General features: G+C 53.6%; 51 protein-coding genes, 1 tRNA gene, 1 pseudogene and 1 riboswitch (1 of these 54 running past the window's edge). Of the genes and pseudogenes, 25 read left to right on the forward strand and 28 right to left on the reverse strand.

From position 1 onward, the window contains the following. On the reverse strand, positions 1-1,182 hold a 1,182-nt coding region (locus ACN0RL_RS15220; RefSeq protein WP_417518285.1), incomplete at its 3' end, for a pyridoxal phosphate-dependent aminotransferase. A 213-nt stretch (positions 1,183-1,395) separates the two neighbouring features. On the opposite strand from ACN0RL_RS15220, the gene uvrB reads away from it, so the two are divergent. Further along, a complete protein-coding gene (uvrB, locus tag ACN0RL_RS15225; RefSeq protein ID WP_417518287.1) occupies positions 1,396-3,456 on the forward strand; it encodes an excinuclease ABC subunit UvrB in 2,061 nt (686 codons plus the stop codon). Between the two features lie 7 nt (positions 3,457-3,463). On the opposite strand, the gene ACN0RL_RS15230 is transcribed toward uvrB, so the two are convergent. Continuing rightward, the gene (locus tag ACN0RL_RS15230; RefSeq protein WP_417518289.1) at positions 3,464-4,588 is read right to left on the reverse strand and encodes a GNAT family N-acetyltransferase/peptidase C39 family protein; all 1,125 of its coding nucleotides are present in this window, start codon (positions 4,586-4,588) and stop codon (positions 3,464-3,466) included. Positions 4,589-4,790: 202 nt separating this feature from the next. On the opposite strand from ACN0RL_RS15230, the gene ACN0RL_RS15235 reads away from it, so the two are divergent. Continuing rightward, positions 4,791-6,290, forward strand: a complete 1,500-nt coding sequence (locus tag ACN0RL_RS15235) for a RimK family protein (protein WP_417518291.1) — start codon at positions 4,791-4,793, stop codon at positions 6,288-6,290. Between the two features lie 34 nt (positions 6,291-6,324). Here the strand turns inward: ACN0RL_RS15235 and ACN0RL_RS15240 are convergent, their stop codons facing one another. Next, positions 6,325-7,494 (reverse strand): cation diffusion facilitator family transporter, encoded by a 1,170-nt coding sequence (locus ACN0RL_RS15240; protein ID WP_417518293.1) that lies wholly within the window; start codon positions 7,492-7,494, stop codon positions 6,325-6,327. A 426-nt stretch (positions 7,495-7,920) separates the two neighbouring features. Between ACN0RL_RS15240 and ACN0RL_RS15245 the strand changes: the two genes are divergently transcribed. After that, entirely contained in the window at positions 7,921-8,940 is a 1,020-nt protein-coding gene (locus ACN0RL_RS15245; protein ID WP_417518295.1) for a quinone-dependent dihydroorotate dehydrogenase, read from the forward strand. Positions 8,941-9,067: 127 nt separating this feature from the next. Here the strand turns inward: ACN0RL_RS15245 and rmf are convergent, their stop codons facing one another. Next, on the reverse strand, positions 9,068-9,280 hold the full coding sequence (gene rmf, locus ACN0RL_RS15250) for a ribosome modulation factor (RefSeq protein WP_417518297.1): 213 nt from the start codon (positions 9,278-9,280) through the stop codon (positions 9,068-9,070). Positions 9,281-9,598: 318 nt separating this feature from the next. On the opposite strand from rmf, the gene rlmKL reads away from it, so the two are divergent. Further along, entirely contained in the window at positions 9,599-11,773 is a 2,175-nt protein-coding gene (gene rlmKL / locus ACN0RL_RS15255; protein WP_417518299.1) for a bifunctional 23S rRNA (guanine(2069)-N(7))-methyltransferase RlmK/23S rRNA (guanine(2445)-N(2))-methyltransferase RlmL, read from the forward strand. Positions 11,774-11,803: 30 nt separating this feature from the next. Here rlmKL and ACN0RL_RS15260 read toward each other — a convergent pair whose 3' ends face one another. Next, complete coding sequence (locus ACN0RL_RS15260; protein ID WP_417518301.1) at positions 11,804-12,412, reverse strand: outer membrane beta-barrel protein; 609 nt, start codon at positions 12,410-12,412, stop codon at positions 11,804-11,806. A 107-nt stretch (positions 12,413-12,519) separates the two neighbouring features. Beyond that, entirely contained in the window at positions 12,520-13,005 is a 486-nt protein-coding gene (locus tag ACN0RL_RS15265; protein WP_417518303.1) for a hypothetical protein, read from the reverse strand. A 137-nt stretch (positions 13,006-13,142) separates the two neighbouring features. On the opposite strand from ACN0RL_RS15265, the gene ACN0RL_RS15270 reads away from it, so the two are divergent. Next, positions 13,143-14,432: a M18 family aminopeptidase gene (locus ACN0RL_RS15270; RefSeq protein ID WP_417518305.1), complete on the forward strand. Its 1,290-nt coding sequence runs from the start codon at positions 13,143-13,145 to the stop codon at positions 14,430-14,432. A 5-nt stretch (positions 14,433-14,437) separates the two neighbouring features. Here the strand turns inward: ACN0RL_RS15270 and ACN0RL_RS15275 are convergent. Beyond that, positions 14,438-14,513, reverse strand: a tRNA-Asn gene (locus tag ACN0RL_RS15275). 190 nt (positions 14,514-14,703) lie between these two features. Here ACN0RL_RS15275 and ACN0RL_RS15280 point away from each other — a divergent pair. Beyond that, positions 14,704-15,552, forward strand: a complete 849-nt coding sequence (locus ACN0RL_RS15280; RefSeq protein WP_417518307.1) for a YheT family hydrolase — start codon at positions 14,704-14,706, stop codon at positions 15,550-15,552. A 7-nt stretch (positions 15,553-15,559) separates the two neighbouring features. On the opposite strand, the gene ACN0RL_RS15285 is transcribed toward ACN0RL_RS15280, so the two are convergent. Beyond that, positions 15,560-16,189, reverse strand: a complete 630-nt coding sequence (locus ACN0RL_RS15285; protein WP_417518308.1) for an arylesterase — start codon at positions 16,187-16,189, stop codon at positions 15,560-15,562. A 57-nt stretch (positions 16,190-16,246) separates the two neighbouring features. Here ACN0RL_RS15285 and ACN0RL_RS15290 point away from each other — a divergent pair, with 57 nt between their 5' ends. Continuing rightward, complete coding sequence (locus tag ACN0RL_RS15290) at positions 16,247-16,966, forward strand: ABC transporter ATP-binding protein (RefSeq protein ID WP_417518396.1); 720 nt, start codon at positions 16,247-16,249, stop codon at positions 16,964-16,966. Continuing rightward, a complete protein-coding gene (locus tag ACN0RL_RS15295) occupies positions 16,966-19,452 on the forward strand; it encodes an ABC transporter permease (protein ID WP_417518310.1) in 2,487 nt (828 codons plus the stop codon). Before ACN0RL_RS15290 ends, ACN0RL_RS15295 begins: the two co-directional genes overlap by 1 nt. A 31-nt stretch (positions 19,453-19,483) precedes the next feature. On the opposite strand, the gene ACN0RL_RS15300 is transcribed toward ACN0RL_RS15295, so the two are convergent. The 4 genes from ACN0RL_RS15300 to ACN0RL_RS15315 form a co-directional block, all read right to left on the reverse strand. Beyond that, on the reverse strand, positions 19,484-20,266 hold the full coding sequence (locus tag ACN0RL_RS15300; protein ID WP_417518312.1) for a substrate-binding periplasmic protein: 783 nt from the start codon (positions 20,264-20,266) through the stop codon (positions 19,484-19,486). Between the two features lie 182 nt (positions 20,267-20,448). Continuing rightward, positions 20,449-21,636 carry an iron-containing alcohol dehydrogenase gene (locus ACN0RL_RS15305; RefSeq protein WP_417518314.1) on the reverse strand — a complete coding sequence of 396 codons (1,188 nt, stop codon included), beginning with the start codon at positions 21,634-21,636 and terminating at the stop codon, positions 20,449-20,451. Beyond that, positions 21,636-22,181 (reverse strand): hypothetical protein, encoded by a 546-nt coding sequence (locus ACN0RL_RS15310; protein ID WP_417518316.1) that lies wholly within the window; start codon positions 22,179-22,181, stop codon positions 21,636-21,638. Before ACN0RL_RS15310 ends, ACN0RL_RS15305 begins: the two co-directional genes overlap by 1 nt. Before the next feature lie 171 nt (positions 22,182-22,352). Continuing rightward, positions 22,353-23,585: a M48 family metalloprotease gene (locus ACN0RL_RS15315; protein ID WP_417518398.1), complete on the reverse strand. Its 1,233-nt coding sequence runs from the start codon at positions 23,583-23,585 to the stop codon at positions 22,353-22,355. A gap of 381 nt (positions 23,586-23,966) precedes the next feature. On the opposite strand from ACN0RL_RS15315, the gene htpG reads away from it, so the two are divergent. The 5 genes from htpG (at position 23,967) to ACN0RL_RS15340 (ending at position 30,615) form a co-directional block, all read left to right on the forward strand. After that, positions 23,967-25,859 carry a molecular chaperone HtpG gene (gene htpG / locus ACN0RL_RS15320; protein WP_417518318.1) on the forward strand — a complete coding sequence of 631 codons (1,893 nt, stop codon included), beginning with the start codon at positions 23,967-23,969 and terminating at the stop codon, positions 25,857-25,859. A 4-nt stretch (positions 25,860-25,863) separates the two neighbouring features. Then, entirely contained in the window at positions 25,864-26,082 is a 219-nt protein-coding gene (locus ACN0RL_RS15325) for a DUF2835 domain-containing protein (protein WP_417518320.1), read from the forward strand. Between the two features lie 131 nt (positions 26,083-26,213). Continuing rightward, complete coding sequence (gene katG, locus ACN0RL_RS15330; protein ID WP_417518322.1) at positions 26,214-28,385, forward strand: catalase/peroxidase HPI; 2,172 nt, start codon at positions 26,214-26,216, stop codon at positions 28,383-28,385. 135 nt (positions 28,386-28,520) lie between these two features. Continuing rightward, positions 28,521-29,498 carry a tRNA dihydrouridine synthase gene (locus ACN0RL_RS15335; RefSeq protein ID WP_417518324.1) on the forward strand — a complete coding sequence of 326 codons (978 nt, stop codon included), beginning with the start codon at positions 28,521-28,523 and terminating at the stop codon, positions 29,496-29,498. Between the two features lie 124 nt (positions 29,499-29,622). Beyond that, positions 29,623-30,615 carry an MBL fold metallo-hydrolase gene (locus ACN0RL_RS15340; RefSeq protein WP_417518326.1) on the forward strand — a complete coding sequence of 331 codons (993 nt, stop codon included), beginning with the start codon at positions 29,623-29,625 and terminating at the stop codon, positions 30,613-30,615. 2 nt (positions 30,616-30,617) lie between these two features. Here the strand turns inward: ACN0RL_RS15340 and ACN0RL_RS15345 are convergent, their stop codons facing one another. Then, entirely contained in the window at positions 30,618-31,631 is a 1,014-nt protein-coding gene (locus ACN0RL_RS15345; RefSeq protein WP_417518328.1) for a class I fructose-bisphosphate aldolase, read from the reverse strand. A gap of 182 nt (positions 31,632-31,813) precedes the next feature. Here ACN0RL_RS15345 and ACN0RL_RS15350 point away from each other — a divergent pair, with 182 nt between their 5' ends. Further along, the gene (locus ACN0RL_RS15350) at positions 31,814-33,880 is read left to right on the forward strand and encodes a dehydrogenase (RefSeq protein WP_417518330.1); all 2,067 of its coding nucleotides are present in this window, start codon (positions 31,814-31,816) and stop codon (positions 33,878-33,880) included. Between the two features lie 23 nt (positions 33,881-33,903). Here ACN0RL_RS15350 and ACN0RL_RS15355 read toward each other — a convergent pair whose 3' ends face one another. Then, on the reverse strand, positions 33,904-34,170 hold the full coding sequence (locus ACN0RL_RS15355; RefSeq protein ID WP_417518332.1) for a DksA/TraR family C4-type zinc finger protein: 267 nt from the start codon (positions 34,168-34,170) through the stop codon (positions 33,904-33,906). 145 nt (positions 34,171-34,315) lie between these two features. Between ACN0RL_RS15355 and ACN0RL_RS15360 the strand changes: the two genes are divergently transcribed. Continuing rightward, on the forward strand, positions 34,316-35,074 hold the full coding sequence (locus ACN0RL_RS15360) for a DUF1499 domain-containing protein (protein ID WP_417518334.1): 759 nt from the start codon (positions 34,316-34,318) through the stop codon (positions 35,072-35,074). After that, entirely contained in the window at positions 35,071-35,733 is a 663-nt protein-coding gene (locus ACN0RL_RS15365) for a class I SAM-dependent methyltransferase (protein ID WP_417518336.1), read from the forward strand. The genes ACN0RL_RS15360 and ACN0RL_RS15365 overlap by 4 nt, the downstream gene beginning before the upstream one ends. 31 nt (positions 35,734-35,764) lie before the next feature. Here ACN0RL_RS15365 and ACN0RL_RS15370 read toward each other — a convergent pair whose 3' ends face one another. Continuing rightward, positions 35,765-36,124, reverse strand: coding sequence for a carboxymuconolactone decarboxylase family protein (locus ACN0RL_RS15370; protein ID WP_417518338.1), 360 nt, complete (start codon positions 36,122-36,124; stop codon positions 35,765-35,767). A gap of 249 nt (positions 36,125-36,373) precedes the next feature. Between ACN0RL_RS15370 and ACN0RL_RS15375 the strand changes: the two genes are divergently transcribed. Beyond that, complete coding sequence (locus tag ACN0RL_RS15375; protein WP_417518340.1) at positions 36,374-37,024, forward strand: DUF2202 domain-containing protein; 651 nt, start codon at positions 36,374-36,376, stop codon at positions 37,022-37,024. Between the two features lie 192 nt (positions 37,025-37,216). After that, positions 37,217-38,647, forward strand: a complete 1,431-nt coding sequence (locus ACN0RL_RS15380; RefSeq protein ID WP_417518342.1) for a diguanylate cyclase domain-containing protein — start codon at positions 37,217-37,219, stop codon at positions 38,645-38,647. On the opposite strand, the gene ACN0RL_RS15385 is transcribed toward ACN0RL_RS15380, so the two are convergent. Then, complete coding sequence (locus ACN0RL_RS15385; RefSeq protein ID WP_417518344.1) at positions 38,644-39,027, reverse strand: YajD family HNH nuclease; 384 nt, start codon at positions 39,025-39,027, stop codon at positions 38,644-38,646. The two genes, ACN0RL_RS15380 and ACN0RL_RS15385, sit on opposite strands and share 4 nt — an antisense overlap. Positions 39,028-39,248: 221 nt before the next feature. Between ACN0RL_RS15385 and ACN0RL_RS15390 the strand changes: the two genes are divergently transcribed. Genes ACN0RL_RS15390 through ACN0RL_RS15400 form a run of 3 tightly spaced genes read left to right on the forward strand, consistent with a single transcriptional unit; the run spans position 39,249 to position 42,436 of the window. Further along, the gene (locus ACN0RL_RS15390; RefSeq protein WP_417518346.1) at positions 39,249-40,457 is read left to right on the forward strand and encodes an efflux RND transporter periplasmic adaptor subunit; all 1,209 of its coding nucleotides are present in this window, start codon (positions 39,249-39,251) and stop codon (positions 40,455-40,457) included. Continuing rightward, entirely contained in the window at positions 40,405-41,685 is a 1,281-nt protein-coding gene (locus ACN0RL_RS15395) for an ABC transporter permease (protein ID WP_417518348.1), read from the forward strand. The genes ACN0RL_RS15390 and ACN0RL_RS15395 overlap by 53 nt, the downstream gene beginning before the upstream one ends. Continuing rightward, positions 41,678-42,436 carry an ABC transporter ATP-binding protein gene (locus tag ACN0RL_RS15400; RefSeq protein WP_417518400.1) on the forward strand — a complete coding sequence of 253 codons (759 nt, stop codon included), beginning with the start codon at positions 41,678-41,680 and terminating at the stop codon, positions 42,434-42,436. The genes ACN0RL_RS15395 and ACN0RL_RS15400 overlap by 8 nt, the downstream gene beginning before the upstream one ends. 6 nt (positions 42,437-42,442) lie before the next feature. Here the strand turns inward: ACN0RL_RS15400 and ACN0RL_RS15405 are convergent, their stop codons facing one another. After that, positions 42,443-43,657, reverse strand: coding sequence for a serine hydrolase domain-containing protein (locus tag ACN0RL_RS15405; RefSeq protein WP_417518350.1), 1,215 nt, complete (start codon positions 43,655-43,657; stop codon positions 42,443-42,445). A 167-nt stretch (positions 43,658-43,824) separates the two neighbouring features. After that, a riboswitch (glycine riboswitch) is annotated at positions 43,825-43,923 on the forward strand. Between the two features lie 163 nt (positions 43,924-44,086). Here ACN0RL_RS15405 and ACN0RL_RS15410 point away from each other — a divergent pair. Further along, the gene (locus tag ACN0RL_RS15410; protein WP_417518352.1) at positions 44,087-45,331 is read left to right on the forward strand and encodes a D-amino acid dehydrogenase; all 1,245 of its coding nucleotides are present in this window, start codon (positions 44,087-44,089) and stop codon (positions 45,329-45,331) included. A gap of 50 nt (positions 45,332-45,381) precedes the next feature. On the opposite strand, the gene ACN0RL_RS15415 is transcribed toward ACN0RL_RS15410, so the two are convergent. Continuing rightward, entirely contained in the window at positions 45,382-45,900 is a 519-nt protein-coding gene (locus ACN0RL_RS15415; RefSeq protein ID WP_417518354.1) for a DUF2238 domain-containing protein, read from the reverse strand. A gap of 203 nt (positions 45,901-46,103) precedes the next feature. Between ACN0RL_RS15415 and ACN0RL_RS15420 the strand changes: the two genes are divergently transcribed. After that, a complete protein-coding gene (locus ACN0RL_RS15420) occupies positions 46,104-46,997 on the forward strand; it encodes a formate/nitrite transporter family protein (protein ID WP_417518356.1) in 894 nt (297 codons plus the stop codon). A gap of 281 nt (positions 46,998-47,278) precedes the next feature. After that, on the forward strand, positions 47,279-48,232 hold the full coding sequence (locus tag ACN0RL_RS15425; RefSeq protein ID WP_417518358.1) for a DUF2860 domain-containing protein: 954 nt from the start codon (positions 47,279-47,281) through the stop codon (positions 48,230-48,232). Between the two features lie 45 nt (positions 48,233-48,277). Here ACN0RL_RS15425 and ACN0RL_RS15430 read toward each other — a convergent pair whose 3' ends face one another. The 10 genes and pseudogenes from ACN0RL_RS15430 to ACN0RL_RS15475 form a co-directional block, all read right to left on the reverse strand. After that, complete coding sequence (locus ACN0RL_RS15430) at positions 48,278-49,759, reverse strand: diguanylate cyclase (RefSeq protein ID WP_417518360.1); 1,482 nt, start codon at positions 49,757-49,759, stop codon at positions 48,278-48,280. A 111-nt stretch (positions 49,760-49,870) separates the two neighbouring features. After that, the gene (locus ACN0RL_RS15435; RefSeq protein ID WP_417518362.1) at positions 49,871-50,119 is read right to left on the reverse strand and encodes a DUF3297 family protein; all 249 of its coding nucleotides are present in this window, start codon (positions 50,117-50,119) and stop codon (positions 49,871-49,873) included. Between the two features lie 85 nt (positions 50,120-50,204). After that, positions 50,205-50,711, reverse strand: a complete 507-nt coding sequence (locus ACN0RL_RS15440; RefSeq protein ID WP_417518364.1) for an O-acetyl-ADP-ribose deacetylase — start codon at positions 50,709-50,711, stop codon at positions 50,205-50,207. A 100-nt stretch (positions 50,712-50,811) separates the two neighbouring features. After that, positions 50,812-51,171, reverse strand: a complete 360-nt coding sequence (locus tag ACN0RL_RS15445; RefSeq protein WP_417518366.1) for a rhodanese-like domain-containing protein — start codon at positions 51,169-51,171, stop codon at positions 50,812-50,814. 101 nt (positions 51,172-51,272) lie between these two features. Then, positions 51,273-51,689 carry a hypothetical protein gene (locus ACN0RL_RS15450; RefSeq protein ID WP_417518368.1) on the reverse strand — a complete coding sequence of 139 codons (417 nt, stop codon included), beginning with the start codon at positions 51,687-51,689 and terminating at the stop codon, positions 51,273-51,275. A 90-nt stretch (positions 51,690-51,779) separates the two neighbouring features. Beyond that, a complete protein-coding gene (locus tag ACN0RL_RS15455) occupies positions 51,780-52,112 on the reverse strand; it encodes a hypothetical protein (protein ID WP_417518370.1) in 333 nt (110 codons plus the stop codon). 166 nt (positions 52,113-52,278) lie between these two features. Further along, positions 52,279-53,793, reverse strand: coding sequence for a DUF1254 domain-containing protein (locus tag ACN0RL_RS15460; protein ID WP_417518372.1), 1,515 nt, complete (start codon positions 53,791-53,793; stop codon positions 52,279-52,281). A gap of 233 nt (positions 53,794-54,026) precedes the next feature. Then, a pseudogene (locus ACN0RL_RS15465) lies at positions 54,027-54,929 on the reverse strand (transposase); the annotation flags it as partial. Between the two features lie 145 nt (positions 54,930-55,074). Continuing rightward, positions 55,075-55,587: a hypothetical protein gene (locus ACN0RL_RS15470; protein ID WP_417518374.1), complete on the reverse strand. Its 513-nt coding sequence runs from the start codon at positions 55,585-55,587 to the stop codon at positions 55,075-55,077. A gap of 84 nt (positions 55,588-55,671) precedes the next feature. After that, positions 55,672-56,070: a hypothetical protein gene (locus ACN0RL_RS15475; RefSeq protein WP_417518376.1), complete on the reverse strand. Its 399-nt coding sequence runs from the start codon at positions 56,068-56,070 to the stop codon at positions 55,672-55,674. Between the two features lie 627 nt (positions 56,071-56,697). Between ACN0RL_RS15475 and ltrA the strand changes: the two genes are divergently transcribed. Further along, positions 56,698-57,671: the 5' portion of a group II intron reverse transcriptase/maturase gene (ltrA, locus tag ACN0RL_RS15480; RefSeq protein ID WP_417518378.1), read on the forward strand. The gene runs 361 nt beyond the window's last position; 974 of the gene's 1,335 nt are visible here — the first part of the coding sequence; its start codon is at positions 56,698-56,700; its stop codon lies off the right edge, out of view.

Here is a 57,671-nt window from a genome sequence, read left to right on the forward strand (position 1 = left end):
GCTCAGAGCCTTCTTCAAACGCTCAATTGCCTTTTCCAGATTATCCATACTGGTCGCAAAACTCAGACGCATGTGGCCGGGGCTGCCGAACGCAGAACCCGGAACCAGAGCAACGCCGGCGTCGCTAAGAAGCTTTTCTGCAAACTCAACATCATTGCTGACGCTGGAATCGGCATCAATCGCGCCCTGGAAACTGGGGAATGCATAAAAGGTACCGTCGCCTTTGAGGCATTCAACACCCGGCAGCTTGTTCAGGGCGTCTACCAGCCAGTCGTGGCGCTGTTTGAAGGCCTTGACCATTTCACCCACACACGCCTGATCACCATCCAGTGCAGCAGTAGCGGCTGCCTGGGATATGGAGCAAGGGTTAGAGGTGCTTTGAGACTGAATCTTCTTCATGGACCCAATGATCCTGGCTGGGCCAGCCGCGTAGCCGATACGCCAGCCAGTCATTGAATACGCCTTGGATACGCCGTTAAGCACAAACGTACGGTCATAGAGCTCAGGCGTAGCGTTCAGGATGTTGCAGAACGGCTTGCCGGTCCAGAGAATAGGCTCGTACATGTCGTCAGTAGCGATCATGATGTTCGGGTGCTTCTTCAGCACTTCGCCAATCGCCTGCAGCTCTTCCAGGGTGTAAGCCATGCCGCTGGGGTTGGACGGGCTGTTGATCACGAACAGACGGGTACGCTCGGTAATCGCGTTTTCCAGCTGCTCCGGAGTGATCTTGAAGCGTGTTTCTGCGCCAGTTTCGATGATAACCGGCTTGCCTTCAGCAACCAGAACCATATCCGGATAGGATACCCAGTAGGGCGCCGGGATAATGGCTTCGTCACCAGCATTGAGGGTGGCCAGCGCCAGGTTGAAAAAGCTCTGTTTGCCCCCACTTGATACCAGTATCTGGTTAGCTTCGTATTCCAGGCCGTTGTCCCGTTTGAACTTCGCAATAATCGCTTTTTTCAGGGCCGGCGTACCATCAACAGCGGTGTATTTCGTTTGGCCATTTTTAATGGCCTCGATGGCGGCCTGTTTGATGTGATCCGGGGTGTCGAAGTCGGGCTCGCCTGCACCAAGGCCGATTATATCCTGGCCTGCTGCGCGAAGTTCGGCAGCCTTGTTGGTTACCGCGAGGGTGGGAGATGGCTTGATTGCCTGTACTCGGCTGGAAAGTTGAAGGTCCAAACTTGCGCTCCTTAAAGCTGCGTCTGATAGGTCTGTGACCGGCGGGGTGTCTGAATCATTGCCATGTATCGGCTGATTTTCGCCCAGCCGTCGATCGCGTTGATGTTACCATGAAGCCGGCGCAACAATAAATTTCTCTCTGAGGTCAGGTCTTGCGAATGCGGGATCTGGCATGGATACCAATGTTGAGTGAGCGGAGGTTGTGTGCCAATTATGGCCAGTAACGAATCCAGCAGTTCGGTTAAGGAAGGCGTATTCAAGGTTGATTCACCATTCGAGCCCGCCGGTGATCAGCCCAAAGCCATTGCAGGGCTGGTAGATGGTATTCACTCCGGTCTGGCACATCAGACTTTGCTGGGTGTTACCGGCTCGGGCAAGACGTTTACCGTTGCCAAAGTGATTGAAGCCGTGCAGCGACCAACCATTGTGATGGCCCACAACAAAACCCTGGCTGCGCAGTTATATGGCGAATTCCGCGAGTTTTTCCCGGACAACTCCGTTGAGTACTTCGTGTCTTACTATGATTACTACCAGCCTGAGGCCTATGTGCCTTCGTCTGATACTTTCATTGAGAAAGACGCCTCTATTAACGAACATATCGAACAGATGCGGCTGTCTGCCACCAAAGCCCTGCTTGAGCGCCCGGACGCAATTATTGTGGCGACAGTGTCCGCCATATACGGCCTGGGTGATCCAAAGTCCTACCTGAAAATGATGTTGCACCTGGATCGGGGTGACAAGATTGACCAGAGGCACATTTTGCGCAGGCTGGCTGAACTCCAGTACACCCGCAACGACATTGAGTTTCACCGGGCCAACTACCGTGTGCGCGGTGATGTGATTGATGTGTTCCCTGCGGAATCGGAAAAAGAAGCGGTCCGCATTGAGCTGTTTGATGATGAAGTCGAGAACCTCAGCTACTTTGATCCGCTAACCGGCGAAGTACTGCGCCGCGTTCCCAGAATCACGATTTATCCCAAATCCCACTATGTAACGCCGCGCCAGAAGGTTCTGGATGCGGTTGAAGAGATAAAGAAAGAGCTCGATGAGCGCTTGCCACAGCTACGCGATAACAGCCGGCTGGTGGAAGCCCAGAGGCTGGAAGAGCGCACCCGCTATGATATGGAGATGATGAACGAGCTGGGCTACTGCAACGGCATCGAGAATTACTCCCGCTACCTTTCTGGCCGACAGCCGGGCGAGGCACCGCCAACACTGTTTGATTACCTGCCACCGAATGCGCTGCTGATTGTGGATGAGTCCCACGTAACCATTCCGCAGATCGGCGCAATGTATAAAGGCGACCGCTCCAGAAAGGAAACCCTTGTGCAGTATGGCTTCCGGCTTCCTTCAGCATTGGATAACCGCCCCATGCGGTTTGATGAGTGGGAGCGAATTGCGCCACAGATGATCTTTGTGTCAGCAACGCCCGGCAATTACGAAGCCGATCATGCGGGTCAGTTGGTTGAGCAGGTCGTGCGTCCAACCGGCCTGTTGGATCCGGTCATTGAAGTGCGCCCTGCGTCTACACAGATCGACGATCTGCTGTCTGAAATCCACGCCCGGGTGAAGGTCAATGAAAGGGTTCTGGTAACCACGCTCACCAAGCGCATGGCCGAAGATCTCACGGACTTCCTGATGGAACACGATATCCGTGTGCGCTACCTGCATTCGGATATTGATACGGTTGAGCGGGTAGAGATCATCCGTGATCTGCGCCGGGGTGAATTTGATGTGCTTGTAGGCATTAACTTGTTGCGGGAAGGCCTGGATATGCCAGAGGTATCACTGGTCGCCATTCTGGATGCCGACAAAGAAGGCTTCCTGCGTTCCGAGCGTTCGCTGATTCAGACCATTGGCCGTGCGGCGCGGAATCTTAACGGCAAGGCCATCCTTTACGGCGACAGAATAACCGGCTCAATGCAGCGCGCCATAGATATAACCGAAAGTCGTCGGGCAAAGCAGGCCGAACACAATGAAACCCACGGTATTACACCGCAGGGGCTCAACAAGAAAATTGCGGATGTCATGGAAGGCGCAGGCGGCGGAGGCCGAGGCCGCAACAAAGCCACTCGGCCTGGAGAGAAAGCGGCTGAAGAAGCTGAACAGTATCGCGCCAGGGTTGGCCAGCGAACGCCCGGCGAGTTGCTTAAAGAAGTGTCGCGCCTTGAAGACGAGATGTATAAGGCCGCATCAGATCTGGACTTCGAGGCTGCCGCCCGCCTGCGGGATGAAATCTCAGGGCTTAAAGAAGCAGCGCTGCGAACAGGCTGAACACGTATCAGCGCTTCGGGCCGACAACCACTGCGGCCTGAAGCGGTTGGTTGCGGCCGTACCGTGAAATCTGGCTGAACACCCGTTTGTCCAACGGGAGGTATTGTTTGTCTGCCACGGTTTCTCCGTCATCCACGTCAATTTCCGGATCGTGGAGGTACACAAACCGGTCGTCGATAGCGCACACGGTTACCCAGTGTGGTACCCGGCTCCGGTTCAGCTGCCAGGTGCTGATAAGAATCACCGGAATCCGGCCTTCAAGCAGTGCCTGCTCCATCGCATCGAGTGTGAGCGGGTCGTGGTGTAACTCAATGCCCGTCTTGCCTATATCGTGCAAGAACCCTTCATGAACCAGTTCAAGAACCCGTTTTTTGTCGTCGTTTCGGACCGTTTCCCGGAACAATGGACCTTCGGCACTGATCCAGGCACTGGATTCAAAGCCCCGGTTCCAGGCCGACAATGCAAGACCGTGGGGGCCGCAGCCCCCGTGACCTGCCAGCATGAAAATCGTTGTTGCTTCACGCCAGATTCGGAGTTCTTCCAGAGTGGTCAGCGATTGCTGCTCGTCCAGGGCCGCCATAGCCATTATCAGAGCCGCAGGGCCGCAGGAGAAGTCGGTTGTCTGGGGATAGTAAGGTACAGGGATGAAATCCCGTGTTGGTTCGTAAAACAGAATACGTCGTTCAAAGCGAAGTGCCGTGCCGTGATCTTCGTAATAATCCCGGTAAGTACCAAACTGGCGATAGCCCAGGCGTTTATAGAGTGCGATGGCGCCGCTGTTGTCTTCCCGGACTTCGAGGCGCATCAGTATGCGGCCTGCATCTGCCGCTTCACGTTCCGCCATTTTTACGAGCTTTTCACCGACACCACGCCCTCGCGCGGTCGGCAGCACGGCAATAGAGTAAATGCGCGCCATGCGGGTGGCAGCGCTCATCAGAACCAGGCAGTAGCCCAGCAGCTCGTTCTCACCCGCACTTTTGGTTTCGGCGACAATCAACCTGTCCCGGGGCATGTCCAGAAACCGGCGGAAGCTGCGGCGGGATAGCCGGTCTTCCGTAAAACAGCGATGTTCAAGTTGCAGAAGTGCATTCAGATCATCGCTGGTGGCTTGCCGGAGGTGCAGATCGGACATGAATAAGTTGGCCTTGAGAATATCGGCTGGGGCATGCTGGTGGGCTTCCCGTATGCAGCTATTATGTTAGAGAGTTGAGTGCAGGAATATAAGCTGTTTATGCGTAAAAGCACGCATTAACCGGCGATTGTTCGAACCCCCGCAGCGGCGTATTGTTGCGGCCAGTTCTATTGGCAATTATCTCCGGGGAGGAGTGCCTTTAATGTCCCGTTTGCTTATCGTTGTAGACCGCACCAAAGACTGGGCTCCGTACTACCCCAGCGAAGATGTTCTGAGTTTTGATCAGTACCTTCAGTTTTCCGCACCGGCCAACAGTCGTGTTCGTGTTATCAACCTGTGCCAGAGTGCAAAATACCTGAGCCGTGGTTACTACTGTTCGCTGCTGGCCGAAGCCCGGGGCCATCACGTAGTGCCATCGATAATGACGCTGAACGATCTGAGCCGCAAGGGGCTGTTTTCTCTTGAGCTGGAAGAGCTGGACGCCAGTGTGATCAATTGGCTGGAGGCGGAAGGTTCTGTCATCGATCCGGCCAGTGACGAGCGCAATGCCACCCATGAAGTACGGATTCGCACCTATTTTGGGCAAACCGAACACCCGGACCTCAAACCGGTGGCGCGGGCTCTGTTTGATCGCTTCCCATGCCCGATTCTTGAGGTCGTCTTCCGGCGTCGCAAGTCCTGGCAGATTGAATCCATGAAGCCGGCCGCGCCTGCAGATCTGAATGAGCAGGAGCAGGATGCTTTCGCCTCGGCGCTGGATCGCTTCAGCAGCATGGTCTGGCGTAAGCCAAGAACCCGCCGGCGCTACAGGTACGACCTTGCGATTCTGGTAAACCCGGATGAGGAAATGCCGCCCAGTGATGCGGTGGCGTTGAAACGCTTCGAAAAAGCCGGTCGCAAACTCGGTATCAATGTGGAGCAGATCACGCGTCGGGACTACATGCGCCTGCCGGAGTACGATGGCCTGTTCATTCGTGAAACCACGGCCATTGACCACCATACCTACCGTTTTGCCCGCAAGGCGGCGGCGGAGGGCATGGTTGTGATTGACGATCCGGTGTCGATCCTCAAGTGCACCAACAAGGTTTTCCTGGCGGATCTTCTGAAAAACAACAAGATTCCGACACCCAAAACACTGATTCTTTCCAAAGACCAGAAAGACGCAGTGGAGCAGGTGGTTCAGGAGTTGGGCTTTCCTGTTGTTATCAAAATACCGGACGGTGCCTTTTCCCGGGGTGTGAACAAGGCGGAAGATGAAAAGTCCTTGAGGGCCGGGCTAAAAGACCTGTTCCGCCAGTCGGCGCTGGTGCTTGCGCAGGAGTACCTTTACACCGATTACGACTGGCGTATTGGCGTGCTGGGTGGCCGGGCAATCTATGCCTGCAAATACATGATGGTTAAAGGTCACTGGCAGATTTACCAGCATGGCGAGTCGGCGAGCGAGAGTGGCGGGTTTGAAACCATGCCTACCTATGAAGTGCCAAGAAATGTCATTCAGGCGGCGCTGAACGCCACACGGCTGATCGGTAACGGGCTTTACGGTGTGGATATCAAACAGTCCGGAAACCGGGTTGCTGTTATCGAAGTCAACGATAATCCAAGTATTGATGCCGGTGTTGAAGACCTTTTTCTTGGTGGCGAACTCTACACATTGATCATGCAGGAATTTCTGTCGAGGATGGAGGAGAACCGCCGGCGTTGATGGCCGACGGTGCTCTATCAGTTGGCTTACGGTGTTAGTCGGCCTGCGGGCCGGCTACCCATATTCTCACACTGCCAAACCAGGAATAACCTTCCAGAGAATGCCGGACATTTTCCGGAGTAAATATTGTCTCGGGGTCCTCCTCGTCCAGGAAAATCTCCAGATGCAGTTTGTTTCTGAGGTAGTGAAGCCTTAAACGGCTTCGCTGGGGTATTTCTCCCAGATGCTCCGCAATGATTCTCCCCACTTCCGCCCGAGAGGGTAGCTGTTCGGTTGTCGGGAACTGGTCTTCGTCGTTTTCGGCATCAATGTGAAAGTTTATGTCGCGGATATTCTCCAATGCATTGCGCATGCCTGTCACTACTTGCATACCAATCTGGTGCCCTTCCGATACGCTGATTTCCGGCCGTACAACCAGATGAATATCGAGAAGAATGTCGTGTCCCATGCGGCGGCTGCGCAACTCATGAACGTTCAGCACGCCGTCAGTATTGCGGGCTATGGTTTTCAGCATTTCGGTATCATCCGGGGAGAGCCCGGTGTCCACCAACTCCTGAACGCTCTCCCAGGTGAACTTCCAGCCAATGTGAATAATAATGACGGCAATGGCGACGGCTGCGAGTACGTCCAGCCACACCAGGCCGAGCATAGCGCCCGCCGTTGAAACCAGAACCACTACGGAAGAAAACGCGTCAGTGCGACTGTGCCAGGCGTTGGCGATAATAAGGTCCGAGCGGATGGCCTGACCGATATGCCGGGTGTAGCGGAAGATCCACTCCTTGCCTACGACAGACACTCCGGCAGCGACCAGTACCGGCCATTCCGGAACGGTATCAACGCCACCTTCAATCAGTCTGAGCGTATTCTCCCAGGCAAGAGCGGCACCGACAGCAATCAGAATACTACCAAGCACCAGGGTGCCGACGGTTTCAATGCGTTGATGACCGTAAGGATGGTTCTCGTCTGGCTCCTGGCGTGAAAGCTTCATCACCCCGAGAACAACAATGTCGGATGCCACGTCGGTAAAAGAGTGAATCCCGTCGACGAGAAGAGCCTGAGAGTGAAAAAGAGTGCCCGCTGCGACTTTAATGATTCCGAGAAAAGCATCGAGAATCATTCCGATAACAGTAACCCGCGAGGCCGCTTTCATTTCCTTCGCGAGATTTTCACGATGGCGTAGGGCCGGTGAGTCGGATTGCTGCATTGTAAAACTCCGGATCAAATTGCGAGAATCAGTATAGCCTTATTACTCGCGGTGTTGTGAGCTATTGGTAAAGCTCTGTCAAGGCGATTTTTGACCTTCTACCGCTAAATTTATGCACATCATAGCAATGTTCCGGATGAATGACAGTTTGTTCAAAAATCCTTTTATTTAAAGCTTGATCACTATAACTTATTGAAAATAAAAACAAATTAAACTGATCAAAAAATGATCAATCTGTAGATTGGCGCAGATCACAAGGGATTGGCAAGGTTGCCCCGCAATTTTCAACAGGGTTATCCACAGATTCCGTGGACAAGCACCCGAGAGCTTAAAGATACAGTTGTTTAGCTCGGTTTTGCGCGTGGCCGGGCCGCTGTGGAAAACTTCCGGTATACTCGCGCACAGGTTTTTCAGGAGAGTTTTCAGATGTACGGCGTTATTCGCAATCTGCTTTTCCGGCTGTCACCCGAGCAGGCCCATTCCGTTGCGCTAAACGGTTTGGATCTGGCGCATCGATTGGGCGTGTTAGGCGCGTTTTCACCGAAAACCACTGCGCTGCCCGTTAATGTTATGGGGCTGGATTTCCCCAACCCGGTGGGGCTTGCGGCAGGGCTGGACAAAAACGCAGATCATCTGGACGCTCTGGGCGCGCTCGGTTTCGGTTTTATAGAGGTTGGAACAGTTACGCCGCTTGCCCAGCCTGGTAACCCGAAACCCCGTATGTTCCGATTGCCCGAACATCAGGCAATTATTAACCGGATGGGTTTCAATAATGAGGGCCTGACACACATGCTGGAGCGTGTGGACAAACGCAGTTACCGCGGAATTCTGGGTATCAATGTGGGCAAGAACAAGGACACACCTAATGAAGAGGCCGAGTTGGACTATCGAAAGGGTATTTCAGCGGTATACACCCGTGCTGATTACATCACGGTGAATGTGTCATCGCCCAACACTCCCGGTTTGCGGGATCTTCAGTTTGGTGATTCCCTTAAGGGCCTGCTTCATGCCATCAAGGATGAACAGCTGAAGTGCCAGAATCAGTTTGGGCGATATGTACCCGTTGCCGTAAAAATTGCGCCGGACATGGACGATCAAGGTATCCGGTTCGTCGCTTCAGCCCTGAAGGAGGCCGGACTCGACGGTGTAATTGCCACGAACACCACCATAAGTCGTGACGCGGTTGCCGGCCACGTTCATGCTGAGGAGGCGGGGGGACTGAGTGGTGCTCCGGTTCGGGAGGCCTCGCTGAGAGTTATTCGGGGGCTATACGCGGAGCTTGGTGACGATCTGCCCATTATTGGTGTGGGCGGCATTACAGATGGTGAAAGTGCGGCTGAGAAGATCCGTGCGGGCGCGAAGCTGGTTCAGTTATATACAGGCTTTATTTACCGTGGGCCGGAGCTGATCAGTGAAACCGTTGAGGCGATCCGGAAGCTCGGATAATTTTTCAAGCGCTCTCAAGCAGCGGAAGGCCAAACGAAGAAGGGCCCGCTGAGCGGGCCCTTACGGGGCGTTATCCCCAACTGGAGTGTTAAAAGATCAGATTAAGATATCGAGATTTCGGCAGAAATCACGCAGTGGTGACGTTTGCCAGTTTGTGAATACCGGACACGCCGGTCATGCCATCCCATTGATCTGTGCGGCCTTCTCGCCACCCATTCAGCCATTCCTGGCGAACCTCTGCCTGTTCGAGAGGGCAGCTGTCTTTGGATTTGCCGGACACGCCAGCGAGGTATCCCCGCTTGAATGCACGAGCGTACATGTCTCTTTTCTGTCTTTTCATGCCGTTCCTCACTAATGGATTAACAGAACAAGCGTGTACACTTCTACAATGGCTACGGAGTGTGGAATCCACTCAGGGACAACCCACTATTGTCAGCTCCAGCCAGAGCAGTCAGGATCCTGTTAACGGGAGGGCTTAACCTCCCCGAACGACGCGTCACCTACAAGGTAAGCTTAACCTTAAGTAGAAGTACACTATCGTTTTGATCTTAATAAATGCGTTTATAGATCGATACGAGATAAAAAGAATTGCCCAAAACCTATGACCGCTGCTATTACCGGTACTTACCGGGAATTGCCAAAGAACCTGGAGTTGAACTTGTCCAAATCTGTCTTTTTTGTAACCTGCCCAAAGGGTGTTGAATACCTTCTGGCGGACGAGCTCAGCACGTTTGGTCTTGGGCTGGTGAGAAACGCACCCGCTGGTGCCTGGGTAGAGGGTCCGCTGGAGGCTGGCTACCGTGCCTGTCTTTGGTCGCGCCTGGCAAACCGGGTAATCCTCCATATTGATGAGGTAGCGGCTACCAGTGCCGATGAGCTCTATGATGGCGTAGTTCACCTGGACTGGCAGCAGCATATCTCGGTAGATAGCAGTTTTCGCGTCAATTTCATTGGCGAGAATGAGGCGATCCGTAACACCCAGTTTGGTGCCCAGCGCGTGAAAGACGGCATTGTGGATCGCTTCACAATGAGCGGCGGAAAGCGCCCTGCGGTAGAAGCCAAGATGCCGGATGTAACCGTATCGGCAAGGCTGCATCGTGGCCGGCTTGCTCTGGGTATTGATATCAGTGGCCACAGTTTGCATCAGCGCGGCTACCGCACAGAGCAGGGGTTGGCGCCTTTGAAAGAGAACCTCGCGGCGGCTTTGTTGATGCGTGCAGGTTGGCCTGAAATTGCAGCCGCAGGCGGTGATTTTGTTGATCCTATGTGTGGTTCCGGCACCTTGGTTATAGAAGCCGCTATGATGGCGCTGGATATCGCTCCGGGTCGTCGCCAGGAGCGATTTGGCTTTGAGAAATGGCTGGGGCACCAGCCTGAAGCCTGGCTGGTCTTGCGCCAGGAAGCGGAAAGACGCGCTTATGACGGCAAGCAAGGGAAACTACCCGGATTTTACGGCTTTGATCAGGACAGCAGGGTTATTTCCACCGCACGCAATAACGCTCAGAGAGCCGGCCTTGAGGGTCTGGTTGAGCTCCAGGCCCAACCAATCGAAGAGCTTTCATTGGGAGACGACCGTGCGGAAACCGGTCTGGTTTTAGTGAATCCTCCCTATGGCGAACGCCTGAGCGACAGGGCCGCCCTTGCAAGCCTGTATGAATCACTTGGCGATGCCGTAAAAAAGGCAGCATCAGGCTGGCAACTTGGTGTGTTTACCGGTGCTCCGGAGTTCGGTAAGTCCATTGGCCTACGCAGCTTTAAACAGTACAAACTGTTTAACGGCAAGCTGCCGGCGCAACTTCTGCTGTTCACCATAGACGAAGCCAGTGTGCGCAAGCCCCGGGAACCTGCTGCGCCGGGTGAAGTATCGCCCCGGATTGCGAATGAGGAGCGCGCAGCCATGCTGCGCAACCGGCTGAAGAAAAATATGAAATCTATCGGCCAGTGGGCGCGCAAACAGCAAATAGGTTGTTACCGTCTATACGATGCGGATATGCCTGAATACGCGATTGCGATTGATATCTACGAGGGTTGGGTGCATGTGCAGGAATATGCAGCACCCAAGTCGATTGATGAGCGCTCCGCGCGGGAGCGCCTGGCTGAAGCTCTGGCCGTCATTCCGGAAGCCCTGGGCATCGAACCGGGCCGGATGATCTGCAAGCACCGGCAGCGCCAGGCAGGCACCAGTCAGTATGAAAAGCAGGATGCCAGCGGAGAGTTTTTTAATGTAAGTGAGCATGGTTGCATCCTGAAGGTAAATCTCAAAGATTATCTGGATACCGGGCTGTTCCTTGATCATCGCCCTGTGCGCCACTGGATTCAGAAGAACGCGCAGGGTAAACGTTTCCTGAACCTGTTCTGTTATACGGGTGCAGCAACTGTTCATGCGGTTGTCGGCGGCGCCAGCCGTTCGTTGAGTCTGGATCTGTCGAACACTTATGTGGGTTGGGCCCAGGACAACCTGGCGCTGAACAAGGCCGATCCCCGCAAACATAAAGTAGAGCAGACAGATTGTCTGGCGTGGCTCGCGGCCAGGCCAACCCCGGATCAGCTTTATGATTTGATCTTCATGGATCCGCCGACCTTCTCGAACTCGGCCCGCATGACGGGAGTGCTGGATGTGCAGAAAGATCATGCAAAGCTGATCCGGCAGGCAATGACGAGGCTAAGTTCCGATGGTTTGTTGATTTTTTCCAACAACTTCCGGCGCTTCAAGCTTGATGAAGAGCTGGCCTCGGAGTTTGAGGTGGAGGAAGTCAGTGCCAGCACTCTCGATAAGGATTTTCAGCGGAACGCCCGGATTCACCGGTGTTGGCACATCCGGAAAAACGCATAGCAATACTGCTCCAACCACTCCCGGGGCATCTCAGAACTCGTACTTGAGCCCGGCGGAAAACTGAAAGGTATTGGCATCTGTGCTGGTATCTTTGAACAGTTTTCCGCCCTCAAGTACCAGATAGGTGTCGCTCACAACTTCGACATCCAGCCCGAACACCCAGCTTATGCTGAAACTGCTGTCCGGGAAATCGCCTTCCAGATCCCTGAACTGGGCGTTCTGGTCTTCGTCGGTATTTTCGAGTTCGGCCGTGCCGTGAATGAAAGAAAACCCCGCCTGGCCGTATACGTTGGCATAGTCTGTAACAGGGTAGTGCAGGCCAATATACCAGCTGGCGAAGTAGTCGACAGAGAGGGTGAGGTCGCTGCCTGGTACCTCGGCATCTCGGAGGCCGCCTCCTGCGCGCAACTCCGCATGGAACATATCATTGATGTGACTGCCCGCAACCAGCGTTCCACCGCTTCCGGTGGCCTGCTCGTTTGAAGCAGAGCCTATCGTACGGAAGTTGAACGCTGTTGCCAGAAGGCCTATGTAATGCTTGTCTGCACGGGGCGTTTCCTGAGCCAGGGCAGCCTGGGCGGAAAGCAGACAAACAGGCACCAGTGTGAGTATTAGGTGCGATCGCAAGACCTTGTTCATTGTTATCGGGTTTCCTGACGTGAGCGGTTACGGGCTGAGTCTGCCTTGTGTAACCGATTGTTACGTCGACCCGTGTCACACTTCCCCGTGTCGGTTAAGCCGAGCGATCAATCGTCGGCAAACAGACCGGCTTCCTGAGCCATCAATAACAAAGCATAAACGCCGTTTTCGGGCAGCTGCGGTTCGAGGCCTTCTTCAAACAGCAAGTGGCGGCGGCGATCTTCCAGTACTTCACTGCTCATGCCAGTGATCAGCTCGGCAATGGGTGCGATTTCAAACGGCGCGTCTTGTTCCAGGGCGCTGAAAATCATATCCATCAGAATTTCGTCCGGATCCAGGCCGTCAACGTATATTGTCTGGTCGGGGAGATCCTGGTGTAGCTCCTGAATCAGCTCCAGCAAAGGCACGCCCTGTTCCTCGAGGTAGGGAATATCCAGGTCGCCAAAATCGCCATCGTCCGGCAGCCACTCTTCTGCGGGCGCAATGACCACCGTTTTCATCTGGCCGTCTTCCAGTGACCAGGCGATGGCGGTCGGGAAAAGGGCGTCGTCGGTCTGGCAATATTCGATGTCGAGAAATTTTGGTGCGGGCATGTCAGTCTCCGTGTTGTAGGTGGCAGATATAAGCCGCAGAATTCGTGGTGCAGACGAGTAAGTTCTGTTGCTTCGGTATGAGGCGGTAAGGCTTCATGACATACTATGGCAATAATTATCATTCTATCAGGGACACCATGGAACACGCTGAATTCAACAAAGATTTGCTGAAGTTTCTGAATGCATCACCCACGCCCTGGCACGCCGTGGCAACCATGAAGAAACGGCTGGATACAGCCGGCTTTGAAGAGCTGGATGAGAAAGACGACTGGTCTCTTGGCCAGAATCGCAGTTATTACGTTGTGCGCAACGGGTCCTCCATCGTCGCTTTCCGCACCGGTACCCGAGAAGCCTCGACGTCGGGGTTGCGTATGGTGGGCGCACACACAGACAGCCCATGCCTCAAGGTAAAGCCCAATCCGGAATTGCGCCGCAAAAGTTTTTTTCAGTTGGGAGTAGAAGTATACGGTGGCGTTCTGATGAACCCCTGGTTCGACCGGGATCTTTCGCTGGCAGGGAGAGTTACGTTTCTCGACGACCATAACAAGGTCACTGACACGTTGGTCGATTTCCAGAAGCCTGTCGCCTTTATTCCCAGCCTGGCAATCCACCTGGACAGAGAGGCCAACAGCAGCCGCACGGTGAATGCCCAGACAGACCTGCCGCCGGTTCTGATGCAGGTTCCGGAAGACGATGCGACCAGTTTCAACGATCTTCTCAGTCAGCAAATTGTCAGCGAATCCGGTATCAGAGTACGTAAGGTTCTTGGCTATGAGCTGGGTTTTTACGATGCTCAGGAAGCCGGGTTCGTGGGCCTGCGTGATGAATTTATTGCATCCGCACGGCTGGATAACCTGTTGAGTTGTTACATCGGGCTGCAGGCGCTTCTGAACACCTCTGGCGATGAGGCTGCATTGTTGGTGTGTAACGATCATGAGGAAGTAGGCAGCGTGTCTTCCGAAGGTGCCCAGGGGCCGTTCCTTACTGCGGTTCTTGATCGCTGGTGTGGCGCTGGCAAGGCAAAAGCCATTGCCCGTTCCATGATGATCTCAGCAGACAACGCTCACGGCGTGCACCCTAACTACATGGACAAGCACGATGAAAATCATGGTCCTATTCTGAACAAGGGACCGGTTATCAAGGTTAACCATAATCAGCGCTACGCCACCAACAGCCGCTCGGCCGCTGTTTACAGGCATATCAGTGACGAACTGGGCTTACCGCATCAGACCTTCGTGGTGCGCAGTGATATGGGGTGTGGCAGTACAATCGGACCATTGACGGCGGCAAATCTGGGCGTAACAACGCTGGATATTGGCGTACCACAGTTTGGTATGCATTCCATACGTGAGCTGATCGGAACAGAGGATGGGTTTACGATGTTCCTCGCGCTGACAGAGTTCATGCAGCGTAAGCAGGTTGTTTGACTAAGTGGCTCCCCGAGCTGGGCTCGAACCAGCGACAAACGGATTAACAGTCCGTTGCTCTACCAACTGAGCTATCGGGGAACAGCATCAAGTCGGGCGGCATATTAAGCGCTTTGAATTAGCCGGTCAACCCCCTGATATAAAAGGTCAAAATTTGTACTGCAGTATGGCTCATCAATATCGTCCTCCTCCCTGGTTGCGCAGCGGTCATGTTCAGTCTGTGTGGCCGGCGTTGTTTCGCAAGGTTCGAGTGGAGAATCCGGAACCGGAAGTGCTTTCAACTCCCGACGAGGATGAGTTACATCTGGACTGGCATCGCCAGGGTAGCAACCGTCTGGCCATTGTCTCCCACGGGCTGGAAGGGCATAGCCGGCGGCCCTATGTATTGGGGCTGACGCGGGCCTTGTTGGCAGAAGGCTGGGATGTTCTGGCCTGGAATTTCCGCTCCTGTGGCGGCGTTATGAACCTGCAGCCAAGGTTTTATCATAGCGGGGCCACAGAAGACCTGCGTCAGGTTGTGGATCATGGCCTGGCCCGGGGTTACGGGACCGTGTTTTTGTCTGGATTCAGCATGGGGGGGAACCTGACGCTGCTCTATCTGGGTGAACAGGGCGAGCAGATTGACAGCCGGATCTGTGGCGCGGTTACCTATTCAGTACCCTGCGATCTGGCGGGCAGCGCGGATATGCTGGCACTGCCCAGCCGGAAGATTTATATGCAGAGGTTTTTGCGAGATCTGCGGATAAAAATGGGCGAAAAGGCGCAAAAATTCCCTGATCTTATTGATGTTTCCAATTTTGATGCGATTCATAGCTTTCATGAATTCGATGATCGTTACACAGCGCCGCTGCACGGATTCAAATCAGCCCCCGATTACTGGGCTCAATGTTCTGCCTTGGGCCGACTTAAAGATATCCGGGTTCCGGCTCTGATGGTGAACGCAGCGGACGATCCGTTTCTGTCACAAAAATGCTTTCCGGAATCCCGGGCAGAGCTCGGTGCCCATGTGCGTCTGGACGTGCCAAAATGGGGTGGTCATGTCGGGTTTGTAGAACACGGCAATGACGGGTATTACTGGTCTGAACGCAGGGCTCTCGCGTTCCTTCAGGGTGTGGTTTGACTCCACTCTACTCAAGGAACGGTTCGAGCACTGGCCACACATTCTCAAGCAGCCTGGGTTGAGCTTCTGCCGTGGGGTGAATGCCGTCGCTCTGCATCAGATTCGCTTTGTCGTAGATTCCGTCCAGAAAGAAGGGAACCAGAGCGGTGTCATAGCTGTCTGACAGCGCTGGAAAGATGTCGGCAAACATCTGAGTGTAGCGCTGGCCATAGTTAGGGGGTATCTGCATACCAACCAGGATGGCGCGGGCACCTGAGTTCTGAACGTTTTCAACCATCGATGCAAGATTGGATTTGATCACGCCGGGGGGGAAGCCGCGGAGACCGTCATTACCACCCAACTCGATAATGACCACGGAGGGGTTATTCTTCTCAAGCAAATCGGGCAGCCGGCGGGCACCGCCGTCTGTGGTTTCGCCGCTAATGCTGGCATTTATCACATTCCAGTTGCTCAGGCCGTTACCTTGCAATCGTTCACGCAGAAGTTGAACCCAGGCTGTCTCCGACGGCACGCCGTAGGCGGCACTGAGGCTGTCACCCACAACCAGAAGCGTTTGCTGGCCCGCCATCAAAGGCATGGCAAAGAATGCCACCAGAAGGAATGTAATTGATCTGACGTACAGCAACACCGTATGCATAAAAATTCGTATACCCTGATAAATGAACGTGTTTTTACCGGGAGCCCCGTGAGCAAGATGCAGACTATAAACCCTGATAGCCAGCGCACAATGCTGCAAGTTGAAAACCTGACCCATCGCGTAAGCCTGGAGACAGATACGCTCACGATCTTGAAGGGGGTCAGCCTTGAAATCAATCGGGGAGAATCCGTAGCCATCGTTGGCCGCTCCGGTTCCGGGAAAACCACATTGCTGGGTTTGCTCGCCGGCCTCGATACACCAACTGAGGGAACCGTTGAACTTGACGGATCGATCATCAGCGGTCTGAGTGAAGATGAACGGGCCAAATTACGTGCCCACCGGGTAGGGTTCGTATTCCAGTCGTTCCAGCTGCTTCCGGCATTGACCGCTCTGGAAAACGTCATGTTGCCGCTGGAGCTTGCCGGTATGGATGCGCCGGAAAAACGCGCCCGTGAGCTCCTCGAGCGGGTGGGACTGGGTGAACGGCTTACCCACACGCCCAGGCAGCTTTCCGGCGGAGAGCAGCAGCGGGTTGCTATTGCGAGGGCATTTGCTTCCGACCCTGTGATTCTGTTTGCCGATGAGCCCACCGGCAATCTTGATAACCGCACCGGCCAGGAAATATCGGATTTGCTGATGGCGTTAAACCAGGAGCAGGGCACCACCTTGGTGATGGTTACCCACGATGAACAGCTGGCCGCTCGTTGTGCCAGGCAGTTTCATATTGAGGCCGGCGAGCTGACCGAGCCGGTTGAAGAAATGGAGCTTGCTGACTGATGGCTGCTGCAAAAAAGCTGATGTCAGTACGCCGCGACTGGCGTGAGCGTGATGTGCGAGTGGTGCTTGCGGCACTTATTATTGCCGTGGCTACGGTTGCCACCATTGCCCTGTTCGCCAGTCAGTTACAACGCACTCTGGTTTCTTCTGCAAGCTCCTTCCTGGCCGCAGATCGACAACTGGAAGCAGAAAACGGGCGCCCGGTGCCCGAGCAGTGGATTACAGAAGCTGTGGAACGCGGGCTTGAAACCGGTCGCATGGTGGAGTTCTCTACCATGGTGTTCGGCAGCGATGCTTTCCAGCTTGTTTCGATCAAGGCCGTCAGCAATGAGTATCCATTGCGCGGTGAACTGGAAATTCAGGGTGCATCCGAGGGTTCCCGGTTACAGGTACAAAGCGGGCCGGTACCGGGAGAAGTCTGGATTAATCCCAGGTTGCTTCGGCTACTGGATATTCAGATCGGTGACACTCTTGAAGTAGGAAGCCGGAATCTGACGGTGTCGGGTTTGTTGCTGCGGGAGCCAGACGGCGGCTTCAGCCTGTCTGCACTCGCGCCACGGGTGATGATGCACGTGGATGACGTGGCTTCTACCGGTGTCATTCAGGAAGGCAGCCGGGTGGAATACATTTACCTGTTTGCGGGCAATGAAGCGGCGCTTGACGGCTACTATCAATGGCTTCAGCCGCAGCTGGAGCCCAGCCACGAGTGGGAAGGCGTTCGTGATGGTGAAACTTTTTCACGGTCTCTCGACCGTGCTGAAAGCTTCCTGCTTCTGGGTGGTAGCCTGGCTGTCCTGCTGGCTGCTGTAGCGGTCGCTGTTGCGAGCCGGCAGTACGCGCTATCCCAGCGCGATACTGTGGCGCTTCTTAAAACTCTGGGCCTGGGCAGTTCCGGGATTGGTCGGCTCTATCTGAAGCGGCTCGCGCTCTGGGGGGTAACCGGCATGATCGGTGGCCTTCTGGTCGCTGTGCCTCTGTTCTGGCTGCTTACCCAGCTTCTCGGTCAGGCGTTGGACAGGCCTGTCGAGTTCCAGCTGGATTCGTCCGCGCTCGCTCCAGCACTGCTGACAGCGGTGGTTTCACTGTTTGCTTTTGCTTATCCGCCCATTCGACGCCTTCGAAACGTGCCGGCAATGCGCGTGTTGCGCAGCCAGCCGGGCGAGACAGGTCGGGAAGCTCTGCCGGATATGCTGATCGCCATAGTGGCAGTGTTCGGTCTGGTGTGGATGTACGCCGGTGAGCTTTCACTGGTGGTTTCCCTGCTTGGCGGTCTTGCGTTGCTGCTGGGTGCTCTGGGTTTGTTGGGCGGAATTCTTGTCGCAACCCTCCGGAAAGTTCGCGGTGGTGGGCAGTCCTGGCGCCTGGCTTTGGTCGGGCTGTATCGCCATCGCCGCGCCAGCCTCTCGCAAATTGCGGTGTTTGCCATGACGCTCATGCTCGCAACAACGCTGATCCTCGTGCGCACCTCCTTGCTGGACGACTGGCAGGCCCAGCTCCCGGACGACGCACCCAACCATTTCCTGATCAACATTGCCCCGGATGCGGTGGATGAAGTTGCCGGCTACTGGGAAGAGCGCGGCCAGCCACTGGATCAGCTTTACCCCATGGTGCGTGGCCGATTGACAGAATTGAACGGTCAGCCGGTAAAAGAAGTGGTGAGTAAAGACCAGCGGGTGGGGGCTCTAAACCGGGAACTGAACCTCACCTGGATGCCCTCGCTTCCGGATGACAACTCTATTGTGGAGGGCAGCTGGTTTGAGGATGGTCAAACCGACGGTGTGTCCGTGGAGTCAGAACTGGCAGGTAAGCTCGGGCTTGTGCTGGGTGATGAGCTTACGTTCACAATAGGTTCTGACAAGGTCACCGAAACAGTCACGAGTATCCGCACGGTTCAGTGGGACAGCATGAAACCCAACTTCTACATGGCTTTTCCACCGGAAGGCGGCCTGACCGATATGCCCGCCACCTGGATAACCAGCTTCCACCTGCCCAGAGATCGAAAAAGCGAGCTGAATGAATTCTCCCGGCGATTCCCGACTGTGTCGTTATTGGAAATCGACAACGTTATTGAGCGTATACAAGAGATTGTCCGGCAGGTTACCCAGGCTATAGAAGCGATTCTTGTGCTGATATTGGCGGCGGCGTTGGTTGTGATGGCGGCGGTTGTCAGCGCCACGCTTCAGGATCGTCAGAGGGAAGGGGCACTCTTGCGCACGCTTGGCGGTCGCCAGAGGTTGTTGGTAAGAAGCACCATGCTGGAGTTTGCTTTGCTAGGTGGTTTTGCCGGGATTCTCGGAGTAGCAGCGGCGGAGGCTGCAGTTTGGGCCTTACAGTTCCGGATGTTTGAGGGTGCTTTCAGCTGGCATTGGCAGGTCGTATTGCCTATTCCGGTGATCAGTGCTTTGGTTCTGGCGCTGTTCGGACGTTGGCAGTTGAGGCCTGTGTTGAGTGTCTCGCCAATGCTCCTGCTAAGACGGCTCGAGTAAAGCAGGAATTGCGGTAAGCGGCTATGGCTGCTTACCGATAGTTCGCGAGGATGGCGTCAAGTTCTCCATTCTTGCGAATACGCGCAAGCTGAGCATTGAACTCATCTGCAAAAGACTGGTTCTCCTTGCGGAGCATCACACGGTAGCCGTAGGAGCTCATGCTTCCGGAAGATACGGTAAAGTGCTCCTGCAACCCTTCGTTTCTCAGAATCCATTTGCCTACGAGAACATCGACCACAGCGGCGTCAAAGCGATCGCCATGAAGTAAAAAGTTGAACATGTCCCTTTCCCGGGGAACGTCAAAGCGCTTTATTGCGCCGGATTCAAAATGTGGCTCGAGTTCGGGATACAGATATCCCAGATGGGTTACGACTGTTTTGGAAAAAAGGTCTTCCGGTGAATGGTACGTCTCGCCATTGTGCTTTGGCGTGAAGAAAACTTCCTGAATATCAACTACCGGATCTGTAAACAGAAAACTCTCAGGCTCGTGTGTCCATTCTATGGCTCGGGATGTGCCATCTATGTAGCCATCCAGCAACATCTGATCAACACGTTTGCGGGGAATTTTTTTTGCGACAATTGTGTACCCCATGCGCTCGGAAATCAGCGTAACCACGTCCCACATAATCCCTGAGGGCGCTTCCTGATCCACAATCATGTAGGGTGGGTAGCCATCCGGCGAAATGTTGAAGTGGAAAATTTTCCGGCCGCTTTCGCTGGCTGCGCTGGAGCTCAGGAAAAAGAATAAGAGAAAAAAGGTAAAGGCAGAACGTCTTGAGAAGGCTTTAAGCCCTTGGTGTTTTGAATGCTTCATCAAGAGGGACTCTCTGCGGGCAATGTTGTCCGTGAAAGAACTGACCCGGCTATATCCCTGCCAGAAAGAGGGTTAATGTTACCCGATTGCCTGACAATTTCAATGATAGGAGCGAAACGTGTGGTTTTTTCAAGTACAAGGCCTGGCATGCTGCCGGGCCTTGTTTTCAGCATTCAGAAATGTCAGGCCCAGGCACGTTGTAGTACGGCGCGGGCATCCTTCAGCGTCACTTCTTTCGGATTGAACATTATGGAACCATCGTCCAGCGCCATTTCGGCGATATGATCCAGTTGATCCTCGTTCACCTTGCCTGTCTCTTTCAATGTCCGGGGCAGCTGGCAGCGCTTGTACAGCGCATCTCTCAACTTGCGCAGTGCTGAAATACTGGCTTCTGCGCGGCGGCTGGCTGGCGTGGCGGCGTATACCTCCGGCCCTTCCAGATATAGCAAAAGCTCGCCCAGCGGCTGGCGGATGGTCTCGAGGTTGTACTCGAGCACATAAGGTAGATACAGGCTCATGCACAGGCCATGGGGCAGATGGCAAATGGCGCCCGTAGCATGGCCAAGGGAATGCACCAGCCCGACCATGGAATTGGAAAACGCAATGCCCGCCATGGTGGACGCCTGCGCCAGTTCCAGCCTGCCGTCGCTATCTTTCGGATTGTCCATAACCTGCAGCAGCGACTGGCTTACTTTCTTGATAGCTGCTGTAGCGTAGGCATCACTCAGCGGATTTTTTGCCATGCAGGTGAAGGACTCAACCGCGTGAGTCATGGCATCCATGGCTGTTGCCGCTGTAATGTGAGGCGGTAACGTCAACGTCATACGCGGGTCGATAATCGCCGCGTTGGGCAGCAGGAATGACGAAGTGAAGGGTAATTTCACACCCTTTTTCTCGTCTGTAATCACTGCAATAGACGTGACTTCCGAACCGGTTCCTGCTGTGGTGGGCACCACAAAAAACGGCTTGAGCGGATGCTTGATCACGCCGGCACCTGAGTATTTCGCGATGTCTGTACCGCCTTCAGAAACCAGAATATTAACCGCTTTACCTGTGTCAATAGCGGAGCCACCACCAATCGCAATGATGGAGTCGCATTTTTCCTTTCGGTAAACGGCAGCGATATCACGAACCACGGTGGTTGAGGAATCCGGTGGCACATCATCATAAATGCAGACAATGTCCAGGCCGCTTTCTTCGCAGGCTGCGATTACCGGGTCCAGCAGGCCGGCGGCACGGACGCCCTTGTCGGTCACAATCATCGGGCGCTTGGCGCCCAGCCCGCTCAGCTCGTAGGGGATATGTTCAAGGGCGGCTTTGCCGGCAATAACCTTTACCGGGCAGAAGAACTCATAGTAAGTGTTGGTCATTATGCTCTCGCTGACTGGACAAAGTGAGTGGCAACCTTCAGGTAAATCTGGGCGGCGCTGATCAGTTTTTCCGGCAGGTGAAGGTTTACCGGGTATTCTTTCACAGCGCGCTTGGCAATGATCTTTGGAAGAATGAACGATTCAAGCCGGTTGAGGACGCGGGTCATCCGCACCGCATAGCTTACATCGCCATCTACCAGCATACGGTCATTGGCAAATGCGACGGAGGTTTTTTCCTGGAACGACAGCACCAGAAAAGCGTGAGTAAGGTGTTTGAACTGAATAGAAACGTCCACCGGCCGGGGAGCGGAGTCCCCATGGTAATGGAAACGGCCCTCGCCGATATGTTCCACAATCAGTTTTGAGCCACTGGGCATCACCATCATCTCAAACAGAAACCCTTTCGGAAGCGCTTTCGCTTCTGCCTGCACCTCGCTATCAACTTCACTGACCGCCTGAAGAGCCCGCCCCATAACCTGGAACATCAACTCGACATACAGGCGCTTTGCCTGAGAAGCCATAGGCTGGATACGTTTTGCTAACATGCCCTTCACCTGAATCTGGTTATTGATAACTGATTTTTAGAGTTATTGCTCTAGAAGTCAATGTTCATAATGACGATAAACCTGCTCTTTACAGACAAGCGATTGGCCAAGAAATAAAAAAAGCCGAAAATCAACAAGTTTCGGCCTTTCAGGATTCACCTCTCCGTGACTTTATTGAGTGAGCGCAGCCAGCTTTTGGCGGGCTTCCTCAGCAATTGCGCCAGAGGATTCCGCCGCTGTGCTGTAATAGGCGATGGCGTCCTTGCGGTTGTTTTCTTTAACCGCTATGTCTCCGAGGCGCAGGAATGCAATTGAAGTAGGCACAACCTGATTGGCCCGGGACAGGTTCTCCCGCGCCTTGTCAAGATTGTTGAGCTTCAGCGCTGTCAGGCCGTTATGCAGACGATACACAAACATTTCGGGGTACAGAGACACGGCCTTGTCGAAATCAGCTGAGGCCTGGTCGTGTTTGTCCTGTTCCTGGTAGATACGGCCACGCAGGGAATAGAACATGGCTTCGCGGGGCAAAAGCTTGATGGCCTCGTTAACTTTTTCAAGCGCCGCATTCATGTCGCCGTCGGAGGCCAGCTTCATGGCTTCATCATAAGCGTCGTAGGCGGGCTGGACCTTGCGCAGGGTCGCCGTTTTCTTTTTATAGACGTCTGCACCGCGGTAGCCACCGCCACCTATCTTGGCGACCAGTTTGCTGTTCTCGCTAACGCGCTTGGCTGAAGGTGGGTGTGTAGCAAAGAGACCGTCCACAAACCCCGCCTGCTGGCCCTTGGAAAGATCAAGAAAAATCTCCTGCATCTCCACGGCGGCCTGCGGATCGTAGCCGGCCCTTTTCATATAAATAATGCCGTAGTGATCCGATTCCAGCTCATCGCCCTGGCCGTATTGCGCCAGGGCAAGCTGTGCCCCTATGGCTGCGCCACCCATAAGCAACCCCGCCCACTCATTGTCAGACAGCGCAAAACCCAGACCAGCGACGCCCGCGCTGATCAGCATGCCCTGTTGCATACGCTGAATGCTGTGGCTCGCTGCTGCGTGAACAATCTCGTGGCCAAGCACGGAAGCCAGTTGGGCTTCATCTTCAAACTTGGTCAGCAGCCCACGATTGATGGCTATCTTGCCTCCGGGCAAGGCCCATGCGTTAGGCACGCTGCTGTTGAGCACCACGAATTCGTAGGGCAGGTCGGGGCGATCGCTTACCCGCGCCAGTTTCTGACCAACCTCACTCACGTATAGCGTAAGCTCAGGATCAATGTAGAATTGCCCGCCCTGAGTCTGCTGCGTGGGCGTATACTGCTCGGCACCAATGGCGAGCTCCTGGCCCTCTCCAATCAGGGAAAGTTGTCGCTCGCCGGTTACCGGGTTTACAGAGCATCCCGCAAGCAGCAGCATAAGCGTTATGATCGGAAAACAGCGTTGCAAGACGGTGTTTTTCACTCTCGACTCCTGTGATTGAATTCCTGACATCTATAATTACACGGCTGCTGCCGGCTTTAAACACCGGTGCTCCAGAACCAACACCCGAACTACAGGTTTGTTCCGAATGAACGATCAAATTCGAACCGACCCGATTAATCCCGTTCCAAGCCGATTTCGACGGCAAGGGCGCTCTTCCTGTTAGAAGACGAATCCGCTTTCCACTCCGGGGCTTGAAATGCCCCGGAGCGCCCCCACTTTTTGTGCATGACTGATTCCCAAGTCGGATGACGCGGGAGCGAGGGGCCTTCGCTCCCGTGTCCCCTCGCACATGTTCCATGCAGGAGAGACAAATAAATGACGGTTGAAACGCAAAAAGAAACTCTGGGTTTTCAGACCGAAGTGAAGCAGCTACTTCACCTGATGATCCATTCCCTGTACTCAAACAAAGAAATCTTCCTCCGCGAGCTGATTTCCAATGCCTCCGATGCCGCCGATAAAATGCGCTTCGCCGCCGTAAAAGACGACGGCCTTTACGAAGGCGACTCAGAGCTGCAAATCCGCCTGGACTTCGACAAAGAAGCCAACACCATCACATTGGCTGACAACGGCATCGGCATGACCCGGGATGACGTTGTTCAGAACCTGGGCACCATCGCCCGCTCAGGCACAGCAGAATTTCTTCAGCAGCTCTCCGGAGACGAAAAGAAAGACAGCAAACTCATCGGCCAGTTCGGCGTAGGCTTTTACTCCGCCTTCATCGTTGCCGACAAAGTAGACGTATTTACCCGCCGTGCAGGCGCGCCAGCAGAAGAAGGTGTGCATTGGCAATCCGCCGGAGACGGTGAATTCACCATCGAGCAGGTTGCTCGCGAAAAGCGCGGCACCGAAATCGTTATTCACCTGAAGCCGGAAGCCACCGAATTTGCTGATGGCTACCGCCTGCGCAATCTGGTGAAGAAGTACTCTGACCACATCTCCTTCCCGGTCATCATGAAATCCGAGCCGAGCGAAGAAGGCGAAGAGGTCAAAGACGAAACTGTTAACGACGCAACCGCGCTCTGGACTCTGCCCCGTACCGAAATCAAAGACGAAGAGTATAAAGAGTTCTACAAGCACATTGCCCACGATTTTGAAGACCCGCTGACCTGGTCCCACAACAAAGTTGAAGGCAAACTGGACTACACCAGCCTGCTGTACATCCCGGCCCGTGCACCGTTTGATATGTATAACCGTGATGCGCCCCGTGGCCTGAAGCTCTATGTGCAGCGCGTGTTCATCATGGACGATGCGGAACAGTTCCTGCCGTTGTACCTGCGCTTTGCCAAAGGTGTGGTGGACTCAAACGATCTGTCCCTGAACGTCTCTCGTGAAATTCTGCAGAACGACGCCACCGTGGACAGCATCCGCACCGCGGCCACCAAGCGCGTGCTGGATATGCTCTCAAAGCTGGCCAAGAAAGATGCCGATGCCTACCAGAAGTTCTGGGGCGAGTTTGGTACCGTTTTGAAAGAAGGCCCGGCGGAAGATTTCAGCAACCGCGAGAAGATTGCCGGCCTGTTGCGCTTTGCGACAACGCATACCGGTGAAAGCGCTCAGAACGTATCTCTCGACCAGTACATCGAGCGCATGAAAGAAGGTCAGAGCAAGATCTATTACATCACCGCCGACAACTTCATGGCTGCCAAGAGCAGCCCGCACCTTGAGGTCTTCCGCAAGAAAGGTATTGAAGTGCTGATCCTCTCTGATCGTATTGACGAGTGGATGATGGGTTACCTGAACGAGTATGACGGTAAGTCATTCCAGGACGTCGCCCGCGGCGATCTTGATCTTGGCGACGTGGAAACCGAGGAAGACAAAAAGCACAAGGAAGACGCTGCCGAAGAACATAAAGATCTGCTGGAGCGCATTAAAACAGCACTCACCGATCGGGTTCAGGACGTGCGGGTAACCAATCGTCTGACTGACTCACCAGCCTGCCTGGTTACCGGCGATTTTGATATGGGCGCCCAGATGAAGAAGATCATGGAAGCGGCGGGCCAGAAGGTTCCGGACAGCAAGCCGATCTTCGAAATCAACGTGGATCACCCGCTGGTTCAGCGCCTTGAAAGCGAAAAGGGCGATGAGCGCTTCAACGAGCTCTCCGCGGTTCTTCTGGATCAGGCTACACTGGCCAGCGGCGAACAGCTGCAGGATCCGGGTGCCTACGTGACTCGCCTGAACCGTCTGTTGCTGGAACTGGCTAACTAAGTCCATGCAGCAGATTATTGTGGATATCAGCATCAGCCCTGATGAGTGGATAAAGCTCTATCAGGGTGTTGCTACCGATGTTCACACCCGTGCCCGGGACGGACGCTCTGTCCGTTTCCCGGCTCGAATCCTCTCCCGCTTCTACCTCCGCGACGGCGTTCGGGGATCATTTCGTATCCTGTTCGACGACGCCGGCAAGTACTCCTCCATCGAAAGACTATGATCTTTCGTTTATCGATATTCAAAAACTCTCAACATTTTATTTTTAATTAATTGTTTTTGATGTGCTCCAAGGGACTAACCTGTTTTTGAAGCAATCGATACCTGCCGATGAGGCAGGAAAAGGAGAACACTATGACTCAGAGTAATTCCGGCGGAAAATGCCCTGTGATGCATGGCGCCAATTCAACCACCAGCCGTAACGTAACGAGTTGGTGGCCAGAGGGGCTCAATCTCGACATCCTGCACCAGCATGACCGCAAGACCAATCCGCTTGGTGAAGACTTTGATTACCGTGAAGAAGTCAAAACTCTCGATTTTGATGGTATCAAAAAAGATCTCCACGCCCTGATGACGGACAGCCAGGACTGGTGGCCGGCAGACTGGGGTCACTATGGTGGCTTGATGATCCGTATGGCCTGGCACTCAGCGGGCACCTATCGTATTGCGGATGGCCGTGGAGGTGGCGGTACCGGTAACCAGCGCTTTGCACCGATAAGCTCCTGGCCAGATAACGTCAGCCTTGATAAAGCCCGCCGTTTGTTGTGGCCGATCAAAAAGAAGTATGGCAACAAGATCAGCTGGGCAGACCTGATTATCATGGCCGGCACGGTGGCCTATGAATCCATGGGCCTGCCTTCCTACGGTTTCTCCTTTGGCCGCGAAGACATCTGGCACCCGGAGAAAGATATTTACTGGGGTGCAGAGAAAGAGTGGCTGGCGCCGTCAGATGAGCGTTATGAAGATGTAGATAAGCCAGACACTATGGAAAACCCGCTGGCTGCCGTACAGATGGGCCTGATTTATGTGAATCCGGAAGGCGTAAACGGTAAGCCGGATCCGCTGAAAACTGCAGAGCAAGTGCGTGTGACTTTCGCCCGCATGGCCATGGACGATGAAGAAACAGCTGCATTGACGGCTGGCGGACATACTGTTGGCAAATGCCACGGCAATGGCGACGCCAGCGCGCTTGGCGCTGAGCCTGAAGCCTGCGATGTGGAAGAGCAGGGCATGGGTTGGAGTAACCCGAATTGGGATGGTACGGCCAGTGGTGCGGTGTCTTCGGGCATTGAAGGTGCCTGGACAACGAACCCGACTGTTTTTGATATGGGTTACTTTGAGCTGTTGTTTGGCTACGAGTGGGAGCTGAAAAAGAGCCCGGCCGGCGCCCAGCAATGGGAACCCATTGATATGCCGGATGAGGTAAAGCCGGTTGATGCCAGTGACCCCTCGGTGCGTCATAACCCGATCATGACCGATGCGGATATGGCTATGAAGATGGACCCGAAGTACCGGGCTATCTGCGAAAAGTTCATGGCAGATCCTCAGTACTTCAAGGACACTTTTGCCAGGGCATGGTTCAAGCTGACTCACCGTGATCTGGGGCCGAAAGCCCGTTACATTGGCCCGGAAGTTCCGGCCGAAGAGCTGATCTGGCAAGACCCGATTCCAGCCGGTCGCACTGACTACTGCGAAGAAGTGGTCAAAGTAAAGATTGCCGAAAGTGGTCTGAGCATTGGCGACATGGTCAGCACCGCCTGGGACAGCGCTAGAACCTACCGTGGTTCAGACATGCGCGGTGGTGCAAACGGTGCCCGCATTCGCCTGGCTCCGCAGAAAGACTGGGAAGGCAACGAACCAGCCCGTCTGGCGAAGGTTCTCAAGGTGTATGAGCAGATTTCTGCCGACACAGGTGCCAGCGTAGCCGATGTCATTGTTCTGGCAGGCAGCGTGGGAATCGAGAAGGCTGCGAAAGCCGCCGGCTATAACGTTCGCGTACCGTTCCTTAAAGGGCGTGGCGATGCCACCGATGAGATGACGGATGCGGATTCTTTCGAGCCGCTGGAACCGGTAGCGGATGCGTTCCGCAACTGGCTGAAGAAGGATTATGTGGTCAAAGCGGAAGAACTGATGCTGGATCGCGCGCAATTGATGGGCCTGACAGCACCGGAAATGACCGTTCTTATTGGCGGTATGCGCATGCTTGGAACCAATTACGACGGAACCAAACACGGAATCTGGACCGGCCGGGAGGGTCAGTTGACGAATGATTTCTTCGTTAACCTGACCGACATGGGCAACACCTGGAAGCCTGCGGGCAACAATCTCTATGAGATTCGTGACCGCGAAACCGATCAGCTCAAGTGGACCGCGAGCCGCGTCGACCTGGTGTTTGGTTCTAACTCCATCCTGCGATCGTACGCTGAGGTGTACGCCCAGGATGATAACCAGGAGAAGTTTGTTAAAGACTTCATTGCTGCCTGGACCAAGGTCATGAACGCAGACCGTTTCGACGTACAGAAGTAATTCGAAGGCAACAGGCCGGGCACTCGTTTAAAGGAGTGCCCGGCTATCAACTTTTCTTTATATTCCTTACAATCCTCTCCGCCTGATTTTTGATCAGCTGCACTCTCATTCTGTCTTTCAGCTTCTGGAGTTTTCATGCGAATCATCCTTGCTCCCATGGAAGGACTGGTCGACGCACCTATCCGCGAAACCCTGACCAAAGTCGGCGGGATTGACCGGTGCGTTACCGAGTTTATTCGCGTGACCCACGGCATGCTACCGCCCCGGATTTTCTATAAGTATGCGCCCGAGCTTCATAACCAGTCGCTCACTCAGGTAGGTACGCCGGTGGCTGTTCAACTATTGGGTTCGGATCCGGAACAGATGGGCCTGCATGGGCTTAAAGCCGCGGAATTGGGCGCTACCCAAGTGGATATCAATTTCGGTTGCCCTGCGAAAACAGTGAACAAGCATAAAGGTGGCTGTGTGCTGATGCGTGAGCCAGAGTTGATGCATGAGATTGCAGCTGCCGTTCGCAAGGCCGTTCCCGCGGGTGTGCCAGTCACTGCAAAAATGCGCCTTGGGTATGACGACCGCTCTATGGGCGTTGCCTGCGCTCAGGCGCTGGAAGCCGCCGGTGCAGAGGAGATCGTTATTCACGCGCGCAGCAAGGTGGATGGTTACAAGCCACCGGCCTACTGGGAAGAGATTGCCAGAGTTCGTGAGGCGGTATCGGCTCATGTCATTGCCAACGGCGAGATCTGGACAGTGGCGGACTATTGGCGTTGCCGGGAAGTGTCTGGTTGCGACGATGTGATGATCGGCCGGGGCCTGATTGCCAGGCCGGACCTGGCTCGCAAGATCAAAGCGAGTCAAGAGGGCGTTGAAATTGCGGATATGACCTGGCCCGAGGCGGTAGCTCTGGTTCGGGAGTATGCGGAAGTGCTGCAAGGCTGGCTTGAAGACAAGTACGTCACCGGCCGTATCAAACAGTGGATGAACTTCCTGCGACAGGGCTTTCCGGAAGCTGAGGCAATCTGGCAGGACGCCCGTAAAATCCGGGAAGTAGCGCCAATGCTCGACTGCCTTGAGCAAAAGATCCCACTATCACGCAGGGCAGAGTGCGCCGCCTGAAGCCTGCTTTTTCTCACCATTTCTTCGTTGTCTTTCCTGATTGCGAACTACACTGGTACAGAGTTGGTCTGTGTTCGTAAACATTGTGGTCTGTAAAAACAAAACCACGAAGGAGGGATCTTTGATGACCAAAAAACTGAAATCCGGGGCCTTGAAAGGGCTTCTGAGCGGAGTTTGTCTGTCGCTTGGGCTGGTGTCCGGTGCAGTCGCTGCAGAGGGTGATGTCAAGGTCACGCCTTTGGGAAGCCATGATGGCGAGTTCTGTGCGCTGGACCGGGCCATGGTGTTTGAAGATCCCAACGGTACCCGCATTCTTTATGATGCTGGCCGCACTGTTGCTGGTCCTGATGATCCCCGCCTTGGCAAAATTGACGTGGTTCTGGTTTCGCACATGCACGGCGACCACCTGGGCGACCGTCGTATCAAAGAAACCAACGCCGGTAACTGCGGTGGGCCGGAATTCCCGGTGGTCACTCTGCCGCAGTCCAATACCGTGGATATAGCGGTGAAAAAACAGGCAAAGATTGTCACCGGCAGCGAAATGCCGGCGTTTTTCGCCGCCAAGCTTGAAGCCGCCGGCGGTGATCCAGCCAACTCCATACTGGTGCGCTTCGGTGCGGAGGTGAACGTTGGTGGTGTGGCCATCACGACCGTCCCCGCAGTTCACAGTAACGGGGTTTCACCATCCTTCCTCACCGGCCCGCTGGCGGAGTACCTGAAAGCCGCAGGCGTAGGCGCGAGCGTGGGGCCACCAACCGGTTACGTGCTGACTTTTTCAAATGGTCTGGTGGTCTATCTCTCCGGGGATACCGGTATTACGGCCGAGCAGAAGCTGGTAGTGAACGACCATTACGGGGCTGAGCTGGTGGTGATGAATATTGGTGATAACTTTACTACCGGGCCCAAAGAGGCGGCTTACGTGATCAATGATCTGATCGATCCGAAAGCCGTCATTGCCTCCCATGCCAATGAGCCAGCTACATCTGGTGGAGAGCTGAAGCAGGGCACGAAAACCGCCTTGTTCAGGGACCTGGTAAAAGTCCCCATGCATGTTCCGCTAAGTGGGCGCACCATCGCCTTCAACGGCGACGGTGGCTGTTCGAGCGGGTGTGACTGAGATCAGCCTTCCATATCCGCTCTGTAGCTTCCTGAACAGGCTGCGCCGTTGAGCCTTGCCCGCTCAAGCATGGCATGCTGGACAGCTTGTGCGTTGTCCAGCTTTCCTGCCCAAGCCTTCTGCGCGGGTTCTTGCAGGGCCCGGCCGTAGGAAAAACTCAGGCTCCAGGGTTGTGCTCCACGGCTGTTCATGGCGTTCAGGTTGAGAGTGGCTTCTTCGGGTGTCTGGCCTCCGGAAAGAAAATTGATGCCCGGTACGGCGGCCGGCACAACTCTCCGAAAAACCCGCAAAGTGGCTTCCGCCACCTCTTCCGGAGAAGCTTTCGCACACTCTTTGCCCGGGGTTACCATGCTGGGTTTGAGAATCATGGTTTCAAGTTGCACACGGTGGCGGCGCAGGGCATTGAAAACCTCCGCAATCACCACTTCGTTCACTTCCGCAGAACGCTCGATAGAGTGGTTTCCGTCAATCAGCACTTCCGGCTCCACAATCGGGACAATGCCAACGGACTGGCAGAGTGCAGCATAGCGAGCCAGCATTTCGGCGTTAGCCTCCACCGCCTGGCGTGAGGGCAGGGCGTCAGAGATGTTGTATACAGCGCGCCATTTGGCAAAGCGGGCGCCCTGGCTTTTGTAGATCGCCAGGCGGTCGTCGAGGCCGTCCAGCCCGTAGGTTATTTCATCCCCCGGCGCGTTAATCAGTGGCTTTTTCCCTTTGTCGACCTTAATGCCCGGCACAATGCCCTGGCTTTCCAGCAGCTTGGGGATCGACACATTATCCAGACTGTTCTGGCCAAGGGTTTCTTCAAAAAGAATTACGCCACTGACGAATTCCCCAAGCCCGGGTGAGGAGAAGATCAGGCTGCGATATTCACGGCGCAGGTCTTCCGTGGATTCAACACCAACCGCTTTGAAACGCTTTGCAATGGTGGGATGGCTTTCATCCGCGGCAAGAATTCCCTTGCCTGGCTGAACAAGGCTTTGAATCGTTGAATTCAATTCGTTTTGAATACTCATGCTCACTCCTGTGCCATGATGAATGATGTGATCTGTTCCAGCTCTCTTATTTCATCAGTGTAGTCCGTTCATTGGTTGCTGGCGCTGCGATACGGGTCATAATTTGATCTGAGCTAAGGCAATTTTTCAGATAATGCCATACGCTGACCACAACTAAGGTACGACAAGAACAAGGACTGGGTATGAAGACAGTTATTAGCGTAAGTCAGGGCTCATCCGAATACGATTACGATCTCGAAACGGAGTTTCTGGGGCAGTCCTTCCGGGTTATTCGCGCGGGAACCGACGGTGACCTCTCTCGCGCAGTATCGCTGCTGAAGACTTATCATGATCGGGCGGATGCCTTTGGCCTCAGCATGGTATCTGATCATTACAAGGTTGGCTCGGTGCAACTGGAACATCCGGATACCGCCAGACTGGAAGCCTGCATTCCCGACAAGCCGATAACCAGCGGATCCGGATTGCGGGGCATCCTTCAGGAGTGGGCGGTGCGCCATACCCAGTCGGAGCTGGGCCACTTCTTTGATAATGCCCGGGTACTCTTCATGAACGGGCAGGCCGGCTACCGTGTAGCAAAAGCGCTCTCCGAGCATACCGAAAACCTGTTTTTTGCCGACCCATACATGGACTTCGGCGTGCCGCGCTTACTTACTTCGCTTAAACAGCTTGAAACCTATAGTTCACTGACGGCTCCGATCATGTTCCGCCCATCAGCTGTGAAGATGGTCGAAACCGCGCTCCGCACGCCGTTGTATCGCCTTGGTGAGGGTTTAATCAAAGGTTCCCTGCACCAAGCGGTGAAAGATGCTCATGTGATCGTTGCCCACATGGGCGATCTGGAGAATTTCACCGATAAGGAGCTGGACGGTAAAACCATCATTACTTCCCGTGTGTCGGAAGCGGCGATGGACTGGATGCGCGCCCGCAAGGTTGCGATGGTAGTTGATTACAGCCCCTGGCTGGAAGGTCGTCCCGTAGGTGTGAACGTGATGGAAGCGATGATCAGTGCCGCGCTTTCTCGTTCCCCCGAACAGCTGGGTGCAGATGACTATCTTAATGTTATTCAGAGTCTGGGTATCGAGCCCCGTATTCTCTACCCGAACGGCTATCGCAGGATAAACCGGTTTGCCTTCGTGATTCACCCGCTGTCACAGCAGTACCTCACCAAGACACGACCGCTGGATTGGGTAGCCAATGTGTCACCGCCGATGGTAATGAACCTGGTAGAAAAGGCCGTGGCCTACTCTCCGCCGTTTATCTACTCGAAAGTTACCGGTATCAAATCGCCCACAGGAGACGAGGTGGAGGGGTGGTTGATTACCGTAGGCGGCACGCCTAAGGAAATTATGGCGCACGACCCTGAATTTACCTACAGCCGGTTACTGGCAGCGGCCAACCTGGCGAAAAAGCTGGGCGCACAGATCATGGGCCTGGGTGCATTTACCAAAGTAGTGGGAGACGCCGGTATTACCGTAGCGAAACGGGCGCCACTTCCCATTACCACAGGTAACAGCTACAGCGCGTCCGGGGCTCTTTGGGCCGCCAAGGATGCGGTGAAAATGATCAACCGCGCTAAAATTGGTAAAAGTGGAAAAATGGCTGGAAAAGCCATGGTTGTGGGCGCAACGGGTGCAATTGGATCAGTTTGCGCACGCCTGCTCGCCAAGGCGGTGGATGAGATATACCTGGCGGCGCCGGAGCCCGCCAAGCTGCTTGCCCTGAAAGAAAGCATTGAACAGGAGACCCCAGGGGCCATTGTGCATGTGGCCGGCTCCGCAGATCGCGATATCGAAGACATGGACATGATCGTGACAGCCACCTCCGGTGCAGGTAAACGAATCCTGGATATCACCAGGGTTAAGCCCGGCTGTGTGATCACTGATGTGGCTCGCCCACTGGATATATCGGCACAAGATGTGGCAAAACGCCCCGACGTGCTGGTGATCGAATCCGGAGAGGTTCAGCTTCCGGGCGACGTGCATATGAAAAACATTGGCCTGCCTGAAGGGGTAGCCTATGCCTGCCTGGCAGAAACCATCGTTCTGGCCCTGGAAGGCCGTTTCGAGAACTTCACACTGGGGCGTAACATTGAGTGGGAAAAGGTTCGGGATATCTACAAACTGGGCCTGAAACACGGAATGGAACTCGCGGCCATATCCGGCGTGAACGGTGTGTTCAGTGAAGAAGATTTCGAACGCGTCAGGGTGCTGGCGGCAAAACGCGACGCCGGTGAGACTGTCGAGTATTAACCGGAGCCGGGCGTTCCGCCCGGCTATCGCAGCTGGCTGTCTTTGCTGCCTCGGCGGTTGATGCCGCCCGATGCCATTTTCTGCTTTTCTAGTGCCGCCTGGCAGTTTACACACAGGCGGACACCGGGAATGGCTTTGCGCCTCGCCTCCGGAATAGGGCAGTCGCACTCCTCGCAGAATTCTGCGCTTTCGCCCGTGCCCAGCCGGCTTCGCGCCTCGGCTACGGCATCCTCAACACTCGCGTCAATCTGATCCTGCACCGCACCATCTCGGGCCCAGCCACCAGCCATAATGTAGCTCCTGTCAAAATGCATGATCTACCGCCCTGCTCAGCATATCAAAGCCACGGTAATCGGGCTAAGGTGAGTGTACGTAAAGGTAGCGGTGCGATTTTCTTTATCCGGCTTTATGATGCTCAGCGAAAAAGGAACCAGAATGCTGTCAAAATCAAACTCTATCCGCCGTGGCGGAAAATGGCCTGTGATTACTGCCTGGCTTGCTGTGATTCTGCTCATCACCGCAGGAGTGCTGATGGCAGCTGCCGGGCCAGTCTACAGGGCTGAGCTGATACAGTTGGGCACCTCATTCACGTGGTTGCGCCAGGGTGCGCAGCTGGCAGCAGGTGCGGCAGTGTTGGGGCTGATAACCCTGGTGCTTGCAGGTGTTCTTCGCCGCTGGCGCCCGGCAATTGTGGGAGCTCTGGTCTGCATAGCCGTTGTCGCCATGATCGCCATGCCAATGCAGATGAAGCAGCGTGCCCAGAGCGTGCCGCCTATCCACGACATCACAACAGATATGAACAACCCACCCGCCTTCACATTGCTGGCCGCCGCCCGTGAGGAAGCACCCAATGCAGTGGATTATCCGGGTGCGGAAACTGCACGCCAGCAACAGGCCGCCTATCCGCAGCTAAAGGCAATTAACCTCAGCATGCCCATGACCAGCGCTATGGAAGCTGCCAAATCGACCATTCAGGCGCGGGGCTGGGAAATTGCCGGAACCACTGCCAACACCATTGAAGCCACCGCGACCACCCGCTGGTTCGGTTTCAAAGACGATGTTGTAATCCGCATGGCTGAAACACAAAGCGGTGTGAAGGTAGATATGCGTTCCGCATCAAGGGTAGGGAAGAGCGACCTTGGCACCAACGCCGAGAGAATTCAGGCTTTCCTTGAGGATTTGGCGAACCAATGACATCGCCTCTGCGACTTCGCTATCAAACCATTGAGTTCGGCAACGTGGACATTCACGTTTGCACGCTGCGTGACAACCAGCAGTTCGATGACCCGAATGACATCGCTCTCAAATTAGGCATTTCGTCTGCAGCCTGGCCGATTTTTGGCGTTATCTGGCCTTCAAGCCTGGTACTTGCGCATTACATTGCGTGCCATAAAACGGAGGGTAAGAGAATTCTTGAAATCGGTTGTGGAATGGCGCTGTCCAGCCTGTTGCTGAACCAACGCAACGACGATATCACGGCAACCGATTATCACCCGGAAGTGGGCGTTTTTCTTGAGCGAAACACACAGCTCAATCATGGAAAGGCTATCGGCTATCAGCGTATTAGCTGGTCGGATGAGGCCAGTGATCTCGGCTTGTTTGACATCATTATTGGCAGTGACCTGTTATATGAAGACGAGCATATAGATCTCTTGGCTGACTTCATTCACAAGCACTCCAACACGACCTGTGAAGTAGTAGTGGTTGATCCGGGAAGAGGCCGCAAGAATAAATTTTGCAGGCGGATGGAAAGCCACGGGTACAGCTTTTCACAAGAGAAGCCTGAGCATACCGATTATCTGGAAAAGCCGTTCAAGGGGCACATACTGAGGTTTTGGCGGGCTGTTGTGTAAAACCCGCCAAAGCCCCTCTATAAGCAGCAGGTTATGAGTCGCCCTGGCTCGAACGCTCCATGAACTGTTCTGTTGCCTGCATGGCCTCAATACCGTAGACCATAGAAGGCCCGCCTCCCATCAGAATCGCGACCGACACGGTCTCTGCGATTTCTTCCCTGGAGGCTCCTGCCATCAAGGCATCGTGCACGTGGAACGAGATGCAGCCATCACAGCGCACCGTGATTGCAATTCCCAGCGCGATCAACTCCTTGGTTTTTCCATCCAGTGCTCCGTCTGAGAGGCTCGCCTTGTGCAAGGCGCCAAAGCCTTGCATGACATCCGGAATGGCAGCACCAAGCTTGCCCATCCAGGTATTCAGTTCTTCAAAATGTGCTGGGAAATTCTTCATGGCAGTCTCCTGTGTGTATGGCTTGTAATCATAGATCAAAACCGATTTAAGGACCTTTAATGTAAAGCATAACATTCATGGAATTATTAATATCTATATTGACCTCTGTCAATTTTCATTAATTATTATAATAAAAATATCATTTTAAAGGTTACAGATATTTTGATTTTATTTAATGCCCCACATTTATATTCCGAGAGCATAATATAAGTAAGTAGATTGAATGTCGGAACCCAAGAGGAAGTAAATATGAAGATTAGACCTTTAATGAGCGCAGCTGTTATCGCATCTCTTTTTGTGGGCGGGATGGCCATGGCGGCAGGCGGACCGAAGCATGGTGGCGCTGGCAAGGGTTTGAATCAGGTGCAGTCAACCGAGTTGACGGATATTGAAACCAGCGACCTGCAGTATATGCGAGAAGAAGAAAAACTGGCCAGAGATGTGTATCTGACTCTGGATCAGCACTGGGGCTCGCAGACACAGGTTTTTGCCCGAATAGCTGTGTCAGAAGAGACACACACCAGCACCGTTGACTATCTGCTGCGCAAGTTTGGAGTAGAGGATCCTGTTGTAAACGACACCATTGGCGTATTCACCAACCAGGAACTTCAGGCGCTTTACAATGAGCTCGTGGCCAAAGGAAAAACCTCGTTTATCGACGCACTCCATGTTGGCGGCCTTATTGAAGAAAAAGACATGCGCGATATTCTGGTCGCCATCAGCCAGACCGATGAGAGGGCAATCACACTTGCCTATTCGAACTTGCTCGACGGCTCGAAAAGCCATCTGAAGGCTTTCGTTCGAGTTATCGAGGCTCAGGGACTGACCTACGAGGCTCAGGTTCTGGACGCAGAAGAAGTCAGGCTCATTCTCGATGACGAGAGCCAGGTTGAAGACTAGGTAGGCGTTTGGCCAAAAATGATGCGGTAGGAAGGTCGGTCGATTCTCAACGGGGTAGTTGCAGGAGGGCTGGCTTTTCGGGTACCTTCGTGGGGCCAATGTGTCGTGTAACTATATAGACATCGGTCCTTCGAAGCAGTCAAAGAAGAAAGCTGCTAAAGCTAACGATTTTTGTTTACTGAGCGTTGTAGAATGATTGATTCAGTAGAGAAATCAGACGTTAATTTTGGCAGTTCGACTGCAAAGTCATACTTGTTTAATTCAGTATTCTTTATTGTTTCTTTTTGGTCTCTGAATCAGGTGGCGTATCTTTTTTCAGTGACAGAAAACGTTAGTATATTTTATCCTCCATCCGGTTTTGCAATGCTCTTGATTTATTTATTCGGGGCAAAATATATTCCTGTTTATTTCATAGCAATAATTATCGGTGGCTTACCACATCGTGATATATTGAATTACGACTTGAATTTATTTATTCCAGATATTCGCCAGCTGGTCATTTATGGTTCTGCTGGTTTGTTATTAGGAAAGATTCATCCAAAAAAACTTACGCTTAATGCTACATTTTTTTATTTATTGATACTGACTTCTATAGTGACGGCATTTTTGTCAGCGACTATATTTTTGATGAGTTCTCAGGAGCTTGGGAATCCGTTCAGTACTGATTGGTTTGAATCAGTATCATTGTTTTTAGTCGGGAATTTAACGGGTTCGCTTACAGCTTTGCCTATTTTTATATTTTATTTATATCTCAAAACTATAGGTTGGGACGCTCTGAAGTCGGATGTTGAGCGCAACGTTTTACGACCCGAGAAAATTATTGCTCTTTTTATTATACTTTTTTTGTCATTTTTTGTGGTTTCCCTGGGAATGTTCAGTGAGAATTTTTCCACTTATTACTATCTTGTTCTGGTTCCCATTATCTGGACCGCTGTTAAGTGGGGTTTAGGAACAGGATTGATGTATGCCTTTATTGGCAATGTTTTTACGCTCGCCATGTATGTTTTATTTGGTTATTCGTATTATGGTTTGCTTGAGGTTCAGCTCATTTTTTCTGTATCGATAATTTCGACGATATTAATTGGTTTGGTGCATGCAGAAAAAGATCTTTTTTACAAAAATTCGATGTATGACGGCCTAACAGGTTTGGCAAACATGAGGCTGTTTAAAAACCTGAGCACATCCATGATTGCCAGTGCACACAGAAATGGCGAGAAAAATGCCTTGCTTTTTATTGATATTGATGGATTTAAAACCATTAATGATACTTTTGGCCACAAAGCGGGCGACGATTTGCTCCGGCAGATCAGCGTGCTTTTAAAAAATTGTATTAGAGATTCTGATTCCATTGCGCGGTTTGGTGGTGATGAATTCATCATTCAGTTGGATGGTGGCATATCAGAGAGCGGCGCGGAAACGGTTGCTTCGAACATCATTGAAAGTATTTCAAACGCTTTCGATTTCGGCGAAAGCGTTGCCAGAGTGGGGGCGAGCATTGGTATTTCGATCTACCCAAGAGACGGCGCCGATATTGATACTCTGATCAGCAAAGCGGATAGAGCAATGTACGCTGCGAAAGCCAGCGGCAAGAATTGTTACCGACTGCATGGGCAGTCGACCTAATCCGGGCTCTCCAGTTTCTTTTCGAGGGCTTCCTTGAGGCCGGCAAACGGGCTGTGCGTAGCCGCTTCCCGCCTTTTCTCAGAACTGCCACCGTAACGCACGAAATCCTCAAATTTACTATGTTCTTCATCGTGACAGTACACACATAACAGCTCCCAGTTACTGCCATCAGCGGGGTTGTTATCGTGGTCGTGATCGACATGATGTACCGTCAACTCTCGTAAATTGATGCGGGTGAACTCGCGTGCGCAGCGCCCACAAACCCAGGGATACATTTTCAGCGCGCGCTCGCGGTAACCAGCTTCCCGTCTTGCGATGTAGTCACGTTGCTCAGCGAGTAGCTTATCCACCTTGCTTGTGTTGCCGGCGTTCTGGCTCATGTCGAATTGTCCTTACCGCACATTGTTGCGAGCTTCTTTTATTTGTTCCTGATGCTTGAGATCAATTCTATACCCACTGAAGCCCGTTCGGCTCGTTCAGTAAAGATATTTTTACTGAATTGCGTGACAATACTGGTAGTTGCGGCGCAGTCATCGAACTTCTGCATCCCTGCCTTCTCGATTCAAACGAGCCGGTTCAGCCGTGCTCCAAAGAGGCTTAAATGCGCATAGTTTATGGAATTGTCATTGTTGCGGTGTGCGTTGGTTTGGCTGTGGGCGTACAAAAATGGCGAGGCCCGGTTGTCCCGGGGCTAAAGGTTGAGTTGATGCCGCTCGAGCTGCGCATCGTGGCCAGTGGGGAAGTGCGTTATCAGTCAGTGGCACACATCGGTAGCGAAATCACGGGTACCGTTACGGCGCGACATGTACGTGAAGGCGATCGGGTTCAATCAGGGGATTTGCTCATAGAGCTTAACCCCAAAGAATTACAGTCACGCCTGGCCCAAGCGCAAACCCTGCTTCAACAATTGCAAAAGATCCGTCGGCCACAGGCGCAAGCTGCTTTGGTTGAGGCGCGTGATAACTTGTTGCAGGCCAGCCGTGAAGCTCGACGCCGGGAAGCCCTGGCCGATAAAGGCACCATTTCCATCGAGCTGGCTGAACAGGCGCAGCGTCTTGAGCTCAATGCAAAAACCGCTTTAACCCGAGCTCAGTTGGTCGCAGATTCCCTGGCGGCCGACAGTACGGAGGAGAGGTTGCTCAAACAGCGAATTGAGAGCGCCGAAGCTGAGCTTGCAAAAACCCGTATCTACGCCCCTTTTTCCGGGCGCGTCCAAACGCGTAATGTAGAGCCCGGTGATCTCGTGCAGCCGGGCATAGTACTGCTGGAAATTGCCCGCAGCGAAGGTGCTGGTGGCGTTGGTGCAAGCAATGATGGTCTCGAAGTGGTTGTCGCGCTTGATGAGAAAAACTTTGCCCCCCTGAAACTGAATCAGCCGGTACAACTGGTTGCTGATGCGTGGCCAGAACAGACGGTTCCGGGCATAGTGAGTTTTATTGCCCCGGCAGTGGATAGCGCTCGCGGAACTATTGATGTGCATATCAGTGTGCTTTCTGATAACCCGAATGAGCCTAATGCCTTTCTTCAGGGAATGACGGTTTCTGCCAATATTATTGCTGCAGAACGCGAGCGTGCTTTGGTGTTACCCAACGACTATTTGCGATTCGATTCGAGCCAGCAGCCACAGGTTTTTCGTTGGCAAAATGGTGAGGTCAGCGCCGCAGAGGTGCAATTGGGCTTGCGCAATATGACCCACAGTGAAGTCGTCTCTGGCTTGGCTGAGGGCGATGTGGTGGTGGAGGCGGATACATTGAGCGATGGCCAGCGCGTCCGTGTGCGCTTCGAGCAGGCACAGCATGTCATTCGTTAGCCGCATAGGTCATTTGCGAGACTCTCTCTGGATTGAATGGCGGATTGCCCTGCGATTTTTAGCCGATAACCCACTACAAACCCTGTTGATCAGTGTCGCGATTTCGGTAGGCGCGGCGGTGATCGTTTTCATTACTGCATTGATGATGGGACTGCAGGACAACATCATAGACAAGACCCTGGGCACGCAAGCGCACATTCGCATTGAGGCGACGCGGCAGGATAATAACTTGTCAGCCATTCCTGCCGGTCATTATGTCTGGGCGATTGAGAGCCCTCGCGCCCAGCGCTTACAAACCATTAATAACTGGCAGGAAGTGCGCAACGCGCTGGATACCAATGCATTATTGAATACCGTCTCGCCTCTTATTTCAGGCCCCGCCTTTGCGCAAAAAGGCACAGCGCGTGCCTCCATCGCGCTGATGGGTATCGATCCAGAACGCTATGCCGGCATCATTGATCTGAAAGGCTATCTACGCGAAGGGCGCTTTAGTGTCGGGGCAAACAATGTCTTGATTGGTAGTCAGCTGGCTGAAGATTTAGGCCTGCGCACCGGTGATAAATTGCGGTTGGATGCAGGTGATAATCGCCAGGTCGTAGTAGACGTGGCGGGCATCTTTGAACTGGGTGTGGGAGAGTTAGACAGCCGCTATGTGTATACCGACCTGAAGCAAGCGCAAACGCTTCTCGATCTGCCCGGCGGTATTACGATTCTGGAATTGAAGATTGCGAACGTGTTCGATGCTGAATACTGGGCGCAACGCGTTCAGAACCTGACCGGCCTGCATGTAGAAAGCTGGATGGAAAGCAATGGCCAGCTTCTGAATGCGCTCAGTTCACAAACCATGACAACACAAATGATACGTGTGTTTGTTGCTTTGTCCGTGATTTTCGGCATCGCCAGCGTGCTGGCTGTGAGTGTGGTACAGCGCACCCGTGAGATTGGTATTTTACGTGCCATGGGCAGTTCCCGGCAGCAAATTTTGCGGGTTTTTCTATTGCAGGGGGGGTTGCTGGGCCTGGCAGGCTCGCTACTGGGAGTGATTGTCGGCTATACCCTGGTGCAGGTGTTAAACAAATATGGCGAACTCCTCTTTGTGATTCGGCTGGAGCCTTTCATGCTGCTCTCGGCAATTCTGATTGCGACGGCGGCGGGTGTTATTGCTGCGGCAATACCGGCACGCCGTGCAGCGCAATATGATCCTGCAGTGGCCATTCGTTATGTCTAGACCTCGGGAACTCACGAGCTCTGCGGTGCCGCAGGTAGTATTGCAGCTGGATAAGTTGAACAAGATTTTTAACACCGGAACACCGCTGGAAAATCATGTTCTACACGATATTTCTCTGCGGGTTCGCGCCGGTGAATTGGTTGCATTGGTCGGTACGTCTGGTTCAGGAAAAAGTACGCTGCTGAATGTGGTGGGTTTGCTGGATGAGCCTTCTTCGGGTGAACTGCGTATTCAAGGGCATTTGACCCAGGGTATGAGCGAGCAGCAACGCACCCAACTGCGCAGTGAATCAATTGGCTTTGTGTTCCAGTTTCACCACCTGATCAGCGCGTTCAGCGTGCTGGATAATGTGCTGATGCCGCTGATGCTGCGTTACGGAAAACCCTCGGCAGAGCAGACTGCTTATGGCGAATATTTGTTAAGCGAAGTTGGGTTGACTGACTACATGCGCCAGCCAACCAATCGTTTATCCGGTGGGCAGCAGCAGCGGGTAGCGATTGCGCGGGCCTTGGTTACGCGGCCGGCATTAGTGTTGGCTGATGAGCCAACGGGTAACCTGGATACGCAAACTGCAGATGAAGTATTCAGCCTGTTCGAGCGTTTTAACATTGAGCATAAATGCGCGATTGTGATTGTCACTCATGATCCACGCTTAAGCCTACGTTGCCCGCGCACGATACGCCTGACCGATGGCCGTATTGTTTATGATGGCGCTTCAGCGGACTCAAATGTTGTCAACGCTTACCTTTGAGGGGGTTCACACCAACGCTCCATTAACAATAGCCCGCAACTCCTGACGAATCGGGTAAGTGGAGGAGGGGATCAGTTGGGTCATGAAGATGACCACCAGCTCCTCGACCGGATCGATAAAAAAGTTGGTGCTCGCCAGACCACCCCAGCCGTACTCGCCAACCGATCCATTGGTCTGTGATTTGGCAACGTCGGTCTTTACTGAAAAACCCAGGCCAAAACCGCTGCCGGCATAGGGTGTCTCGCTGAACGCGCCTACGGAGAGCCCAGGCAAATCCTGATTGCCGGGCAGGTGGTTACTGCGCATGAACTCGAGAGTTTTGCGACCAATAATCCGCTGCCCCTGAAACTCCCCTCCCTGGCAAAGTGCCTGGGCAAAATGGAAATAGTCGTCAATGGTAGAGACCAGCCCGCCGCCGCCCGAGAGAAACGTCCCCTGGCGCCGGAAAGTTGAAGTTTCCGGATCGTCCTGCAGCTTGAAATGATCGCCGGGTTGATACTGATAGCAGGCGGCGAAGCGCTCAAGCTGATCGTCACGAACGTGGAAGCCCGTATCCGCCATGCCCAGGGGGGCGAATATATGCTCTTGCAAGTATTCATCAAAGGGCTGGCCAGACAGCAACTGCACCAGATACCCCAGCACATCCGTGCTGACTGAATAATTCCAGGCTGTTCCCGGCGAGAATTCCAGTGGAAGTTCCCCCAGGTGGCCGACCAATGCTTCCAGCGTCAGATTCCGGCTACCATCGAGCTTCAGTTCCCGATAGGCAGCGTCAACGTTGGTGCGGTTCATAAAGCCGTAGGTGAGGCCTGACATGTGCGTGAACAGGTCGCGAATGGTCATGAAGTTGGTTGCAGGTGTTGTCAGAAAATCAGGATAGACACCGCTTTTATAAACCCTCAGGCCTTTCCAGCCCGGAATGTATTTGTGTACCGGGTCATCCAGCAAAAACCGCCCCTGCTCGTATAGCTGCATCATGGCGATAGAGGTGATCGGCTTGGTCATGGAATAGATGCGGAACACCGTATCCCGGCTGACCGGTTTGTTACGTTCCACATCCATCAAGCCCTGAGCTTTAACATAGGCAATTTCGCCGCGTCGGGCCACCAGGGTGAGCGCGCCTGGTAGTTTTCCGGGCTGGATATAGCAACGGTCCAGGTGGCCTTCAATATTGCGAAGCTGTTTTGGATCAAGGCCTGCAACCTGTTTGAGTTCCGTCATAAAGAAGACACCTTATTGTCTGATTTTCGAAATCAATCATATCGCTGATCAGCCGTTACGACACGCTCTGGCAGCAAGGACGTTAGCACGTTCCTGTTGCAGAGAAGATGTTGTAGAGCCGAATTATTTGCTATGTTGTGACGCAGGATAGGATTAAATGCAAATCCAACGTGTTAGCGGGAGAGACTGAATCACACGGTTGTGTGGTCGGCGCCGAAGGAGCAACTGCCCCGGAAACTCTCAGGCAAACGGACCGCTAACATGAAGACTTTCCGAAGAGCTGCCGGCAACTGCGTTAGCCGGCACACCGAAGGAGCAAGCGGCCGTTTTTATAAAACGGCGCGTGAATCTCTCAGGTCCCGTGACGGAAGGGGTGCTTTCTACCATGCTGCGTAGAGAGGAAACCCTGGACGCTCCCTGGAGATTGCTATGAAGCGAATTGCAGTTATTGGCGGTGGTATTACCGGTATCACGACCGCATACACACTTGCCAAGCGCGGCTTCGATGTCACCGTTTACGAGAAGCACCGTTATGCGGCAATGGAAACGTCCTTTGCCAACGGCGGCCAACTGTCGGCTTCCAACGCCGAAGTCTGGAATAACTGGCAGACCATTGCCAAGGGCATCAAGTGGATGTTTCACAATGACGCCCCGTTGTTGGTCAATCCCACGCCCTCCTGGCATAAACTGAGCTGGTTCGCCGAATTCTGTGCCGCAATGCCCCAGTACGAAAAAAACACCACCGAAACCGCGCGTTTGGCAATTGCCGCCCGGGAATTCCTGTTTGAATGGGCGCAGGAAGAAGGCATCGATTTTGACCTGAAGAAGCAGGGCATTCTGCATATCTATCGTGACAAAGCCGGTTTCGACCACGCTGCGAATGTCTCGAAACTCCTCGCCGCTGGCGGCCTCGAGCGCCGCGCCGTTACACCTGATGAAATGCGTGCAATCGAGCCCACTCTGGCAGGAACCTATTACGGTGGTTTTTTCACCGAGAGTGATTCGACTGGCGATATCCACAAGTTTACCAATGGCCTGGCCGAGGCAATTCTGCGCCTTGGGGTGAAAACATGCTACGGACACACGGTGACCGAACTGAGTGCGGATCAATCCAATGCGTGGGTAACCTCATTTGACGGCGAACAGCAAACCCGTGAAACCTACGATGGCGTAGTGATTTGTGCCGGTGTTGGTAGCCGGGCGCTGGCCGCTAAGCTGGGCGACCGCGTTAACATATATCCGGTGAAGGGCTATTCCATTACGGTTGAGCTGGACGACGAGGCCTCACAAAAAGCGGCACCGACCGTAAGCCTGCTCGACGATGCCACCAAGCTGGTAACCAGCCGGCTGGGTGATACCCGTTTCCGCGTAGCGGGTACGGCAGAATTCAATGGCTACAACCGCAATATCAGGGATGACCGTATTCGCCCGCTTACACGCTGGGTAGAGCAATGCTTCCCGGGCGTTTGTACCCGGCGCGTTGTGCCCTGGGCCGGGCTGCGCCCCATGCTGCCCAACATGATGCCGAGAGTAGGGCCGGGCAGCCTTCCCACCGTGTTCTATAACACGGGCCATGGCCATCTGGGCTGGACCCTGTCGGCCATTACCGCAGAAAAGCTGGCGGATGCCGTTGAGACTGCATCTGCAGGTGTTGCCGTGAGCCTGGCTCGCTAATTCCCGCTTATAGCCGTCGCCATGCCTGGCAACGCGGGGTGGCGGCGTGGCTATTCGGGTGACAGACCGAGTGCCCTGATCTGTTTATCATGGTACCCGGACAGTATGAGCAGAGCCGATATGGCCCCGACCAGCGCCCAAGCCATATCCGATTGTGTATCCCAGATATAACCCTGAGTTCCCAGAAAGGCGTGCGCACCCTCGCCAGATAGCAGGGCGACCCACCATTCGATAAGCTCGTAAAATGCGCTGAAGGACAGCGCAACACAGATTACAAACAGGCTTAGCCACCAGCGGCCGTTCACTACCTGCTTTCTGATCAGTATTTCCCTGGCAATCAATGCAGGTACAAAACCCTGGAAAAAGTGGCCTACCTTGTCATAGTTGTTCCTCTCCGCGCCAAAAAGCCCGTCAAAGAAAGGGACTTCTGCATAGGTGTAGTGGCCGCCTATCATCAGGACGATGCAATGGGCAAGGATGAGAAAGTACAGGATGGAAGTCAGTCTGAAGCTACGATAGGTCAAGGCCAGAACAACAGCCCCAGCGACTGCCGGGAAAACCTCCAGCATCCACGTAAGCTGATCTTTCGGATTTATCCCTGACCAGATCAAAACGGCCAGGAAAATGCCAATCCATAGATATTTGATGGTGCTTCTCCCTGCCAGTGATTCAAACTCATCGTCGCTGGACTATCATAGTTATCATGACAGTATTCCGGAAGACTCGATTTCAGAGCAACTCGGGTATCTATCGTTGGCCAAAGGATCGTTAAATGAGTGATGAGAAAACGGCGCAGGAGCAAGAGTCCCGCGCCAGACTGCAAGATCGCGAGTCTCGCGAACAAACGCCAACGCCGAGTGAAAAGTCGCTGACGCGCAAAGAGCGGGATTCCGTAGCCGAGCACGGCAACCTTTCACCGTTGACTGTCTACTCCGTTGTCCTGCGCGAGGGCGAGGACGAACTCCAACGCCCGAAAACATCGCTCTGGTGGTCCGGTGTGGCAGCGGGGGTCGGGATTTCGACCTCGGTACTCGTCGAGGGAATTATCCGTTCCAATCTTGGCTCCGATCATGCCTACCTTACGTTGATTGAAAGCCTTGGCTACGCGTTCGGATTTGTACTCGTCATCCTGTGCCGGCTTCAGCTATTTACCGAAAACACCATCACGGTTGTGCTTCCGGTTCTGGCTGATCCGACGCGTAACCGCTTCTACTGCGCCGCGCGCCTCTGGGGCATCGTGCTTGCGGCAAACCTGGTGGGCACATTCTTCACCGCCGCCATTGGCGTTCACGGCGGCCTCATTACTGCTGACACCTTTGCGGCGATCCTGGAAATATCGCGCCATCTGGCCGAACTGACCCCGTTCGAGACGTTTTTGCGTGGTATTCCATCAGGGTTTTTCATAGCGGCAATGGTGTGGATGCTGCCTTCGGCGAAGGGCTCTGAAGTGTTGGTTATTGTTATGTTTACCTGGCTGATCGCGGCGGGCGATTTTACCCATGTAATTGCAGGGTCAAACGAAATTTTCACTCTGGTGCTGAATGGGGAAATGCATATCTTTACCGGCCTGGCCTCCCACATTGCCCCGGTACTGATCGGCAACATTCTGGGCGGAACAGGCTTGTTCGCAATGCTCGCCTATGGCCAGGTTCATGAAGAAATGTGACCATCTGTATTGCGGTTGTGTATATCATGCATGAGTATCGCCTCTACCTTACCCTCGTAACTCCCACATGCCACAATGTCGCCGCAAAGCTATGAAGCCAAGGCCAGAATTATTCATGGAGTGACTCAACAGCGGTCACATCCGCCATGGGAAACGGAACGTACTCAACTGGGTAGGCGAAACCCGGAAAGCGGGCGCCTTGAGCAGCACTCATCTTGCCTCCGCGCTTTGAACACCTTAGCGCCGAAACCATCCCTGGAGCCCTGGAGTAGAGCATCTAAATGAAACAGTACCTGGCACTTTTTGTCGTGTTCGTTGCATTGCCCAGCCATGCTCAATTGGCGCCCCAGCAGGGAATTAGCGGTGAGGTGTCATTGAATGCGGTAATTACATCTTCTGCCTCCAACTTTAATGTTGAGGGTGACGCAATCATTGATTCGCTCGATAACAAGGCGAGCAGTGAGTCACAAGGCCTTATAGCTCCGCTTGGAAACATTGCCTACACCTTTGGTGAGGAACTCAGGCAGCAGGTTTATTTTGGTACCTCAAGAGAAGACGTCGCGGTAGGAACCCTGGCGGTGGAGCTGGGTTACAAACATGAGCTCAGCTCGGGCACCGTTGTGGATGTTTCCCTTTTACCAACGGTGATATCCGGGGAAGCCTGGCAAAATCCTTATCAGCTCAACACCGCACGCAAGGAAACCGACATTACAGGCAATGCCTACCGCCTGAAGCTTGGGAGCATTTCAGGTTCCAACTTCAGTCTGGACCTTGCCTACGCCCGCTCAAATGTTGAGGACGACCTCAATGCCGGCACTGACCTGGCGCGCGATGCTGAGATCTACTATGCCAAGGGCGGTTACCGCTTCATCGTGTCGCGTACCAGCTTTCTGATGCCTTCGGTCACCTACATTCGACGTGACGCTGATGGCCGTGCAAGCTCATTCGACTCCTATGGTGCCGACATCAGCTGGGTCAATATTCTGGGCAAGCACAGCCTGGTGGTGACAGCGGGTTACGATAGACGAGAATATGACAGTGCGAGCACGCTGTTTAGCAAGACTCGATCAGATGACGAGCTTAGCCTGTTTGCAGCTTACGAATACCCGGACGTGATGGGGTGGAAGGACTGGTCGTTTATTTCTTTTGCAGGTTACGGCGACACTCAATCCAATCTCAGGTTTTACGATGAATCGTCATACCTGTTTGCAGTTGGATTGAACTACAAGTTCTAACAGGGCCGCCGCGTGGAAGGCCCCTCAGCAAGCTGCTCCGCTCTTTTAGCCTGGCTCAACGCGGTTACGCCCGTGCTTCTTTGCTCGATACAGAGCTTTGTCGACGCGGGCAATCAAGGTATCTGCTTTTTCATCATGTTGGTGAGCCGCGATCCCTGAGCTGGCCGTGAGCAGCCTTTTCTCCGGGAATTTGTGTTCCGAAATTCGCTTTCTCAGTTGCTCGGCCAGTTGCTTGCAACCCGCAAGATCCGTGTCAGGGCAGATGATAAGAAACTCTTCACCGCCCCAACGCCCGACAATATCGCTTTCACGAACAGAGCCGACTAACAGGGAAGAAAACGCTTTCAGTAATTCATCCCCAACGAGATGACCAAAACGGTCATTCACCAGCTTGAAGTGGTCAATATCCAGCAAGATGACAGAAAACTGCTTTTCCGTGCGTTTAGATCGTTTGATGGCATAAGAAAGATCTTCGTCCAGCTTGAGGCGATTGTAAATTCCCGTGAGGGCATCAGTAATCGACTGCTGCTTGAACATTCTGTTCTGATCCTCAAGCTGAGCCTGAACATCATGCAAATCATTGAGCGTATCGCGAATTTTCCTGTTCGCCTTGGCCAGGTAACGGTTCCAGTATAAAGAGACGACAAGCACTGTCCCCAGTACCAGTAAGGTCAGCCATAGCAAGGTATAGTCCGTCACCTTTTCGATCGTAATCGCGATCCATTTATCACGAATACTTTGTCCTTCTTTAGGGTCCAGATGAAGAACGGCCTTTTCAAACGCGCTACTCAGTAGCGGTTCATCATTGCGGGTAGCTACAGATAGCTCATATCGAAGTGGCAGGCTGCCGGTAACTGCCAGCTTATTCAGATTAAGGGACTGAATGGCGAAGGCCACCGCGCCTTGTGCGCCTATATAGCCGAAGACTTCTCCATCATAAACAAGCTCCATTGCCTGGATATTATTCTTAACCTCAACGAGCGCAATGCCGGGGTAGCGTTGCCGGATTTTTTCAATCGCGATGTCACCCTTGATGACTGCAAACTGGGTTCCGGCACCCTCGAGGCTCTCCTCAACGAAAATTCTGTCATAGCGCGTGACAACGGCCAAAGGCAGATAAAAGTACGGGGTAGTGAAATCCAGAAAGGATCGTCGCTCTTCACTGGCGTTGATCTGGGCGACCACATCACATTCGCGGCTTTTGGCCTTGTTGATCAGGTCGTTCCAGTCCTGGACTTCCGGCACAACCATCTTGACGCCCAACATGCGCGAAAAAATATCAAAGTAATCCTTTGATAGCCCGGCATGTTGCCCATCCTCATCCACCCCATCAAAGGGTAAACGGTCGGGGTCAACACAAACACTTAGCGCCTTCTTGGCGGTTAGGTAGTCCCGTTCGGCCTGGGTCAGTCCGATGTCGTTGGTAGTCTGGGCGACTGCAGAATTCAGGACTAATAAAAACCAGGCTGCAGCCAGAGAAAGGAATAACCTTCTGACATAATTTTTTTGGCTGGCTTTTATGTGCAAAGATTTTCCTTTGGCTTGTGCACCTGGTTACTTACATTCAAGTTGAGAGCCCGGCTTAAAAAATTCAAACCAGGCGATTAAGCCCGCCAATCTTGAAGGCGACCTTGCTGTTTAACGGTAAAAGGCTTCAACCTTTCCTTTCAGGGTCATCAGAAGTGGTTGTCCACGACGATCCTTCGCTGTGGGCGAGGCGATTTTTATCCAGCCTTCGCTGATGCAATATTCCTCAACATTGGTGCGCTCTTTACCGTTGAGCAGAATACCAATCTCGTGCTCGAAAACTTCTGCGACATGGTGCTTGCTATGGGGATTGCCTGAAAGTCGATCCGGTAACTCTGGCAGCGATTTAGTATCGTTCATGGTAGCGCCCTGCATTAAATAAAATGAGCGCCATTCTAGGCAATATAGGTTTAGTGCTCAAGAACGGCAGGAGTTCAAGGCGGCACTATTGCAAAGCGCGTTGGTATAGATCCAGATCCCCAGCGGAGAAGCAGCAAAAAACCACTTCCTCGAGTCCCGGGTTTGCGTGTAGAACTTCGCGTACGGTTTTCACGGCAATATTCGCCGCCGGCTCGGCCGGGAATCCATATACCCCGGTACTGATACACGGGAATGCGACTGAGCGTAAACCTGCGTTAACGGCTAACTCCAGGCTCTTTCGATAACACGAAGCCAGCAACTCAGCCTCCTTGCTGTTGCCACCTTGCCAAACCGGTCCAACCGTGTGGATCACATGCTTTGCAGCCAGACGGTATCCCTTTGTCATCTTGGCGTCGCCCGTTTTACAGCCTTGCAGCGACTGGCACTCCTGTAGCAATTCAGGACCGGCCGCACGATGAATAGCACCATCCACGCCACCACCACCGAGCAGTGATGAATTAGCAGCGTTCACAATGGCATCAACAGCCAGAGACGTAATATCAGCGCGAATAGCCCGTAATTTTGTAGTCATAACGTTTTACCCCTGAAACCTGACCATGCTGAACCTGACATCATGCGCCCCGGCTGGCGCGAAGGTTTCCGCCACAATATCGAGCAGTTCAAGGCCACAATCAGCCATTTTCCGCTTGCCCGCTAACGACTGGATAACTTCTATTCCACCAGGCCACCATACCGCCTTGTAGTTGCTTCACATCATATCCGAGCTGCTTTAGTTGGCGGGTTGCAGGAATGCTCCGGTGGGCGGATAAACAGATTGTTACAACGGGAATGCTCTGATCCAGAGACAGCTCACTGATTGCCTTCTTTGAAAAATGGGTAATCGGTATATTGACTGCTCCTTGAATATGGCTTTTCTGGAACTCCCCCAGTGTTCTTACGTCGACTAGCTGAACACTCTCTAATTGCTCCTTGAGCGCTTCGGGCGAGATTTCGGAAACACGGCCAAAAGGTAACCAGTCAAATAATTTCATACATTTCCTTTATATCGAGCGCACCACTGAAAGCAAAACCGTTATGCATCAGACACCTGAAAATAGCAGGTTCAACGCCGCGTATCCTGCAGACATCTGGCTTATTGTCTTTGGATCAGAACCCGCTGGATAACATGACCCAAGGTGCGATCTTTTGCATCGCTGGCATGCTGGTCAGCCCGGCTGCGGGCTTCTGCTTGACCGGCACTTGATACAAAGGCCGTAAAATGTTTTGTCACGGCCTGATGATAACTCCTGAAAACAGCTTCACAACCCGCTTGGGCGCCCTTGGCAATGTCTGAAGGTGGTGCCGATGTGATGTGGCTGAAGCGATCGGATTCACTGGCCATGCAATCCTGATACGCCTGATATTTCTCGTTCAGGCTGGTACTGAGGGCTTTCTTTTCATCGGAAGTCAGGTTCGGCGCAGGTGAAAGAGCTGCGCAACCGGCCAACGACCCGCACAATGCCACCACAATGGTAGCGCCCCGCCAACGGGCAGCATCAAAGAAAATCATACCTGTGACCCTTTTATAATGTGCATTGAGATTACTGTTCTTCCGGTAAATCCCGGGTTGTCGCTGTGCTGATGTTGATTGTGCAATCCACTAAATGATCGCTTTTACGATCATGTTTCGAACGAGCTCAACCGCATCTCTATCATGGCCAGCGACAGCCACCCAGACTTTGCTTTTGCCTTCTCCCATAGCCAGGCACTTGACGACCACTCTGTTGCCTTTGTAGGTTCCATAGATGCCGTATTCGTTCTCGACCTGGTTCTCCAGGCCGATTGTCTGAAGCGCAAACGAGCTCTGAATCTCACAAGCTGCTGCAGACTTATCGAGATCTTTAAACCAGGACCAAAGTTCCGGAGCTTTCTCGGGTTCATGGGCAAAGCATGCACCACTGAATAAAACCAATGCCAGAATCAATTTTTTCACGGGTGTTCCTTGTCTTGAAAGCTGGTTTTGAATACCTGCCGCCAACAGCCTTGGCTGTCTACGAATTCTCTCGGGAATCAGGGCAAGCAGGTCAGTAACCCCAGCCAATAACGCCCGCAACAGCTTTTGGTTTCCGACTGCTTGCGCTTGTTAGCTGACAGATATGCTACTTAACCAGTTCAATCTCACTCAGCTTCCAAGTCTTGTCGAACCATGGCTCAAGAGGCCCGTATAGCCGGAAAAGCATGTTCCACCCCTTGCCGGGGATAGTCTGAATCCAGTTGTTCTCCATGCCGGAAGGAGCTTTGGGGCCAAAGTAGACATCCACTGAGCCATCCTGATTGATGACCAGTCCATCGTCCAAGCTGCTTACTTGTGGATAATCTTGATCTGTCTGAAGCATGGAGCGGGTCTGATTGTCATATACGATTGCTGACCAGAAGTCCTTCGCCGGAGCGTTAGGCAGGATATGTAGTCGGTAGGTGTTACCTCCATTAAGCGGAGCCCCTTGAGAGTCCACAATACCCACCGCATACTGAGAGCCTTTGCCGACCATTTCCGCTTCCATGGCAGGTGTCACGCCTGTCGCGTAGAAATAAAAGAAGGCAGCAGCATCCAGATAACTCACGCCGGGCTGCGACTGGAATTTGTAGCCGCCCAACCATTTCCGCCAAGTGCTGTTCGGATAATAAAAGGCCTCAGATATGCGGCTCTGATAGGTGATCGTGCGAGCAGTGGCATCGCCTACAACTGCCGCCTCGGTCAAGATCTTCTTCATGCGGTCGTTCGGTGAAAACGGCTTGCCTTTCTCGATTCCGATAGAGGCAAAAAAGCCCAATGTGACAGGATCGAGCGACTCGACCGGCTCGTTCTGCACGACATGGTTGAGAAGTTCCCAGAACCCGTAATCCGCCCGAGCTACTGTGCTGAAGTCGCGGTTGGAAACATTAACGAACGTGTTGGCCGGTGGATTGGCGGCTTGCGACAAGGGGTAAATCCGAGTGTATTTTTTAAGATTCTCAATGGCGGGTTTGATGTCGCCTTTAACAGGCATGTTACGCCAGACGAGGATGGACTCAAACGTGGGAACTCGAACGGTCAGGTATCCTTCCGGAATTTCACCCTTATACCCGGGGGGCAGTAGCAGGTATTTGCCGCCCATGCCCTTGTCGGGGCCAACGATACCGATGTCGGTGACGTATCGAAACCAGAAGTCATCAATCATGCCCAGGACCCCAGGGGGCACTTCAGCCACAATCGGACCATCATGCAGGTCGATCCATATCCACGTATAGGGCGTGGTTGCGTTTGCCGTGAGAAAAATAGAGCGGGCATTCATGTTGTCCTCAAACGTCGGAATCGTAACGTTCGCAGGACCGACTTTTAGCAATCCCTCGCGCAGTCCAGTCATGTTCACTGGTGCCAACGCTAGAAGATAAGCCTGCACGGCACGCTGGAAGTCAAGATTGTCATAGATCTTTTGGACAGTGGGTTTGTCGGGAAAGCCATCGAAGAAATTCAGTGTTCCCAGGCGCGTTTCTGCACTATCCGGCATTACAACGCCCGGCGGAATGTCTGTGGTCATCTTCATTGTGGGCGCAGTCTGCGCCTCTGCTGTCGATATCGTAATCACGGCAGTAAGCGCAAGGGCAACTAGGGTTGCAGTTCCTTTCGATTTCATGGCTATCTCCTGTTTTATTGTGAAGTATTGCTTCTTGTCAGCTAACGAGGCTGTAGAAAAACCCGATTCCGAGCCGTTTCCAACGCCTGGTTTCTAAATTTTTGTCGAGGCCTTCAGTTGGCCGACGATCCGGATTCCAATGCTCAGCCAGACGTTTCGGCCTTTGAACGTTATGGGAACCGGCATCATCAACTTAGAAGAGCCACTTCCCGGGCCTTTTATCACCAGCATTAAACCTCTTTACCCCGCTGGCTGTCGACACGTTGCTTCATCCAGTCTGTGTAGGTGGGCCCGCGCTTCAGTTCCAGGGTATAGGAGACTTGCCGCCCTTTGCCTTTGCGGTGATCGGCAGACTCCGGGTTCTGCATACATTGATGCTTCTTCGGGCAGTGTCGGCACTGAAGCAGTCGACCCTGGAAATGAGCCCGAGGGACACCGGCCTGGTCCGTTCTCGTTCCCTCATAATGCAGAGGTTTTCCTGCCGGACAGATGCACGTCATGGTGACTGGATCGAACTGGAACCCACTGGCCGGAATCACCGGCTTCCAGGTGGAGGCAGATGGACGTTGATGCCGCTTGCCATACTTGTCTTTCTGCTGCGCGAACTTCGGATCAGGACTGCGGAATCGGTTGTCCGGAATAGAGCCGTTGATCTGGTGTTCGTGCAGGTAGCGCATGTTGGCATCGATGATAATCTGGTGCTTCTTGTCTACCGTGGCCACGCCGTTATAGCCCTGGATCGTGGCTTTCTGGTGGTCATTTTGCCGCTTTCGTTATCGGTGACGTTGCTCTTCACTACCTTGGCCGTTTCCCTTGGCCAATGTGGTGAAGTGCGGGACGGTATCGCAGGACAGGGCTTTAAAGAGGATGTTGGTCTCGCAGCACCACTGAATCTCGCGGCTGGAGGTAATGCCCTTGGAATAAGCAAACAGGATGATCTTCAGGAGAATGGCGGGATCGTAAGCCGTGCGGCCCGTGTCGTCATTGCCATACTTGGGGTGAAACACCGACAGATCCAGCTTGTGTTCGATCAGGTAATGAACGGCGTGTTCGAAGGTGCCGGGCTGGAGCTGTTCCTGATAATTGATGACGACCATAGCATCCTGGTCATAGTTGTAGTGTTTGAAGCGGGGCATGCCGACAGCTCCTTGTCTTGTTTTCTCAATCCTATCAAAACCGGGTCAGTTTGGGGTTTTTCTACAGCCTCAACGCTTGCAGCATGCGCGCTCATGAAATGGAGCCGAAGGCGCAATGTAATGGGCGTCGCCGTGCCTGCACTGGTTAGGCAGCCCCTTGTTCGGTGATAAACTTTTGCAGTGCATAAAAGTGCTCATAGCAAAACTCCAAGGCATGGATCTCCTTGCCACCGTGTGAGAAATAGAACTGCGGCCCCAGACGTATATTGCACGCTCCCGGCGCGTAATGCGGACCCAATTTTGGCTCGTCACGAAAGTCAAAGTTAACCGAATTGCCCGGGGGCGGGATATACCCAGCAGTCGAGACTTGAACGTGGGAGACATGAACAGTTGTATTTCTCCACCCTCCTTGTCGATCAGAACCGTATATCTCAGGGTATCGGCGAGCGAACTCCTGATACTGGCTCTGTCTTGACTTATTCTGCTTCCGCCATTGATCTAAAGCCGAGTAAAACGCGTTTGATATAGCGCTCAGTAAAAACGATGCTTCCTCGGAAGGAGACTCCAAGTTGGTTAACGAATCAACACGCTTTTCAAGGGCTTCAAGTAACTCTAAAAAGAACTTCGCTTCCTTCATTTTCGCTTGGATGTCAGCCATACGGATGCCTAACGCCTGCTGCATTCGCGGCTTTGGAGTGGCGGCACCGCCGCAATGGAAAAGACACCGCCGTGCCTGCAATGGTTAGGCATCATCACCGACTTCTCGTCTTAGCTTTACGAGATTCAGCCTCGCTATTTCATCCTGCACTGGCTGGACTTCGGTGTGCCATTTCCTAAATCCGTACCAAACCATGAAACTCCCGGTTGTGATGATCACCCCAAGACAAAACATGAAAGTCTTCTTGTTTTGCCCTGCAATTTCGAGTTTCTTTTCTAGAACCGTAAATCGTGCACCATCTGCCACTGAGCGCATCGGCTCAGCTTTCAACGTTTCATATTCGACGGCCACCTCGAAAGCTAAGTCGTTGGTTGACTGATTCACGTATAGCATTGCACCGATTGAGAAAATAATCAGCAGAAGCCCAAACAAGGCATAGAACTTGTAGATATTATCCGTCGGCAGTGGAACTCGATTTTCCATTCAGATTCCTAAATTTAGTTCTTGCCTAACGCTCTGGTTTAGCGGCGCCCCGACAGGGGCGTCCGGTGGAGGCCGCAGGCCGGAACGAACTACAACAACTTGTGTACGCCCAGCATGGGCATGAACTAATGGGGTGAAAGTCCCCTGTGGGAAGATCACCGTTCAGCCGGTTTTATCCGATTGAACGCTAACCACTAGCGAATGGCAAGGGCCAACCCGCGAGGGTTGGTCTGGAGGAAGCCGCTAGCAAAACTGCGAGCTGATGAACAAGAACATCATATGAGGCGTAGGCCGGAGGCGAGTTGGCACCAGACGACGAAGCCACGTGATCTAACGGCCACCGTAAATGATGCGGTTGTGCAGTGAAAGTTTATGTTCTTATCTGGGGAGGTCTGCTCAACGAGCGATCGGTCAATTACCAGTCAGGCCACTGGTCGATCAAGCCTGGGCGCAGCCGTTGCCATCGGCGGTTGCGAGCGAACGAGATGGACACCGATAGCGCCGATGGGGGTAACGGTAACTCCGCCGGTGATTGAGCAGAAGTCAGCAGCGGCCATAGTAGCCAAATGCCCGTCGTAATGGACGGGACAGGGTGAAGGGCCTAACACCGGGAACAAAGGAGGAGCCTTGACCGACTTGATCACACGAATGCCGTCCGGCAGTGACGTGGCTCAGCATACGGTCATGAAGCCAGTCTTTAGCAACGATCTACTCGACGCTGTACTGCAACGGGCTAATCTACAACAAGCCTGGAAGCAGGTTCGAGCCAACAAGGGAGCGGCGGGGGTCGATGGCATGACCATCGATGAATTTCCCGCTTGGGTAAAGGCCGGCCACTGGACCGTGGTCGAGCAGTCGATTCGCTCGGACGATTATCAACCAACGCCAGTGAGGCGGGTTGAGATCGACAAGCCGGACGGTGGCAAGCGACAGCTTGGCATCCCGACGGTGACAGACCGAGTGATTCAGCAAGCCATTGCCCAAATCCTGATGCCCCTGTTCGACCCGGGATTTTCAACGGACAGCTACGGCTTCCGTCCGGGCCGGAACGCGCACCAGGCGGTGCGACGGGTACAAAGCATCCTCAAGGAAAGGAGGCGCTTTACCGTGGATGTGGACCTGTCGAAGTTCTTCGACCGGGTCAATCACGACCTGCTGATGACGCACCTGGGCCGCAAGGTCCGGGACAAGCGTTTACTGGGACTGATTGCCCGATACCTGCGAGCTGGGATTATCGATAACGAGCTCTATCTGGAGAGCCGGGAAGGTGTACCACAGGGCGGTCCATTATCGCCTCTGCTGGCCAACATCATGCTCGATCCGCTGGATAAAGAACTGGAACGGCGGGGCCATCGGTTTGCCCGCTACGCGGACGACTTCACCATTGTGGTGAACAGCCGTCGCGCGGGCGACCGGGTGCTGGCCAGCATCAGCCACTTCCTCGAACACCGCCTGAAACTGACGGTCAACACCACCAAGAGCCGGGTGGTCAGAACCAATGACAGCAAATTCCTGGGCTTTACCTTCAAGGGAACCCAGATCCATTGGCACCCGGACACGCTGCGCAAGTTCAAGCAACGTATCCGGGAACTGACGAACCG

This window comes from Marinobacter sp. (assembly GCF_048259445.1).
Taxonomy (GTDB): domain Bacteria; phylum Pseudomonadota; class Gammaproteobacteria; order Pseudomonadales; family Oleiphilaceae; genus Marinobacter.

Coding starts and splice junctions, on each gene's coding strand:
- uvrB (WP_417518287.1), top strand. CDS start 1,396: ATGGCCAGTAACGAATCCAGCAGTTCGGTTAAGGAAGGCGTATTCAAG.
- ACN0RL_RS15230 (WP_417518289.1), bottom strand. CDS start 4,588: ATGTCCGATCTGCACCTCCGGCAAGCCACCAGCGATGATCTGAATGCA.
- ACN0RL_RS15235 (WP_417518291.1), top strand. CDS start 4,791: ATGTCCCGTTTGCTTATCGTTGTAGACCGCACCAAAGACTGGGCTCCG.
- ACN0RL_RS15240 (WP_417518293.1), bottom strand. CDS start 7,494: ATGCAGCAATCCGACTCACCGGCCCTACGCCATCGTGAAAATCTCGCG.
- ACN0RL_RS15245 (WP_417518295.1), top strand. CDS start 7,921: ATGTACGGCGTTATTCGCAATCTGCTTTTCCGGCTGTCACCCGAGCAG.
- rmf (WP_417518297.1), bottom strand. CDS start 9,280: ATGAAAAGACAGAAAAGAGACATGTACGCTCGTGCATTCAAGCGGGGA.
- ACN0RL_RS15260 (WP_417518301.1), bottom strand. CDS start 12,412: ATGAACAAGGTCTTGCGATCGCACCTAATACTCACACTGGTGCCTGTT.
- ACN0RL_RS15265 (WP_417518303.1), bottom strand. CDS start 13,005: ATGCCCGCACCAAAATTTCTCGACATCGAATATTGCCAGACCGACGAC.
- ACN0RL_RS15270 (WP_417518305.1), top strand. CDS start 13,143: ATGGAACACGCTGAATTCAACAAAGATTTGCTGAAGTTTCTGAATGCA.
- ACN0RL_RS15285 (WP_417518308.1), bottom strand. CDS start 16,189: ATGCATACGGTGTTGCTGTACGTCAGATCAATTACATTCCTTCTGGTG.
- ACN0RL_RS15290 (WP_417518396.1), top strand. CDS start 16,247: ATGCAGACTATAAACCCTGATAGCCAGCGCACAATGCTGCAAGTTGAA.
- ACN0RL_RS15295 (WP_417518310.1), top strand. CDS start 16,966: ATGGCTGCTGCAAAAAAGCTGATGTCAGTACGCCGCGACTGGCGTGAG.
- ACN0RL_RS15300 (WP_417518312.1), bottom strand. CDS start 20,266: ATGAAGCATTCAAAACACCAAGGGCTTAAAGCCTTCTCAAGACGTTCT.
- ACN0RL_RS15305 (WP_417518314.1), bottom strand. CDS start 21,636: ATGACCAACACTTACTATGAGTTCTTCTGCCCGGTAAAGGTTATTGCC.
- ACN0RL_RS15310 (WP_417518316.1), bottom strand. CDS start 22,181: ATGTTAGCAAAACGTATCCAGCCTATGGCTTCTCAGGCAAAGCGCCTG.
- ACN0RL_RS15315 (WP_417518398.1), bottom strand. CDS start 23,585: ATGCTGCTGCTTGCGGGATGCTCTGTAAACCCGGTAACCGGCGAGCGA.
- htpG (WP_417518318.1), top strand. CDS start 23,967: ATGACGGTTGAAACGCAAAAAGAAACTCTGGGTTTTCAGACCGAAGTG.
- ACN0RL_RS15325 (WP_417518320.1), top strand. CDS start 25,864: ATGCAGCAGATTATTGTGGATATCAGCATCAGCCCTGATGAGTGGATA.
- katG (WP_417518322.1), top strand. CDS start 26,214: ATGACTCAGAGTAATTCCGGCGGAAAATGCCCTGTGATGCATGGCGCC.
- ACN0RL_RS15335 (WP_417518324.1), top strand. CDS start 28,521: ATGCGAATCATCCTTGCTCCCATGGAAGGACTGGTCGACGCACCTATC.
- ACN0RL_RS15340 (WP_417518326.1), top strand. CDS start 29,623: ATGACCAAAAAACTGAAATCCGGGGCCTTGAAAGGGCTTCTGAGCGGA.
- ACN0RL_RS15345 (WP_417518328.1), bottom strand. CDS start 31,631: ATGAGTATTCAAAACGAATTGAATTCAACGATTCAAAGCCTTGTTCAG.
- ACN0RL_RS15350 (WP_417518330.1), top strand. CDS start 31,814: ATGAAGACAGTTATTAGCGTAAGTCAGGGCTCATCCGAATACGATTAC.
- ACN0RL_RS15355 (WP_417518332.1), bottom strand. CDS start 34,170: ATGGCTGGTGGCTGGGCCCGAGATGGTGCGGTGCAGGATCAGATTGAC.
- ACN0RL_RS15360 (WP_417518334.1), top strand. CDS start 34,316: ATGCTGTCAAAATCAAACTCTATCCGCCGTGGCGGAAAATGGCCTGTG.
- ACN0RL_RS15365 (WP_417518336.1), top strand. CDS start 35,071: ATGACATCGCCTCTGCGACTTCGCTATCAAACCATTGAGTTCGGCAAC.
- ACN0RL_RS15370 (WP_417518338.1), bottom strand. CDS start 36,124: ATGAAGAATTTCCCAGCACATTTTGAAGAACTGAATACCTGGATGGGC.
- ACN0RL_RS15375 (WP_417518340.1), top strand. CDS start 36,374: ATGAAGATTAGACCTTTAATGAGCGCAGCTGTTATCGCATCTCTTTTT.
- ACN0RL_RS15380 (WP_417518342.1), top strand. CDS start 37,217: ATGATTGATTCAGTAGAGAAATCAGACGTTAATTTTGGCAGTTCGACT.
- ACN0RL_RS15385 (WP_417518344.1), bottom strand. CDS start 39,027: ATGAGCCAGAACGCCGGCAACACAAGCAAGGTGGATAAGCTACTCGCT.
- ACN0RL_RS15390 (WP_417518346.1), top strand. CDS start 39,249: ATGCGCATAGTTTATGGAATTGTCATTGTTGCGGTGTGCGTTGGTTTG.
- ACN0RL_RS15395 (WP_417518348.1), top strand. CDS start 40,405: ATGGCCAGCGCGTCCGTGTGCGCTTCGAGCAGGCACAGCATGTCATTC.
- ACN0RL_RS15400 (WP_417518400.1), top strand. CDS start 41,678: ATGTCTAGACCTCGGGAACTCACGAGCTCTGCGGTGCCGCAGGTAGTA.
- ACN0RL_RS15405 (WP_417518350.1), bottom strand. CDS start 43,657: ATGACGGAACTCAAACAGGTTGCAGGCCTTGATCCAAAACAGCTTCGC.
- ACN0RL_RS15410 (WP_417518352.1), top strand. CDS start 44,087: ATGAAGCGAATTGCAGTTATTGGCGGTGGTATTACCGGTATCACGACC.
- ACN0RL_RS15415 (WP_417518354.1), bottom strand. CDS start 45,900: ATGCTGGAGGTTTTCCCGGCAGTCGCTGGGGCTGTTGTTCTGGCCTTG.
- ACN0RL_RS15420 (WP_417518356.1), top strand. CDS start 46,104: ATGAGTGATGAGAAAACGGCGCAGGAGCAAGAGTCCCGCGCCAGACTG.
- ACN0RL_RS15425 (WP_417518358.1), top strand. CDS start 47,279: ATGAAACAGTACCTGGCACTTTTTGTCGTGTTCGTTGCATTGCCCAGC.
- ACN0RL_RS15435 (WP_417518362.1), bottom strand. CDS start 50,119: ATGAACGATACTAAATCGCTGCCAGAGTTACCGGATCGACTTTCAGGC.
- ACN0RL_RS15440 (WP_417518364.1), bottom strand. CDS start 50,711: ATGACTACAAAATTACGGGCTATTCGCGCTGATATTACGTCTCTGGCT.
- ACN0RL_RS15445 (WP_417518366.1), bottom strand. CDS start 51,171: ATGAAATTATTTGACTGGTTACCTTTTGGCCGTGTTTCCGAAATCTCG.
- ACN0RL_RS15450 (WP_417518368.1), bottom strand. CDS start 51,689: ATGATTTTCTTTGATGCTGCCCGTTGGCGGGGCGCTACCATTGTGGTG.
- ACN0RL_RS15460 (WP_417518372.1), bottom strand. CDS start 53,793: ATGAAATCGAAAGGAACTGCAACCCTAGTTGCCCTTGCGCTTACTGCC.
- ACN0RL_RS15470 (WP_417518374.1), bottom strand. CDS start 55,587: ATGGCTGACATCCAAGCGAAAATGAAGGAAGCGAAGTTCTTTTTAGAG.
- ACN0RL_RS15475 (WP_417518376.1), bottom strand. CDS start 56,070: ATGGAAAATCGAGTTCCACTGCCGACGGATAATATCTACAAGTTCTAT.